The sequence below is a fragment of the Anaerococcus sp. HMSC068A02 genome (genome assembly GCF_001811125.1).
GTDB lineage: Bacteria > Bacillota > Clostridia > Tissierellales > Peptoniphilaceae > Anaerococcus > Anaerococcus vaginalis_C.
This window is the reverse complement of record NZ_KV803709.1, coordinates 15,488-62,158: the sequence shown is the minus strand read 5'-3', so window position 1 is coordinate 62,158 and position 46,671 is coordinate 15,488. Positions and strand designations below refer to the sequence as shown.

Sequence of the window (46,671 nt, the reverse complement as noted above, 5' to 3'; positions counted from 1 at the left end):
AAACTCTCAATTATTGTTTGATCTTGACTTTTCATTTTTCGTTTTGGTTTACTCAAAGTAATTCACTTTACTTTTATTGTAGTTTTCTATATATTTTTTGAGGTTCAATGCCGTTACTTTGTAACGACTATTATATAATACCACGTTCATTTTATCTTGTCAAGTATTTTTTTAATTTTTTTATTAAAATCTTACTTTTTAGATTGTTTGTTTGAAGTGATATTAAATATATAATACACTATTTAAATTACTTTGTCAATTTTTATTTTTCTTTTTGACTTTGCTCTTTAACAGTGCCTTTATATAATACTAGGATTTTTTATCTTTGTCAAATTTTTTTATTTTTATTTTTTTGCATTTTAAAAGAGCCTTATTTCAAAGTATTTTTACTCTTTTATAAGGCTCTTTTTATTTTATTTTTCTAATGATTTTTTTAATTCTTCTAATTTTTCTTTGCAGGCATCCATTGCTTTTTGGAGTGAATCTTTTTTGGTCATATCTACTCCCGCATCTTTTAATACTTCTATTGGATATTTACTTTTTCCTGCTTTTAAAAAGTTAAGATATTTTTCCAAATCTTTTTCATCTCCGTGGAGGATTTTTTCTGATAGGCTTACTGCTGATGAAAAGCCTGTTGCGTATTGGAAGACGTAGTAGGACATATAAAAGTGTGGGATTCTTGCCCATTCTGTTGATATATATTTATCTACTTCTATATCTTTGCCAAAATAGTCTACGTTTAGGTCGTGATAGATTTGGTTTAATTTTTCTGCTGTTACTGGCATTGAATTTTCTACTAGCTTATTTGCTTCTAGTTCAAATTCTGCAAACATTGTTTGTCTAAAGACTGTTGATTTGAATGAATTTACGTAGTGGTTTAATAGATAGGCTTTTTCTTTTTCGTCTTTGGCATGGTCTATCATGTAGTTTAATAATAGAAGTTCGTTAGTTGTTGATGCTATTTCTGCCAAAAATATTGAGTAGTTTCCGTATATATATGGTTGGGTTTTTCTTGTGTAGTATGAATGCATAGAATGACCCAACTCGTGAGCTGTTGTAAAAAGTGAATCTAGGGAGTCGTTGTAGTTTAATAAAATGTATGGTTCTGTATCGTAGGATCCTGATGAATATCCTCCTGATCGTTTTCCTTCATTTTCCATAACATCAAACCACCTGTCTTCAAAGCCTTCTCTTGCTTTTTTGATGTAGTCTTCTCCAAGTGGAGCTAGGGCTTTTAAGATTAATTCTTTTGCCTCATCGAAAGTGTAGGTTTTGTTATAATCTTCTACTAATGGCAAATAAATATCGTGAAATCCTAAATCATCAAGGCCTAAAACTTTTTTTCTCAAACTTGTGTAATCTCTGTGGATTTCTATATTATCGTGGATTACTTCTACTAAGTTATCGTAAACTTTTTCGTCAATGTTGTTTGCAAACAGACTCATTTTTCTTGCTGAATCGAATTTTTTTAATTTTGCTATGGTGTTATTTGCTGTTATTTCGCCATCAAGAAGGGAAGCTGCTGTGTTTTCAAATTGCTTGTAAACTGTATAATATTTTTCGTAAACTTCTTTTCTAAATTCACGATTTGAATCTAGCTCTAGGTTTGTGAAGTTTGAATCTGTGATTTGAATTTCTTCATTGCCTTTTTTTACTTTTGGAAATTTTAGGTCAGCGTTTGAAAAAATCATATAAGTGTTTTGTGGATTTTGGGATAATTTTGCAAATGAAGCTATAATTTTTTCTTCATTTTCGCCTAAGGTATGGTCTTTATTTCTAAATAAATCTTCAAAATAATGAGCGTAAATTTTTAGCTCTTCTTTTTCTTCTATATATGTTTGTACTTTTTTATAATCTTCTGACAAAATTTCTGGTGTTATAAAAGAAAGTTCTTGGGCAAGATTTGCAAATAAATTATCTGCTATTTTTGACATTTCTTGATATTTTGCAACTCTTGTATCTTCGTCAGATTTTAATGAGGCATATACGCCAAGTTTTGAAAATTTTCTTTCTAATTTTTCGTTTGTTTTTAAAAAATCGTAAAGACTGTCGGCTGATTGTAAAATCTTTCCTTTGTATGCCTTAGTTTTTTCGATTAGATTTTTTACTTCTTCTACTTCTTTGTAGAAGTCTTCGTCTGTCTTGTAAATTTTTTCTGTGTCCCATTTTAGAGACTTGTCTATATCTTTTCTATCCATTTTTTCTCCTTTTATTTTGTTTAATTTTTTATATGGCTTGTAACATTGATTTATTTCCTATAAATACAAAGCCTATTGCAATTAGCACAAAGGCTAGAAGGGAAATAATTCTTGTGCTTGTTGGCAAAGTCATATTCATTATTGGGAAAAATCCTGCAAGAATAAATCCACCCAAAAGCCCTCCAATATGTCCTGTAATTCCAATACCTGGAACCATAAATGAATATATTATATTTATAGCAACAATTCCTATAAAGCTTGAGCCAAATTGTCTTAAAAATTCATTGTCCTTGTAATTGAACATAATTCCTAAGGCAAGTCCAAATAAGCCGTACAAAGAAGTTGATGCTCCAGCTGATACGCTTGTTACTTCTCCAAAAGCGTAGGTAAATAAATTGCCCATTATTCCACAAAGTAAATAAATTATTAGAAATTTTGTAGAACCATAAAGACTTTCAAATTCATCTCCAACATTATTTAAAAAATACATATTCATCAAAAGATGTATTATCCCAATATGTATGAAAATCGGGCAAAAAAGTCTCCACCATTCGCCATAATAAACATGGATTTTGCTCATAGCATTAAATCTCAAAAGATTTTCAATATTTTCACTGCCACCTGTAACAGTCATCAATATAAAAACTAGGATATTTATTCCCATTAAAATTCTTGTCATTTTTCCCTTAGCCATAACTCCTCTTTCTCAAATTTATTTTCCATCTGTGAAAGATTATCAGAAATAAAAGTCCTAGCAACAGACCTGATTTCTTTCTCATAATCTCCCCTTTCAAGATTAGATTTTATTTTAAATTTATAAATATCATCTATATAAGGATTATCCCTCATATTTGGATAATCTTCATCTTGCAAGAAAATAATTTTTATATTTTCATTATATCTTTTAGCAAATTTAGAAAGATTAATAGAATTTTCTCCATTAAATTCATCAACATTTTCCGTAATAATTAAAAGGTCTTTGTCCCTAACCAATTTTTGAAAATCAAGCAAAGACAAAACAAGTTCCATAGAATTAGAAATTTTTGCCCTAAAAAATATATAAAGAGCCCAAGAAACTCCGCCACCAGCACCAAGGTAAGGAAAATCTATTTCGCTTACACCCAAAGCCTCACTAACTTTTTTAGAAAAATGCTTGCAGGCTTTTTCAAGTTGTAAAATTTCATCAGGACTTGCTCCCTTTCTAATAGGTCTTTTTTCCAAAAAAGAATTTCTTTGAAAAAGAGTAAGAGGTTGGCTTGTGGCAATCTCCAAATCAACATCCATTATTCTCCTATCAAGACCAGACATATCAATAGAATCAACCTTAATCATATTTTTAGCAACAGGATTTAAAGAATTAAGATTTTTATCAAAAAACCTAACCCCCAAAGCATAAAGCATACCCATGCCCATATCATTAGTTGCAGTATCCCCAATGCCAATAAAAAATTTCTCACAGCCATTATTTAAACCATCAACAATCATCTCCCCAAGGCCAATTGAAGAAGATTCCATAACATCAAGCTTATCCTTATACAAAAGCCTAAGCCCGCAAGCCTGAGCCATCTCCATCACGCACAAATTTTCCTTTATAATATATCTAGAAGTTACAGCCTCACTCAAAGGATTATGAACATTAACATAAGAAAAATCCCCACCAATAACTTCCTTCATAATTTCAACAGTCCCCATTCCCCCATCCAAAAATGGAAGAATATTAACCTCATTATTCACATTTTCACTTTCCAATTCTTCCTTGAAATAATTTCCAATCTCAATAGAATTTTCAAAATCTTTAATAGAATCCAAAGCTAATAATATATTCATAATTCACCTCAATTAAATTATACCCAAACTATGTGGACAAATTATTAATTATCTTTACCAATTGTAAATTCAATGATATAATTAAATAGAAAGTTTAGAAAATAAACTTTTACTGTTTAACTCATGGAAATCTTTAAAAAAAGATTTCGCCCATCAAAGAGCCACTTAAATACTTATAAGTGGCTTTTTAAAATTGCCTTTCCATAAATTTTGGAAGGGCATTTTTTATTTTGAAATTTATGATATTGATTTTAGTTTTATAATGAGTATAATTATCATATACTTTGTTTCTTATTTAAAATAAAGTAATTTATTTAAAAATGGAGGATATTATGTCATTAATAGGAAAAAAATTACCTGAATTTAATTTGGATGCTTATGATCCAAAAACAAATGAATTTATCAAAATTAGCGATAAGGACCTTGAAGGTGAATGGAAAGTTTTAATGTTTTATCCAGCAGACTTTACTTTTGTATGTCCTACAGAGCTTGAAGATTTACAAGAAAAATATGGGCAATTAAAAGAAATGGGAGCAGAAGTTTATTCTGTAAGTGTTGATACACATTTTGTACACAAGGCTTGGCATGATGAAAGTGAAGCTATAGGAAAAATCCAATACAAAATGATTGGCGATTCTAACAAAGAACTCACAAAAGCTTTAGATATTTTAACAGAAGATGGAAAAGCTGACAGAGCAACTTTTGTTATAGACCCTGATAATGTTATTCAAGCATTAGAAATAAATGCAGGAGGAATCGGAAGAAAAGCAGAAAATAATATATATAAAGTTAAAGCTGGTCAATATGTAAGAAAACATCCAGACCAAGTATGTCCTGCTAAATGGAATTCTGAAAATGATGATACACTAACACCAGGACTTGACCTTGTTGGAAAAATCTGATGTTAGACAGTAAATTAAAAGATCAGCTAAAGGCTTATCTTAAAATGCTAAAGTCCAATGTAACAATTGGACTTTCGCTAAATGAAGATGAAAATTCAAAAAAACTAAAATCTTTTGTTGAAGATGTTGAGTCTTTATCTGACAAGATAAAAATAAAAGAAGAAAAATTAGATTTTACACCTGCTTTTAGTTTAAACGGAGAATTTGAACACGGAAAAATTGTTTTTGCAGGAATTCCTTTGGGACACGAGTTCGAATCATTTGTTCTTGCACTTTTGCAAGTTGGTGGAATCGAACCAAAAATATCCACTGAAGAAAAAGAAAGAATAAAATCTATAAAGGAAAAAAGAAATTTTGAAACAATAGTTTCACTTTCCTGCCACAACTGCCCAGAGGTTGTACAAGCTTTCAATATTATGGCAGTTTTAAACAAAAATATCTCACACACAATGATTGAAGGTTCAATAAACCAAGATATATGTGAACAAAGAGATGTTATGGCAGTACCAGCAATTTTTGAAAATGAAGAATTTCTTGACGGGGGCAAAAAAACTATGGCAAGTCTTTTAGACCTTGTAGCAGAAAAAGTCCAAAAAGATTTATCCAATTTCAAAGATTACGATATCTTGATAGTAGGAGCAGGACCAAGTAGTGCTACAGCTGCAATTTATGGAGCAAGAAAAGGACTAAAAGTTGCAATAGTTGCAGACGAATTTGGTGGACAAGTAAACGAAACTCTCGATATAGAAAATATAACAGGAATCCTAAAAACAGAAGGACCTAAATATATGCTATCAGTCAAAAACCAAGTAGAAAATCTTGGTGTAGACATAATAGAGGGAGTAAAAGCTGTCGATTTCGAAAAAAAAGATGATGAATTCAATATTATCCTAGAAGATGGAGCAAAAATAAATAGTAAAAGTCTAATTTTTGCAACAGGAACAAGATGGAGACTTCTTGGAATAGATGGAGAAGAAAAATTCAAAAACAAGGGCGTAGCTTTTTGTACCCACTGCGACGGTCCCCTATTTAAAGGAAAAGACGTGGCAGTTGTAGGAGGAGGAAATTCAGGAATAGAAGCGGCAATAGACCTTGCATCAATAGCAAAAACCGTTACAGTTCTCGAATTTTTACCAGAATTAAAGGCAGATAAAATATTACAAACAAAATTAGAATCCTTTCAAAACGTAAAAGTTATAACATCTGCCCAAACAACAAAACTCCTTGGAGATAAAAAACTAACAGGTCTTGAATATATAGATAGAAATACAAAAGAAGAAAAAACAATAGATCTCGCTGGAGTTTTTATCCAAATCGGTCAAATTCCAAACACAGAATGGCTAGAAGGAAAGATAAAACTCACAGATAGGGGCGAAATCGAAGTAGAAAAAGACGGTTCAACAAATATAGAAGGAATATTTGCAGCAGGTGATGCAATAAATTCCGTTTATAAACAAATAATAATAGCAGCAGGCTCAGGAGCTACAGCAGCCCTATCAGCCTTTAACTATTTAATAAGAAAATAAAAAATATTGGAATGTTGCAAAATAAATAAATCATCCCAATTGTTAGAGGAAATTCTATGAAGATTTTGCCTCAATATAAGAGTGCTATTAAAAATCTTCTAGGAGACCCCTCTAAATATTGAATAATGATTATTCATATTTTTCAACAGCCCCATTATTTTTTCTTAAAATTACATAAACATCATAAAATTATCAGCTTTCATTTTTAAAAATATAATAAAAAACAATAAAGGGAGAAATTATAAAAATTATCGGCAAAACCAATTTCGAAAATGTGAAATAATCTATTTTTTCTAGTTTTTTTCCCATATCTTTTATGGCTTGGGGGAAGGCTATTACTGACAAGGCTAGAAAAATTGTTAATATTAAAAATGGCATTTCTTTTGGGTTTTTGTTTAAGGCTCCTTCTACTATTCCAAAATAATAAATTAGGTAAAAGGCAAAGCCAATTATAGCGTAGAGAAATGACCAAAAAATTTTTCCTATTTTCGATTCATCTTCTTCATTTTTAAAATATCCTATATCTACTCCAAAAATTTCTGACAATTTTACCAAATTTTCCATTGATGGCTCGCTTATTTCTTTTTCCCATTTGGATACGGCTTGTCTTGATATATTTAGTTCCTTTGCCAAATATTCTTGGGTAAGGTTCAATTCTTTTCTTTTGTTTTTGATTTTTTGTCCAATCATAAGTCCTCCTTAATATTATTTTAAGTAATGTTTTTCAAAAAAGCTAGCAACTATAGGGCAACTTTGGGGAAATTTTATGATTTTTTTATTTTTTTTATACAAATTATGATATAATTATAAAAAATAAGGAGAAATTTATGGGAGAAATTATAAAAATTGAAATTGATGATATAGTTGTAGGTCTTGATGATGGATCTGTTGTAAGGGTTAAACTTTCTGATGTGAATTTTATTCCTCAAATTGGGGATAAGGTCAAAGTTTTTAAGGCAGATGATGGATATTTGGTAAGTAAAATAAAAGAAAAAAATTTTGTTGAAAATCATAGCTTAAATGAAGATTTTGATGAAGATGATTTTAAGGTAAATAGGATTGAAGAAAAAAGTAATGTGACTAATAATTATTATATAAACTCTTACAATAAAAGGGCTGTAAATAAAGTTGCTTATGTGCTTTTGGCGTTTTTTTTGGGAGGAATTGGAGCTCACAAATTTTATTCTGGAAAAATCGGCACAGGTATAGCTTATTTAATTTTTTCATGGACTTTTATCCCATCAATAATAGCCTTTGTGGAATTTATAATAGCTCTTACTAAAACTTCTGATGAATATGGAAATATATATGTTTAAAGGACTCTTGCGAAATTATGATTATTCATAGTTTTGCAAAAGTCCTTTTTTATTTGGATTTTTGTTTTTTCTTTATAAAATATATGTAGATTCCTAAATCTCCATTATTATTTTTTATTTTCTTCCAATTTTTTTAAGGCAAAAAATATTGCAACACACAAGTTTTCATCTTCATAAATTTCTAAGGTGTTTTTTGTAAAGTCAAAGTTTGCCAAAAATTCATCTTCTTTTATTAATGATAGATTTTCTCCATTTTCTATTAATTTCATTTGCCTATTTATAATTTTCGCCTCATTTATTTTTTGGTCGTTCATTTTTTCAATTTTTAAATTTCCTATTACAGCTTGTTTTTTTCCTCTTAGGCTAAATAAGTTTTTTATTTTAAATCTTGCGACCAATTTTCCACTAGGACGCAATACATTGTACTTTCCTTCTAATTTATAGGTCATTCTTTCATTTTCAAAAATTTTTTCGTCTTTATATTGTAATTTTTTCATTTTTACCTCACAAAAAAACCAGCAGGATTTCCCACTGGCTTAATTTTAATAATTTTCTTTTAGATATTCTATTATATCGTCAGATTCGTACATTTTTTCATCACCAAAAACCATAAATGGAACTTGGACTTTGCCACCTATTTCTTCAAGGGCTTTTTGATTTTCTTCTCCGCATCTTCCATCTTTTATATTATAAGATGTAAAATTTACTATTTTATTTTCATGCATAAAGTTTAAAACTTTTAAACAATATGGACATTCTGGTTTAAAATATAAATCAAATTTACTCATAATACTTCCTTTCAAATTCTTTTGTCATTTCTCTTTTAATTTCTTACCCTTAAATTTAATTTGTAAACTAAAAGAAAAATATTAAGGATGTAAAGAGTAGAAGTATTAATAAAACTGGTGGTAAAAAAACTTTCATAGCTGCCAAAAACATAGCGAGTCTATCGTCTTTTTCTAGATTATCTTTTTCTAAAAGTTCTTCTTTTTCATAGATTTCTTCTTTTGTTTTATTTTTGAAAGGATCTACTGGTCTTTTCATAGATTAGCTTCCTTGGCTAATTCATGTTCTTTTTTAAGTCTTTCTTCTTCATTTTTTTCGAAGGCTTTCATTTTTGTTTCTTCTGATACATCCATCAAGTGGCAAGCTACAAAGTGGCCTTTTTCAACTTCTTTAAGCTCTGGCTCAAATTGTTTACAAATATCCATGCAATATTTACATCTTGTGTGGAAACGGCAACCCTTTGGTGGTCTTACTGCTGATGGAATATCTCCTTCAATTGTTTGAAGTTCTTGCCCCTTATCAACATCAGTTCTAGGGATTGCTTGCAAAAGTGCTTTTGTGTAAGGGTGTTGTGGATTTGCAAAAATTCTATCAGAATCTGAAAGTTCAACCATAACTCCCAAATACATTACTCCAATCCTATCAGAAATATATTTTACAACTGAAAGATCGTGGGTTATAAATAAATATGTTAAATTTAAGTCAGTTTTTAAATCTTGTAATAAGTTTATAATTTGTGATTGGATTGAAACATCAAGAGCTGATACTGCCTCATCGCAAACTATAAATTTTGGATTTAAAGCAAGGGCTCTGGCAATTCCAATTCTTTGTCTTTGTCCACCTGAAAATTGGTGAGGATACCTATGAATAAAATATGGAGCAAGTCCACATTGGTTCATTATATCTTGGATATATTCGTTGTAGCCTGCTTCACTTCTTGATTTGAAAAGTCCATGGCCCAAGACACCTTCTCCAATAATATTTCCAACTGTCATTTTTGTATCCAAAGAACCATAAGGATCTTGGAAAATAATTTGAAGATCTTTTCTAAGCTCTCTCATTTCTTCGTTTGTAAGTCTTGAAAGGTCTATTCCATCATCTACAAAACTTTCAAATTTTTCAAAAAGCTCTTTTGATTTTAATTCTTCTTTTTTAGCAGATATTTTTTGCTCTTTTTCCAAAACTTCCTTATCAAGTTTTTCTTTTTTATTCAAAAGTTCCTTGTATTTTGGATCATTTAGGATAGCATCTTTTAATTCTTTTTTATCTCTAATCCTTACTTCGTCTTTTTCTTCGATTTTTTTAATGTCTAGTAAAACTTTTGATCTTTCCTTGATTTTTTTGTAATAATCATCAAGAATAGAAGAAATTTCTGACAAATTGTCGCTTGCAAGAAGTCCTCCTGCTATTCTCATCATATTTTCATAATCTTCTTGGAGAAGTCTTCTTTGATGCATAGCAGCTTCGTTTAATTCAGCTTTTTTTTCTTCATCTTCAGTTTTTTCTAGTTCATCATAAATTGAATGAAGTTTTTCCACTTCTGTATCGTATGAAGGGAATTTTTTTGGAATTTCTTTAATATCTTTTCCCATATAAGCTGGGGCAAGTCTATCAAGAGTTGTTCCATAATAAAGAGTAGTTCCTTCAGTTTGTTCATAAATTTGAAGGATTGTCCTACCAAAAGTAGATTTTCCACAACCACTTTCTCCAACCAAACCAAAAGTTTCGCCTTCAAATATATCTATTGAAATATTTTCATTTGCATGGACATATTCGTTTGCTCCCCTAGAAAAGATAGATTTTTTCTTGATTGGGAAATATTTTTTAAGATTTCTTATTTTAAATAAGATCTTTTTATTATTTTTCTCCATCTTCTCTCTCCTTTCTATTTGGAAAGTGGCATCTTATTTTTTGATTTTCATTTACTGCCACAAGCTCTGGCATTTCTTTTCTACATTTTTCAGTAGCAAATTTACACCTATCTGCAAATTTACATCCATCAGGAAGGTTAAGTGGATGCGGAACAGAACCAGGTATAATATCGAGTCTTTCATTTCTATCACTTGTAATTGCTGGAATAGAATTTAAAAGAGCGATTGTGTAAGGATGGTTGTACTTTGTAATATCGTGTTTAAAAATATAATCAACTGGAGATTGTTCTACTATTTGTCCACAATACATTACAGCAACCTCATCTGCCATTTGATTTATTACTCCCAAATCGTGAGTTATAAATAAAATTGAAGTATTTTGTTTTTCCTTTAATTCGTTCATCAATTTTAGAATTTGAGCTTGAATTGTAACGTCAAGGGCTGTTGTTGGCTCATCAGCAATTAATAATTTTGGCTCACAAGCAAGGGCCATGGCAATCATAACCCTTTGGTTCATACCACCAGAAAGCTCAAATGGATATTGTTTTGCAACAACGTGAGGATTTGGAATTTTTACTTGAGCAAGTAATTCCTCCACTCTTTTTGAAGCCTCTTTTTTATTCATTTTTTTGTGAAGAATTAAAACTTCTGAAATTTGCTTTTCTACTGTAAAAACTGGGTTAAGTGAACTCATTGGCTCTTGGAAAATCATAGAAATATCATTTCCTCTTACCTTTTCCATTTGATTTCTATTAAAATCAGATATCTTTTTACCATCAAAAATAATTTCTCCACTGTAGATTTTTTGGTTTGGCTCAAAAAGTTGCAAGATACTCATAGCAGTTTGACTTTTTCCTGAGCCAGATTCTCCAACCAAACCCAAAGTTTTTCCTTCTTCAATTGTGCATGATACTCCATTTACCGCTTTTATAAGACCACGTCTTGTTTCAAAGTAGGTATGAAGTTTTTTTATTTCAAGTAAATTTTTCATTTTTACACCTATCTCTCATTTGATCTTGGGTCTATTGCATCTCTTAGGGCATCTCCAATTAAGTTTACTGAAAATGCTGCCAAAAATACTGCAAGAGCTGGAATTACCCATCTCCACCAATAAATATTAATTACATCTGATGATTGGGCACTTGTCATCATATTACCCCAAGATGGCATTGGCTCTTGAACACCAAATCCTAAAAATGATAGACCTGCTTCAGTAAGTAGGTTTCCTGCAAATCCAAGAGTTGCATTTACAATTATTATTGATAGGATATTTGGCAAAATATGTCTTACAAGAATTGACGAATTTGTAACTCCAAGGGCTTTAGCTGCAATTACATAATCTCTTTCTCTTTCAGCAAGAATTTGTCCACGAACAAGTCTTGCAATTCCTGTCCATCCAATAACACCAAGTAAAACCATGATCATCATAAGTCTTGTATTTTGACTAGTATTTACAGGAAGTAGGGCTGAAAGTGTAATAATTAATGGATAGAATGGGAATGATTGAACAATTTCTGTAATTCTCATCAAAACATTGTCAACACGTCCACCAGCATAACCTGAAACCATACCAATAATTACACCAAGAACTACTTGGATAAGAACTGATACAAAAGAAATTATTATGGTCATTTTTCCACCGTGAATTAATCTTGTAAAAATATCACGACCTTGGTCATCTGATCCAAATTTAAATCCTTTAAGTCCCCAAGTATCAATTTTAGAATCCTTGCTTACAGCATAATTGTTAAAATAACCAGAAAATATTTTTTCATATTTTCCACTAGGAGCATCTGCTTCGCCATAATTATTATTTCCCCAAGAATATAACTTTCCATCTTCATCAAGGGCAGTAAAATGATTTGTTCCTGCAACTATATCTTTAATTTTGCCCTTAATTTTTGGAACATTATCTCCAGATAAACTATCTCTAGAAGGTCCCCAAACATAGAGTTTTCCATTTTCATCAAGGGCTGCCGCAGAATTTGAAGTTAAGGCAACCTTAGAAATTTTAACTTTATTATTTTTAATTTCATCTGGTGCTCCAACATCTACCTCAGCTCCTCTTACACCTAAAAGTTTTGTAGAGCCATCTTTTAATACAGCCAAAATATTTGAACCGCTTGTATCAAAATCAACAACTTTTCCTTGAACTTCTTTAGGAATAAGATCAAGTCTTGAGTTCATTGTTGAACCCCAAACATATATATTATTTTTTTCAGTTAAAACTACAGAATATTGAACTCCACCACCAAGTTTTTTGATTCCTTCTTCTTTTATTTGGCTTTCTTGCATTGGTGGAAGTTTTGTTTGTTGGAAGGAATCATTACCCCAACCATAAACTTCATTATCTTCAGTTGCAACAAGAATATGTCTATCCCCAGCTGCAACATCTTTTATTTTTTTACCATCAAGTTTTTCCTTTATATCATCAGGCATTTTCATAACATTATCTTCGTTATTTTTGCCCCAATAATAGAAATTTTTCTTTTTAGTAAGACCTACACCAAAAGTATTTCCTACAGAAATTCTTTCAACACCTTCCTTTTCCATTTCAGAAGGATATTTCATATAGCCTGAACCTGCTGAAACATTTATAAGAGTACCCTCAGATTGGTAAGGATTAAAAGGAATTAATGCTGATCCAACAAAAACTGCTAGAATAATTCCAAGCATCAAAAGAAGACCAATAACTCCCAAAGGATTTCTAAAATAATTTTTTACAGCCATTTTCCCAGGAGAAGTAATAGCATCTTCCTTCAAAGACTCATTTTCATTTTTAGGATTAACATCTCCAAGATTTACATCAGATTCTTCATTATTTGCCCTAGTTCCAAAAGTAAATAAAGAAAGAACTAATCTACCAAAAGATTTAAATGATTTATTTAATTCATCTTTCATATTAAGCCTCCAATTTTACTCTAGGATCTACAAGAGCATAAGCAATATCCATAATCAAGTTTCCAAGAAGAGTTAAAATTGCATAAAACATAGTTAAAGCAAGAATAACATTATAATCTTGAGCTAAAACAGATTTAATAAGAATATTTCCAATTCCCCTGTAGGCAAAAATAGTTTCAGTTATAGCAGAACCCGAAAACATTGATAAAACAGCCCAAGTCATAGCAGTTACAACTGGAATTAGGGCGTTTCTAAAAGCGTGAGAATAAATTACAGTTTTTTCCTTTAAACCCTTAGCCCTTGCAGTTCTAATATAATCCTCATTTAAAGAATCAAGCATAGAATTTCTTACATATCTAGAAATAGATGCCATAGAACCAAAAGTTAAAGTTAAAGTAGGTAGGATTAAATACTTAACCCATTCGCCAAAAGTATTATTTCTAGGCATACCATTAGCAGGGAACCATCCTAGCCTAAAAGCAAATAAGAATATCAAAAATAATCCTATAAAAAATGTAGGCAAAGAAATTCCAACAAGAGTAAACACCTGGAAGAACTTATCAAAAAATCCTCCCTTATGAACAGCCGATCTTATTCCAATAAGCACCGAAAGCACAAAGGAAACAAGAGTCGAACCTATATTTAATAAAATTGTATTTTTAAGTGGCTCAGAAAGATATTCCTTAACAGGTCTTTTAGCTTGAGTAGATTCACCAAAATCTCCCTTCAAACTTCTTCCCATCCACATAAAATATTGCTCTGGCAACGATTTATCATAACCATAACGTTTCTCAAGATTTTTATACATTTGTTCTTGTTGAGCCTTGGTCATTCTTCCATCCTTTGGCATCATAGCTAAAACAGGATCGCCAGGCATTGATTTAGAAAGTACAAAAACCAAAATAGATATAATTATGGCTACAGGAATCAAATTAATGATTCTTTTTACTATGTATTTTAACATATTCATCCCTTCCTTATGTTTTTAAGCTTACCAACTAATATTTTATTCACATTGATTAATTAAAAATCCTTATAATCTTCAACAAAGATTTTGACTAAGAAAATATTACTTATAGAAATTTATAAATAAATATAAAAAAATTAGATAGAGTAAACTTATAATATCATAACCATTATATTAATATAAAAACCTATATTTGTCAACGAAAAATTTGTCATAAACTTATAAAGATTGACATTTATTTTTAAAAATTCATTATTCATGAGCAAAAACTTATCTCAATGCATATTAATTGAAAAAATATTCTACAATGCGTTAATACTCTAATGATTTTAACTTATAAAGATGAATTTAGGAATTAATAAAAATAAAAAATATAAATTAATAAAAAATGATATTAAAAAGAAAAATAAATTTGATTAGAAAGCAAAAAATATTGTGGATTTTCTAGAAATAGATTTCTATTAGCTAAATTTATGAAATGTAAAAAAATCATAGCAAATAAAAAACTCCTTATAAAACAAGTTAATAATTTAAATTAATTACAGTTTTTTTACTATTTATATTTCTAAATTTCAAAAAATTTTGTAATCATATTCCTTTTCTAATTTTTATACTAAGCAAATAAAAAAGAAATTTTATACTCATCAATTAAATCAATTAAAAAGAAGCCAAATTTATGGCTTCTTTTTGTCTTTTATTTGATTAAATCTTATTTAAGGCTCATTTGGTTGATTTGGCAAGATACTGCCCATTCTGGTGTTAAACCATCAAATCCTTTAACTCTTGATGATGCTGATGAGTGGATATTGTTAGAATAAAGTGGAATTTCTGGAAGGTAATCATTGTACCATTTTTGGAATTCTTCCCATTTATCTAGGTAAGCTTCATTTTCACCTGGTTTTATTCTTCTTAATTCTTCTGTAATTTTGTCAGCTTGTGGGTCATTTGTTTTTGTTTTATTATCATTTCCTTTGCTATTGTATTGGTAGAAAGGATCAAATGGTGTTCCAAATCCAAGTCCCATGTTAAATGCTGTGTATTCTGCTTTGTCTCCTTCTTTTGGATTTTCTCTGTAGTTTAGAAGAGTATTAAAATCACCTGCTTGAACGTTATATTCAAGTCCTGCTTGTTTAGCATTATCTGGCAATTGGTTTGAAAGAAGGGTTGTTATTTCTGAATCTTTTGAACCAAATTGGTTAACTTGTAATTTTTTACCATTTTCATCGTATCTGTAGTAATCAAATTTGTCAGCATTATTTTTGTATTCTTCTGCTGCTTTTTTAACATCCCAAGCAGTTTTCCCGTCTTTTTCAAATTTGTATGGAGAATTATCTAATCTCTTATTAGCTTCGTCAACGTTTAAGGTATATTTTGTAAGTTTTCCTTCTACGTCAGCTCCTCTTTCTTTATACATCCATTGGCTAGAACCATACATTCCGTTTGTTACTACTGCATATCCACCTGCAAAGTTTTGTACGAAATCATCCCTGTTCATTAAGAAAGCTATAGCTTGTCTTACTTCTTTATATTGAGTTGGTCCTCTATCAGTTAAGAATGATAAACATCCATATCCATTTCTGTCATAAGCTACATATTGTAATTTCTTTTCATCTGCAGCTTTTCTCATTTGAGAAATTCTTGAACCATTCATTTCTTCTTCAAAAACATCTATATCTCCATTTTGAACAAGGTCTACAGATATTTCTGGGTTTATTGCTTGAATGATTACATTTGGAATTGTAGCTTTGTGTCCTTCAAAATCTCCAGCATATTGGTCATTAAGTTCCATCTTAACCATATTGTTTTCAAATGAAACAAATTTATAAGGTCCACATGTAACTTTTGGTGCTTTTCTGTATTCATTTGCATCAAAAAGCATAGCTTGTTCTACAAGCATTTCTGTTGGATCTATATCATTTCCGCTTTCAGCAGATTTTTTCTTATCTTCAAGAGTTTTGATTTTTTCTTCGTGTTCTTTCTTAGCATCTGGATCTTCTTCGCCTGCTTCTTTTACAGCTTCATCATAAGAAGATTTTTCAGTTTCAATTTGCTTATCAAGTGATTCAATGAAGGCTTTTTTATCATCGTCTGATAATTTATAACCATCTTTAAGAGCAAATTTTGAACCATCAATTGTTAAGTTTGGAGCAATATAGTGAATTGGTCTTGGGTTCATTACCTTTAAAGATTCTTCTTCAAAGTATGGTAAGAATGATGAATCAAGTGTAATTTCAAAAGTATGATCATCAATTTTTTTAACACCTTCAAATTCTTTAGTTTTTCCTTCTCTAAAGTCATTGTAACCCTTTAATGAATCTCCACCTATTTCAGTAGATCCTGTTATTAGAGCATAATCTTGTGGTGAGTGTAAAAGAGCTTTAAATAAATAATCATCAGCTGTTACAGGCTTACCATCAGACCATTTTAAATCTTTTTTAATTTTAAAAGTAAAAGTTTTTGATCCATCTTCATTTTCTTTTTCTTGAGGATCTCCATCAAGAACTGTTTTATTAACTACATATTTTCCGCCCCTATCTTTAACGTAAGTATCATAACCAACAGAACCTTGGATTCCCATAAACTCTCTTGCTCTTACGTCGTTTTGGCTGTTATTAAAACCTTGGATGAATTCTCCACCAAGTGAATCAACACCTACTACAAGTGTATCATCATTAGTTTGCTTTTTAAATTCTTCATCCTTAGCTTGTTCGTTACTTGCATTGTTGTCTCCAGCATTTGAGCCGTTGTTGTCTTTGTTTACGCTACCGCCACAAGCAGTAAGTGTTAAAACTAAGCCAAGCGCAAAAGCTTGTGAGAAAACTTTTTTTACATTCATCCTTCTCTCCTCTTTTCTTTTTTATTTTTGATTTATATGAATACATTATAGTTTATATTTATGTTTTTGTCAAACTCCATTTATTACTGATAATTTCAATAAAATTAAATAAAAAAAATATTTAAGAAATTTTATAATTTTATATTTATACAAAATTTCAAGTTTTTTTTGTAGAAAATTCAGAGGTTTTTTTCAATTTATTAAGGTAAACTATTGAAATGATAAGTTTTGCTTCATTTGCATATTAATAGACTAAATTGTAAATTATAAAATTAAAAAAATTATATTTTCAAAAAATATTTGAGAAATTTTCTTAAATTTTTAAAAATTTTCAAAAAAATAACTAGCAGATAAACTGCTAGTCAGACTTTTGATAAAGTATACAAATCCTCATGCTAAGAATATCATACGGAAAAAATTGATTTGATTTCAAATTTTAAAATTCGTCAAAAAACGCACTGTTTGAGCGTTAGCGAGTTTGCGTTTTTAGAATTTTGGAATTTAGAAATCAACAATTTTTGAAGTCCGATATTCGTGCTTGAGGGTTTGTCGACGCTCTGACTAGCAGATAAACTGCTAGTCATTATTGCATTTTTTGCATTTCTATTGTGAATTTTTGTAGAATTTTTTTCTCTATTCTTGATACTGTCATTTGAGAAATAGAAAGTTTATTTGCTATATCTACTTGGGTTCTTCCTTCGTAGTATCTTAATTCTAAAATTTGTTTTTCTAAGTCGTTTAGTCTTTCGGTTGACTTATCTATCAAATCTTTTAATTCTACTGAATCAAAATTTTTGTCGTCTTCTCCTATCATGTCGGATAAATCTACGGAATTTTCTCCTTTTTGGACTTGATATTTCATATCCAAACTTTGTGGAGAATAAACCTTGCTTGCCTCTATTGTTTCAAGAATTGTTTCTTCGTCTTCTCCAAGGTAAGCTGCAATGTCTTTTATGGTTGGGGTTCTTTGGAGTTCTTGTGGAAGAATTTTTTTTGCTACATTTATTTTTTTGTAGAGATTTTGAATTCTTCTTGGAACTCTTATTACCCAGCCTTTGTCCCTAAAATATCTTTTTAGCTCGCCCATTATTGTTGGGGTTGCAAAGGATGAAAATTCGTATCCTTTTGATGGATCGTACCTATCAATGGCATAGATTAGACCAAGAGATGCTACTTGATAAAGGTCATCTTTTTCGATTCCTTTTCCTACGTATTTGTTGGAAAGTATGTCGACTATATACATATGATCTTCTATAAGTTCATTTCTCAGATCCTTGTCCCTTGTTTTATAAAATTGTTCAAATTTTTCTTTGATCTCTTTTTTTCTTTCAAGAGATTCTTTTGTATCTGCCATAATTATTTCTCTTTTGTAAGTATTATCTTATCTTCAACAACTTCTACCTTGTCTGCTAATTGTTCAAGGATGATTTGTTTAATTTTTAGATTTTCCTCTTCAATTTCCCTATCTTTTCCTATAACTTCTACTTTCATTAAATTTTCTTTTGTATAGAAATTTATTTTTATGTCCCTATCGCTCATTTTATAATTTATTGCTTCTGATACAACAACTCTTATATCTTCGACTTCTTCTATGTCAAAGCCAATGTCGCTTGCAAGGCTTGCTGCTAAAAGTCTCATTGATTTTAAATAAATGGTTTTTGGTGGAATTGTTAAACTTATGGTATCCATTATTCCTCCATCTCAAATAAATCACTTATGTCTGTTATTTTAAATAATTTTTTGATATTTTCTTTTGGATTAATTATTTTTACACTTTTATCTTTTTCTTTTTGGTCTTTGTATATATTTATAAACATACCAAGGCCTGTTGAATCTATATAATCCAATTTTTCAAGGTCTATTATAAAATCTGTATCAGTATTTTTTAAAGACTCATCGCAAAATTTAGAAAAATCTTCTTTTGAATAAACGTCTAAATCTCCAATAAGTTTTACTAGTAAGTGATCATTTTTTTCTTCAATATTTGCCTTAAACATTTCTAGTCCTCGCTGTTTTCTTCATAATATTTGGTTACAGAAACAATAAAGTCCTCAGTATTTTCTAAATTCTTTAATTTTACTCCTAGGGTATTTCTACCTGTTGTTGATATGTCTCTTGCTGATATTCTAATCATATCTCCTTTTAAGGAAACCATCATTATGTCGTCATCCAAATTAGCAGGAAGAGTTGCTACCAAATCTCCAGTTTTTTCTGTAATTTTGTGGCATCTTACACCTTTTCCTCCCCTATTTTGATTGTTAAAATTATTGAAGGATGTTTTTTTACCAAAACCATTTGCAGTTACAACTACCAAATAAACTTCATCTTCAACTATATTCATTGACACAACCTTATCATCATCTCCAAGTCTAATTGCCCTTACTCCTTGAGCATTTCTTCCCATAGACCTGATGTCTGATGAGGCAAATTTTATTGCCATTCCTTTTTGAGTTGTTACAATTATATCACAAGGATGATCTATTTGCCTAATTGAAACAAGTCTATCATCATCTTCAAGTGAAATTGCTATGATTCCATTTCTTTGGATATTTGTAAATAATTGGGCATCAGTTTTTTTGATTTTTCCCTTTTCAGTTTGGAATACTAATTGGCTGTTGTCACTTAGCTCTGACAATTCCATTATGTCAGTTATTTTTTCATTTGTTGCAAGAGAAATTATATTTATTATAGCTTGACCTCTTGATTGCCTGCTTGCTTCTGGAATTTCGTAGCATTTTAGTGAATAAACTCTTCCAAGATTTGTAAAACAAAGTAGGGATTCGTGAGTGTTTGTTGTAAGAATTTTTTGGATAAAGTCATTTTCCTTTGTATTTCCAGCGGAAATTCCCTTTCCTCCCCTATTTTGTACCTTATAAGTATTTATTGGAAGTCTTTTTATATAACCATCATGAGTTAAAGAAATTAATACGTCTTCTTTTTCAATTAATTCTTCAATATCAAATTCTCCCTCATCTGGAACAATTTTCGTTCTTCTGTCATCAGCAAATTTTTCTTTTATTTCTAAAATTTCTTCTTCAATAACTCCAATTAATTTTTCTTCATCATTTAAAATCGATGTGAAATATTCGATTTTTTCAGCAAGTTCCTTATCTTCTGCTTGTAATTTTTCAATTTCAAGACCTGATAGTCTTTTTAATTGCATATCAAGAATTGCTTGAGATTGTAAATCTGTTAGGCCAAATCTTTCATTAAATATTTTTTTGATTTGGTCGTTATCATAAGATGATCTGATTATTTTTATAATTTCGTCAATATTATCTATGGCAATAATCAAACCTTCAACTATGTGTTTTCTCTTTTGAGCCTTGTCAAGGTCGAATCTTGTTCTTCTTCTTACTACATTTTTTTGATGTTCAATGTAGTATTTTATAAGTTCTTTTAAGTCAAGAATTTTTGGAACTCCATCAACAAGGGCAAGATTTATAATTCCGAAAGTTGTTTCAAGTTGAGTTTGTTTGTAAAGATTATTTAGGACAATATTTGCATTTGCATCCCTTTTTACCTCAATTACAATTCTCATTCCCTTTCTATCGGATTCATCTCTAATATCTGAAATTCCTTCAAGTTTTTTATCTTTAACATATTCAGCAATTTTTTTGATTAAATTTGCCTTATTTACTTGGTAAGGAATTTCTGTAACAATTATTCTTTCCCTATTTTTTTTGAAAGGTTCAATTTTTGCAACAGCACGAAGTTTTAATTTTCCACGTCCTGTTTTGTAGGCTTTTTTGATTCCAGCTTTTCCAAGAATTTGTGCTCCAGTTGGAAAATCTGGTCCTTTTATGATTTCTGCCAATTCTTTTATAGAAATTTCTGGATTTTTCATATAAGCAATACAAGCATCAATTGAATCTCCCAAATTATGAGGAGCCATATTGGTTGCCATTCCTACTGCTATACCATTTGATCCATTTACCAAAAGATTTGGAAATCTTGATGGAAGAACTGTTGGTTCTTTTTCTTCTTCATCGAAGTTTGGCATAAAATCAACTGTATCTTTGTTTATATCTCTAAGCATTTCCTTGGCAATTTTGCTCATTTTAACTTCTGTATAACGCATTGCTGCTGCGTCATCGCCATCAATTGAACCAAAGTTTCCTTGACCGCTTGCCAAAGGATACCTAGTTGAAAAATCTTGAGCAAGTCTTACAAGGGCATCGTAGATTGCAGAGTCTCCATGAGGGTGGAATTTACCCATAACCTCTCCGACAACTCTGGCTGATTTTCTGGTTGGCTTATTTGGATCAAGTCCAAGGCCTTCCATTCCATATAAAATTCTTCTATGAACTGGTTTTAATCCATCACGTACATCTGGTAGGGCTCTTGAAACAATTACTGACATGGAATATTCCAAGTAAGCACTTCTCATTTGCTTTTCAAGATCTACCTCTATGATATTTTTATAGCTTTCTTCTGTCATTTATCCTCCTAGACATCTAAGTTTTCAACATATTGGGCGTTTTCTTCTATAAATTCTCTTCTAGGTTCTACCTTTTCACCCATTAGCATTGAAAATGTTGCGTCTGTTGACATTTGTGAATCTTCTTTTTCATAAACTTGAAGTAAGACTCTGTTTTCTGGATCCATTGTTGTTTCCCACAATTGCTCTGCGTTCATCTCTCCAAGACCCTTGTATCTAGAAATTTTGTAATTATCTACTTTCCATTCTTTTACAATTTCATCTAACTCTTTATCTGTATAGCAATATCTTTCTTTTTTTCCACTTGAAATTTTATAAAGTGGTGGTTGGGCAATATAAATATGTCCTCCATCTACAAGTGGTTTCATGTATCTGTAGAAAAATGTCAAAAGCAAGGTTCTAATGTGAGCCCCGTCTACATCTGCATCTGTCATAATTATAATTTTTCCATAACGGAGTTTACTTATGTCAAATTCTTGTCCAATTCCTGTACCAAAAGCTGTAATCATTGATTTTATTTCTTCATAATTTAAAATCCTATCAAGATTTGCCTTTTCTACATTCATTATTTTTCCTCTTAGAGGAAGAATTGCTTGAATTCTATTGTCACGACCGCCTTTTGCAGATCCACCAGCTGAATTACCCTCGACTATAAAAATTTCATTTTCTCCTATATCTTGTGATTGGCAATCAGCAAGTTTTCCTGGAAGAGTTGTCGAATCAAGAATTGATCTTTTTCTTGTTAAATCCCTTGCCTTTCTTGCAGCCTCTCTTGCCCTTCTAGATGCTAGGGCTTTTTGGATTATACTTTTAGCAATTTTAGGATTTTCTTCCAAAAAATTTCCCATATGCTCTGAGAAAAACGCATCTACTGCTCCTCTTACTTCGCTATTTCCAAGTTTTCCCTTAGTTTGTCCTTCGAATTGAGGATTTGAAATTTTTACTGAAATAATTGCTGTAATTCCTTCTCTGGCATCATCACCTTGAAGATTATCTTCATTTTCTTTCAATAAATTATATTTTCTAGCATAATCATTTACACTTCTTGTCAAGGCTGACCTAAATCCTGAAAGATGAGTTCCACCTTCTAGGGTGTAAATATTATTTGCAAATGTTAGGATATTTTCGCTATATCCATCTGTATATTGAAAAGAAATTTCTATTTCTGTAGATTCTTGACGTCCTTCAAAATATGGTACTTCTTTAAAGATTGGAGTTTTATTTCTATTTAAATATTCTACAAATTCTTTGATTCCACCGTCATATTTAAATTCAATTTCTGACTCATCTCTTTTATCTTCAAAAATAAGTCTTACTCCCTTATTTAAAAAGGCCATTTCTCTAAATCTATTTTCTAGGGTTTTTTTATCATAAACAGTTACATCAAAAATTTCTGGATCTGCTTTAAAAGTAATTTTTGTTCCACTTTCTTTTGTATCTCCAATTATTTCAAGATCACTTGTTGGTTTTCCTCTTTCAAAAGTCATTCTATGAATATGACCTTCTCTTTTTACTTCTGCAATCAAATATTCACTTAGAGCATTTACAACTGAAACTCCTACTCCGTGAAGTCCTCCTGAAACCTTGTAAGCCTTATCGTCAAATTTTCCTCCAGCGTGCAAAACTGTAAGAACTGTTTCTAGGGTTGATTTTCCAGTTTGTGGATGCTTTTCAATAGGTATTCCTGATCCATCATCTTCTACTGTTACAATATTATTTTCATCTATACTAATTTTTATGTAGTCACAACGACCTGCAAGAGCCTCATCAACAGAATTGTCTACAACTTCGTAAACTAAGTGATGAAGTCCCCTTTCGCTTGTTGAACCTATATACATTCCAGGTCTTAGTCTTACTGGCTCAAGTCCTTTTAAGACCCTAATATTCGATGCATTATATTCTGAATTTTCCATAAGATTCCTTTCTATTATTTAATTCGACCATCTTTTATTTTTCTAATTTTACTCCTACTAACCCCATCCAAACTTTTGGTGTTTGTTGCTGTAATTATTGTTTGAAATTCTCCTAAATTTTCCAATAAAAAATTTGATCTTTTTTCATCAAGTTCTGAAAAAACATCGTCAAATAAGATTATCGCCTTATCTTGGCTAGTATTTTCTATTAAATTTACATTGGCAAGTTTAATATTCAAAATAGCAGATCTTTGTTGACCTTGAGATCCAAATTTTTTTGTATCTTTGCCATTTATTATTATATCAATTTCATCTCTTTGACTGCCTGATGTGGTCCTAAAATATTTTAAATCATCAGAAATATTTTCCATAAATTTTTCCCCATATTCTTCCATTGAATTTGCTTTGATGTTTGGCTTATAAATTATGGTTAAATTTTCCTTATTTTCTGTAAGATTTAAATGATTTTTATTGGCATAGGTATTTATTAGGGAAATATATTTTTCCCTAAACCTATAAATTTTATAATTTAGCCTAATTATTTGCTGGTCAAATGCCATAAGCTCAGTTTTAAAATATTTTGACCTTTGATTTTTTAATAATTTATTTCTTTGACTTAAAATTTTATCAAAATCTTTTTTAACTGCCTTGTAGCTAAAATTAACACTAATTATTATATCATCAATCAAGTCTCTTCTAAAATTTGGTCCATCTTTTATTATATTTAAATCTTCTGGTGTAAATAAAACCAACTTAAAAAGAGATTTTAAATCCTTATTTTTGTCATATTTTATTTCATTTACAAATATATCTTTTTTATTTTCATTTACACTTATACGAACATTTTTAAATGATTGATTTTTTCTAATAATTCCATCAAGGGACATTTCTTTTTCATTAAACATAATAAGGTCCTTGTCCCTAAAGGATTTGAAACTTTTTGCATTTGCCAAATAATATATGCTTTCAAGTAAATTTGTCTTACCTTGGGCATTATCTCCCAAAAATATATTTATATTTTCATTAAATTCTATATTTTGAGAAAGATAATTTCTAAATTTATTGAGTTTTAAATTTTGAATCCACATTATACAAGACTTATTAAAAATTGATTGTCAAATTCTATTTCATCGCCCTTATAAAGTTTTTTACCAGCTTGGAAAAATTCTTCGCCATTTACCAAAATTCCATATTCTTTTATAAAATGTTTGGCTTCTCCTCCACTTTGGGCTATGTCCGTTGCCTTTAAAAGATCTTTTGCTAAAATCTCTTCGCATTCAAATTCTATCTTTTCCATAAAAACTCCTATTCTGCAAGTCTAACTGGAAGGGCAAGATAAGTAAATTCTTCATCATCATATTTTGATTCGTTTGGATAAATAAGGCATGGATTTAGAGATGATTTTAAATGCATTCTTATAGTTTGGGTATCACAAGCCTTAACTCCTTCTATCAAATATCTTGCATTAAAAGCAATTTTTACATCATCGCCTTCTTTTTTGATTTGTAAAACTTCTTTCAAATCTCCAATTTCAGAATTTGATTCGATTAGGCACTTATCATCTTCTATGTTTATTTTTATAAGATTTGCTCTTTGAGTATTGTTTAATAATTGAGCTCTTTCCAAAGAATTAATAAGTTCTTGCCTATCAACAACAAGGCTTGTTGTAGAAATATCTGAAATTATATTTGTGTAATCAATATAATTTTTATCAATTACCTTGCAATACATTGTAGTATCTCCAGATTCAAAAATTATATCCTTGTCGTCCTTATAAATTTTTGTAATTTTTTCATCATCAATTATCCTTGTCCATTCAGAAATAGATTTTCTTGGAATAATAAGTCTAGCCTTATCCATTGATGATGGATATGATAATTTTAATTTTTTAAGGGCAACCCTATAACCATCAAGGGCTACAAAATTTAAATATCCATCTTTTAATTCAAACAAAATTCCTGTAAGTGCAAGTTTTGTTTCATCCAAGCTTGTTGCAAATTCTGTTTGTGAAATTGATCTTTTCAATTTATCATTTTGAATTTCTAAATAATCAACGCTTGGTATAGAAAAATTTTTCTTTTCATAATAATCAAAAGCTAGGATATTAAAGTTTGAACCATTGCATTTGATTTTTATTTTTGAATCTTCTAGCTCAATTTTTATTAGCTCATCTGGAAGTTTTCTTACAATATTTGCAATTATATTTGCATTTATTGCCATTTCGCCTTCTTGTATTACCTTACAATTAGCTTTTGTTACGATAGTTATTTCTCCATCTGATGATGTTAGTGTTAAAGTATCATTTTTTGCTTCAAAGTATATTAATTCATGTATTTGTATATTGGTTTTTCTCGAAACAGCTTTCAAAGCTATGGAAATTTTATTTGATAAATCTTTTTGTTGAATTTCTATTTTCATATTTGCTCCTAACATATTATATAAACTTAGTAGTATTAGTATTAGGTAGTGTATATATGTGGATAAGTCTTACAAAGCTTTATTTATAAATTAAAAACTCAAATAATAAGTTTTGGATAAGTTTTTATAAGTCATCCACTTTTCCACACAATCCACAGGCTAAAATAATTTTTTTAGAAAGTTAAGCTTATAAACAAGCTTATCCTCAAACTTATACACAATTTGTGGATAACTAAGCTTTTATTTCTTTAATAATTTCTTCTATTTCTTGCCTAAAATCTTGGTCTTCTTCCATTAAATCTTTAATTTTATCATGACCATGCATAACTGTTGTATGATCTCTATTAAATTCATTGGCAAGACTTACCAAAGAAATTGATAAAAGATCCCTGCAAAGATACATAGCAATTTGTCTTGGCATAACTATTTCTTTTTTCCTAGATTTTCCTCTAAGATCAGCAAGTTTTACATGGTATCTTTCAGCAACTTTTTTTTGAATATCTTCTGCATTTATTTTTTTTCTATCATTATGAACTCTTGAACTTACACCAAGTCTTGCATCCTCAAGGCTTACAAATGATCTATTATTTGATTTTGCACAAGCAATTGAAGTTGCCAAGGCTCCTTCAAGATCTCTAATATTTGTTTCAATATTTTCTGCAATATATTCTAAAATTTTGTAATCAACAACAGCTCCAAGCTCATCTTGTTTTTTTTGTAAAATTGCAACCCTTGTTTCAAAATCAGGTTTTGAAATATCAACTATAATTCCCCAACCAAATCTTGATACAAGCCTATCTTCCAAGTGTTTGATTTCTTTAGGTGGCCTATCTGATGAAATTACAATTTGTTTTCCTTGATTATATAAATCTTCGAAAGTATGGAAAAATTCCTCTTGTGTACCAGTTTTATTGGCAATAAATTGAATATCATCAATCAAAAGCATATCAACAGAACGATATTTTTTCCTAAATTCTTCATTAGTATTATTTCTAACAGCAGAAATCATTTCATTAGTAAATTTCTCACTAGAAAGATACATCACATAGCAATCATCTCTTTTTTCAAGAATTTCATGAGCAATAGCTTGCATAAGGTGAGTTTTTCCAAGTCCACTTGCTCCATAAATAAAAAGCGGATTGTAGACTCTTGAAACCTTATAATTAGCCATATTTTCAGCAACAGATTGGCTTGCTGCAAGAGCTAATTGATTTGATTTTCCTTGGACAAAATTTTTAAAAACATTATTTTTTTCAAGAAGAGGTTTAGGATACTTATTTACATTATTAAGTCTTAGTTGTCCATCATCATCAACATTTTTTCCAAGACTTAAAACTTCCTCATAATTAGGTCCATCTTTGGCAACAATTTCAATTTTATATGCAGTATTTTCTCTCTTATTTATATCATTTAAAATAGACTGAAGTTGAGGAACCCATATTTGGTCAAAAATAAACTTAGTATCATTTTTTGGAATTTCCAAATAAATAGTATCTTCATATTTATTTAGTGGCTTTAAAATTCCAATCCAAGTTTCGTATTGTTGAAGATCTGGAACATTCATTTTCATTTTTTCTTTTAATTCATTAGTTATGTATTCTAGATTCATCTTACAGCTCTCTTTCATAAAATATTATCCACACTTAACAAAATAGTAAATTGTAATAAGTTAATTATATTTTTCGACTTATCCCCAAATTTTGGATAAGTTGTGGATAACTTTAATGTGGATAGGATAAATCTTTATTTTTAGAGAAAATTTTTGCTTATTTTTAAAAAAATAAAATAATACAATTAATTTATCCACAAAAAATATAAGCAAATCAATAAAAAATAGACTTATCATCATCTTTTACACAAGAGATTATACACTAATATAGCCATTTTGTAAAGTTATCCACAAATTGTTGATAAGTTTTGGATAAGATAAAAAAATTTAAATTTAGAAAAATTAATCTTGTGTGGATATTGTGGATATCTTGATAAAATATAAAAATTTGTAAATATTTTAATAAGTAAATCTTTGATTATAGGAATTTATTAAAAAAATATTTCAAGAAATTTAAAAATTATTCAAATAAAAAACAATCAAAATTGTCTGTGTATAAAATATAATTAAAAAAACTTATCCACACATAAATAATAATTTAAATTCAATGGATATTTGCATAAAACTTATAAAACTTATATTAGCATAAAAATTTTGAAAAAAATTAGAAATTTACGCACAAAAATTTTAAATTTTAAAAAATTTAAAGAATTATTTTTGATTTTCAAATAAAAATATAAACCTACAAAATTTAAGCATTAATTTTTAATTTAAATTTTTGTATTTTTATATTTAAAACCTTGACTTTCTACCATTATTTAAATATAATAAAAGACAGCGTAAAATAATAGGAGGTGATAATATGAAGAGAACTTATCAACCAAATAGAAGAAAAAGAAAAAAAGACCATGGCTTTAGAAAAAGAATGTCAACTCCCGCTGGTAGAAGAGTTTTAAAATCCAGAAGACAAAAGGGAAGAAAGAAATTATCTGCATAATAAAAAAGCTGCGGCTTTTTTATATTGTAGATAAGTTAGAAGTTAGGTTTTATTCTTATGGAAAAACAATTTAGTTTAAGAAAGAATGTAGACTTTGAAAGAGTTTATAAAAAATCTAAGCACTACTACAATAGAGATTTTACCGTTTTTATAAAAAATAACGGTGTAAATAGGCCAAGGTTTGGCTTTTCTATTTCTAAAAAAATAGGCAAGGCAAATCAAAGAAATAAACTTAAAAGAAGACTTAGGGCAATTGTTTATGAAAATTATAGGAATATTAATAATGTGGATATAATTATTATTCCAAAAAAACACACCACAGATTTTACTTACCAAAAACTTAAATCTTCTTTGGGACACGTACTTAGTAAAGCCTTTAAGGACAAGAAAATTAGATATGTTAAATAAACTTTTTCTAATATTAATTAGATTTTATCAATTGTTTATTTCTCCACTATTAGGCTCTGGAAAATGTAAATATTATCCTACTTGTAGCCAATATGCTATTGACTGTTTTAAAAAGTACAATTTTTTTAAGGCCTTTTTTAAGGCTTGTTGGAGAATTCTAAGGTGCAATCCTTTTTCTAAAGGAGGATACGATCCGGCCTAGCAATTGATTTTTTATATTTACACTAGAGATTAGGAGAGATAATGTTAAGTTTTATAGCACAAATATTGGGTAGCTTAATGAAATTTATTTATGATTCTTTAGTAAATAATTTTACTGAACCATCTAATATAAGTTTTTATGCTATTTCAATAATTTTAATGACAGTTTTGGTATCATTAATTACTATACCAATGACTATGAATCAACAAAAACAAGCAGCAAAAAGTGGAGAAATTCAGCCAAAAGTTGAAGAAATTAAGAAAAAATATGCCTACGATCCTCAAATTATGCAACAAAAAATGCAACAATTATATAAGGAAGAAGGCGTAGGACCAGGAATATCTTCATGTTTGGTTATGATTTTCCAATTATTAATACTTTTATCTTTATATAGGGTTATTCAAAATCCAAATAAATTTATATTTGCAGGTGAAATGCACCAAGTTAAAGATAATTTTTTATGGGTACCAACCCTTTCTAAGGCAGATCCTTTATTTTATGGTTTGCCACTTTTAACAAGTATAAGCCAATTAGGTGTTCAACTTTTCACAATGAAAACATCACCTCAAGGTCAAGCTCAAAATACTCCTGGTATGGGTTCTATGAATAATATGCTTTTGGCTATGCCAGTAATTTATTATTTTGTATTTAGAAACCTTCCTGCAGGTTTGCCTTTATATTGGACAACAAGCTCACTTGCAAGACTTTTAATTCTTGGAGGGCAATATTTAGTTGGCCTAAGCAAAAGAGATAAAGAGGAAAAAGATGAAAAGATCAATAGTAAAAACAGCAAAAACTAAAGATGAAGCTATTAATGAAGCTTTGAAAGAAATTAATAAATCAATAAATGAAGTTGATATTGAAGTTATAGAAGAAGAATCTACAGGATTTTTAGGTTTAATTGGACAAAAAGATGCTGTTGTTAAAATTTCTTATGATGAAGATATTAATGAGGGAATTGATTCATTAATGAAAGAAATTGAAGAAGATAGCAAAAAAGAGCTAGAAAAAGAATTTGATTTGGAAGATTTATCAGAAAAAATAGAAGAAGAAAATTCTTTTGAATATAAATTAGATGAAAAAGAAAATTTGGATGAAATAAATGAATCTTTTGAAGACTTAATAGAAGAAGATTTTGAAGATGAAATAGAAGATTCTGACCAAAAAGAAGACGAAGTAAGTCTTTATTATAAGGCAAAAGATTTGTTAGAAGAAATTTTAATCCAAATGCACTTTGAAGATGTAAAAGTTATTGGAAATTTAGAAGATAACATAATTAAGCTAGATGCAAAAATTGATCCAAAAGATACAGGAATCGTAATTGGAAAAAATGGAAGAACCCTTGATGCAATTGAAACTGTAATAAGAAAAATTATAAAAGCAAGATCAAACAAGGTTAAGCTTAATATAGATATAAACAACTACAAAAAAAGACGCGATGATAAAATTGTAATGCTTGCTGATAAGGCGTGCAAAAAAGTTCTAAAAACAAGAAAAAGTTGGAACTTAAAATATATGAATTCCTATGAAAGAAGACTTGCTCACGAGCAAATTGCAAAATATGATAAGCTTGATTCTCACTCAGAAGGAATTGAACCAAAAAGATACGTTGTAGTTGATTATAAATTAGATTAATATAAAGGATGTTTCACGTGAAACATCTTTTTTAATTGGTAAAATTAATGTATAATATGGAAAGAATGAAAATTTTGTTTATGTCAAAGGTAAACAGTCATTTTAGAAAGGATGAATTATGAGTGAATCTACAATAGCAGCAATTTCTACGCCACAAGGTAGTGGTGGTATATCTATAGTTCGTATGAGTGGCGATAAATCTTTTGACATTATAAAAAAGATTTTTAAGCCAATAAATAAGAGGGCTTTAGATAAAGAAAAAGATAATAGGATGATGAGATATGGTCATATAGAAAAAGACGGTCGTATTTACGATGAAGTTATGGTTAATTTTATGAAAGGACCAAATACCTACACAAGAGAAGATATTTGCGAGATAAATTGCCACGGTTCAATGATTTCTGTAAGAGATATTTTGAATTTATTACTGGATATGGGCTGTGAGCTTGCAGATAGGGGAGAATTTACAAAAAGAGCTTTTCTTAATGGAAGAATAGATTTATCCCAAGCTGAAGCAGTTCTTGATATTATAAATTCAACCAATGAATTATCACAAAAACAAGGCTTAAAACATTTATCAGGTTTGTTAAGAGAAAAAATTGAGGAAATTAGAAATATAGAACTTGAGGCTTTATCAAGAATAGAATATTCAATTAATTTTACTGAAGATGGAGAGGATTTGCCACTTGATAATATTATTGCATTTATGCAAAAGGCCTATGATGAAATTTCAAAACTTCTAGCAACAGCAAATAAGGGAAAACTTGTTAAAGATGGGATTGAAACAACTATAATTGGCAAGCCAAATGTAGGAAAATCTTCACTTTTAAATGTTTTATTAAATGAAAACAGGGCAATTGTTACAGATATTCCTGGAACTACAAGAGATTCTATAACTGAGTATATAAATCTTGGAAATTTAACTTTAAAAATTAATGATACGGCAGGAATTAGGGAAACCCACGATGAAGTTGAAAAAATTGGAGTGCAAAGATCAAAAGAATTAGCAGAAGATGCAGATCTTATTATAGCAATATTTGATATGTCAAGAGACTTAGATGATGAAGATAAGATGATTTTGGATATGTTAAAGGGAAAAAATGCTATTATAATTTTAAATAAAATTGATTTGGATTCAAAAATTTCAAAAAGTGATTTTGATGATTCTTTTAAAATTATCGAAACATCTATGGTTTCACGAGATGGAGTTGATAAATTAGAAGGGGCAATTTTTGATATTTTTGATTCAAAAGAATTAAATAAAGAATCTTTGATGATTACAAATCTTAGACATGAAAGATTATTAAATTCTTCAATGAAAAATTTGAAATCATCATTAGATGATATAAAAGCTTATGTTCCTATTGATTGTGTAGAAGTTGATTTGAGATCTTCTTATGATGATTTGGGACTTATAATAGGAGAAACTGTTTCAGATGAAATAATGGATAAGGTATTTAGGGAGTTTTGTGTTGGAAAATAATAAGTTAGAAAATAAAAATCATAAATATATAGACGAAGCCTATGATGTAGTTGTTATAGGTGCAGGTCATGCTGGTTGTGAGGCAGGACTTGCTTCTGCTAGGCTTGGATTTAAAACTTTGGTTCTTACAACAAGTATGGAATCGGTGGCTGATATGCCATGTAATCCTAATATTGGAGGAACAGGAAAGGGACATATAGTAAGAGAAATTGATGCTTTGGGTGGGGAGATGGCAATAAATATTGACAAGACCTTTATCCAATCAAGGATGTTAAATACATCAAAAGGACCTGCTGTTCATTCATTGAGAGTTCAAGCTGATAAAATCAAATACCATCAAGAGATGAAAAAAACTCTTGAAAATCAAGAAAATCTTGATTTGTTTGAACAAGAAGTAGATAAAATTAATATTGAAGATGGCAAAGTAAAAAGCGTTGAAACAATTCAAGGGGCTATTTTTCCTACAAAAGCTTGTGTGGTTTGTACAGGAACATATTTAAATGGAAAAATTTTGATGGGAGATTTTCAAAAAACATCAGGTCCACATGGTTTATCTGCAGCAACTCATTTATCCGATAGTTTAGAACAATTAGGCTTTTCATTAAGACGTTTTAAAACTGGAACCCCAGCAAGAGTTGGTAAAAAAAGTTTAGATCTAACAAAGACTGAAATTCAAAAAGGAGATGAAAATGTTGTTGCCTTTTCATTTTTAAATGAAGATAAAGATTTTTCAGATAAAAAACAAGAAGCTTGTTATTTGACATATACAACAGAAAAAACTAAAGAAATTATTATGGAAAATTTGGATAGGTCACCAATGTATGCAGGCCTTGTAAAGGGAATTGGTCCAAGATATTGCCCATCAATTGAAGATAAAATGGTAAGATTTCCAGATAGGGACATCCACCAAGTTTTTATTGAACCAGAAAGTCTTTCAACAGATGAGATGTATATTCAAGGTGTTTCATCAACTCTTCCTCAAGAAGTTCAAAAAGAATTCTATAAAACCATAGAAGGCTTAGAAAATTGTAAAATCATTAGACCTGCTTATGGAATTGAATATGACTGCCTTGATTCTACAAATTTAAAAAGAAGTTTAGAGTCAAAAGATATTGAAAATCTATTTTTTGCAGGACAAATAAATGGTTCAAGTGGATATGAAGAAGCTGCAGGACAAGGTCTTATTGCAGGAATAAATGCAGCTTTAAAATTAAGAGGAGAAGATGCCTTAATTCTTGATAGGTCTGATGCTTATATTGGGGTTTTAATTGATGATTTAGTAACTAAGGGAACTAATGAACCATATAGGATGATGACTTCAAGGTGCGAATATAGACTTACAATGAGACAAGATAATGCTGATTTTAGGCTTACAGAAAAAGGACATGAAATAGGACTTGTATCAGATGAACGTTATGAAAAAATGGTGGTAAAAAGAGAAAATATTGAAAAAGAAATTTCTAGATTAAAAAATGTAATGATTAGTCCTAACGAAGAAAATAATGAAATTCTAGAAAAAATAGGCTCAAATCCTATAAAAACTGGCTATAGTTTATTTGATCTTATAAAAAGACCAGAATTAACCTATAAAAAATTGGAAGTTTTGGATCCTGATAGACCAGAATTGCCAAAATTCCAACAAATACAAGTTCAAACAGAAATCAAATATCAAGGATATATCAAAAAACAAATGGCAGATATAGGAAAATTCAAAAAACTAGAAAACAAAAAACTAGACCATGATATTGATTACAGTAAAATCAATGGATTAAAAAAAGAATCCGCAGAGAAATTAAATAAAATAAAGCCAGATTCAATTGGTCAAGCCTCAAGAATTTCAGGAGTTTCTCCAGCTGATATAAATGTACTTCTTATAAGACTCAAGTCGGGAGATTTAAATGGATAAGTTTAAAATATATGAACAAATGCTCATAGAAACAAATAAAAAATTTAATCTAACAAGCATAGATGATCCGAAAGAAATAAGGATAAAACATTTTGAAGACTCTCTTACTATAAAATCATATATAAATAAAGGAATGAAAGTCTTGGATATAGGATCAGGAGCTGGATTTCCAGGAATTCCTCTTAGAATTGAAAAAGATTTTGATTTAACTTTGATAGATTCAGTAAATAAAAAAGTAAATTTTGTGAATGAAGTAATAGAAGAATTAAAACTTGAAAAAGCCAAAGCTATTCATGTCAGAGCAGAAGATTACGCAAAAGATCATAGAGAAGAATTTGATATGGTTATTTCAAGAGCTGTTGCAAATTTATCAACACTTTCAGAATATGCTCTTCCATTTTTAAAAGTTGGCGGAATTTTTATAGCTATGAAAGGTCCCAAAGCAGAAGAAGAATATGAACAAGCACAAAATGCTTTAAAAATCTTGGGAGGAGAATTAATTAATATTGACACAATTGATCTTTACGGAAATACAAGAAAAAATATTTTGATAAAAAAAGTAAGGTCAACGAAAAAGAAATATCCTAGAGGAAAAAATCAACCAAAGAAAAATCCTTTATAAAAATAAAATAAATAAAAGAAAAAATGTTTCACGTGAAACATTTTTTTATTGAAAATATGTTATACTATTATAGAGAAAAGAGGATTTATGAAAGCACAAATTTTTTCTGTAGGAACAGAAATATTATTAGGAAATATTACAGATACAAATTCGAAATTTATAGGGCAAAAACTTACAGAATATGGAATAGATGTCTATAAAATGACTACTATTGGAGATAATTTTGATAGATTGTACCAAGTAATGAAAAATGCTTATGGAAAAGTTGATTATATTTTTGTAACAGGAGGGCTTGGGCCAACTGAAGATGACATAAGCAAAGAAGTTGCCATAAAAGTTATTGGCAAAGAAGACCAAGTAGAAATAGATAAAAAATCAAAAGAAAGAATTGAAAGATATTTTTCTAATAATAAAAAAGCTATTGAGGCAAATTTAAAGCAAGCAAAATTTCCAAAAGGAGCAATCATTTTAGATAACGACAAAGGAACAGCTCCAGGTTGCATAATGGGAGATAAGACCAAAATAATTCTTCTTCCAGGACCACCAAGAGAAATGGAATATATGTTCGAAAATAAACTTTCAAGTTATTTAAAAAAAGATGCTATTATTAAATCAAAGAATTTAAGAATAGGACTTTTGGGAGAATGGGATATGGCAAATAGAATTGATTTGTCATCAACAAACCCTACAATTTCTCCTTATTTTGATAATGAAGGTGGATTTTTAAGAATTACTGCAAAGGCTAAAAGCGAAAAAGAAGCAGATTTTTTATTAAATGAAAAAGAAAAAGAAGTTAAAAATGTTTTTGGAAATTTGTTTATTTCCGATGATGGTTTGAGAAAAGAAGAAACTTTAATAAATTTATTAAAAGAAAGAAATGAAAAAGTTTCTACTTGTGAATCTATAACTGGGGGATTGATTGCTTCATCAATAATAGATATAAGTGGAGCAAGTGAGGTAATAGAAGAATCCTATATAACTTATTCAGATAAAATTAAAGAAAAGATTTTAAATGTTTCACGTGAAACATTAGAAAAATATAGTGCAGTAAGTGTTGAGTGTGCAAACGAAATGATCGAAGGCTTATACAAAATTACAAATTCAAGTCTTTGTATAGGATCAACTGGCTATGCCCACAAGGGAGAAGTAATTCTTGCAATAAAATATAAGAATCAAAAAGTTATAAAAAAATTTCAATTTTCAGCTGATAGGAATAAGGCAAGGCTTTTTGCGAAAAATCGAGCCTTGGATCTTGCTATAATTATTATGAGAGGTAAGTATGAAGACAATATCGATATTTAATCAAAAAGGTGGAGTAGGAAAAACTACAAGCGTTGTAAATCTTGCAGTATCCTTGTCAAGACTTAATAAAAAAGTATTGGTTATTGATTTTGACCCACAAGCCAATACAACAACAGGTCTTGGTTTTGATAAAAATGAACTTGAAAAATCAATATACAAAATATTTTATGATGAAGGGGATAATTACAAGGAATATATTTTAAAAAGTGAGGAAGGTCCTTATCTAATAGCTAGCGAAAATTCCTTGTCAGGTCTTGAAGTAGAGCTTGTAAGTCTTGATGAAGAGGAAAGATTGAAAATGCTTAGCCAAATCATTGAAGAAATAAAAAAAGATTTTGACATTATTTTGATAGATTGCCCGCCATCTTTGGGACTTTTGTCTTTAAATGCTCTTGTAGCTAGTGATTCTATAATTATTCCTATTCAAACAGAATACTATGCTCTTGAGGGAGTGAGCGAGCTATTAAAAACTTATCAAACAATAAAAGAATCCATAAAAGAAGATTTGGAAATTGAGGGAGTTTTGCTTTGTATGTTTGATAAGGATACGGATTTATCTTATGAAGTAGTAGAAGAAGTAAAATCATTTTTTAAAGAGAAAGTATTCTCTACTATGATTCCAAGAAATATAAAACTCGCAGAGGCACCATCATTTGGAAAATCTGTTATATCTTATGATGAAAAATCTAAGGGAGCAAGAGCTTACTTGTATTTGGCAAAAGAGCTTGTAGAAAATATTTTTGGAAAAAAGGAAAATTTAGAAAAAAATTCAAAGATTGAAGAAAAAAATGATAAATTAAACAATGCTGAAGTAAAGAATTCAGAAAAAACTAAAGAAATCAATGATGAAGATTCTAAGTTAGATAAAAAAATAGATAAAAATGATAAAAAAGAAAATTCTGATGAGGCAATAGTAAAGAAAAACAAATTTTCTTTTAATCAAAATAAACTAATAAATAATGAAAAGAGGGATTAACTATGACGAAAAAAACTTTGGGTAGAGGACTTGGATCTCTAATACCAGAAAATAACAAAAAAAATAAGACCATAGTTAGGATTCCTTTGGAAAAAATTTATGCTAGAGAAGATCAACCTAGGAAAAATTTTGATGATAAATCATTGGAAGGACTTAGCCAATCTATAGAAAAATATGGCTTATTAAACCCAATTGTCCTTAAAAAAAATGGGATAAGATATGAAATAATTGCTGGAGAACGTAGGTTTAGGGCAAGTAAGCTTTTGGGTTTAAAAGAAATTGATGCAATTATAAAAAATGTAGATACAAAGGATATTGATATTCTTTCAATAGTTGAAAATGTTCAAAGGGAAGATTTATCTGGTCTTGAAGAGGCTAATGCTTATAATGAGCTTTCAAAAAACTATGGTATGACTCAAGATGAAATAGCAAAAACTGTTGGCAAGTCAAGATCTTACATTGCAAATACCCTAAGACTTTTAAAACTTGATGAAAATTCAAAAAAAGCGCTTGAAGAAGGAAATATTTCTTCATCCCAAGCAAGAACACTTCTTTCTATAAAGGATGAAGAAGATAGGCAAAAAAGCCTTGATGATTTTAAAAATAAAAAAACAAATATAAGAAAAGTTGAAAAGATTAGTTCTAGAAATAACAAAAAAAATCAAAAGGAAGATAATTTAGATAGGATTTTATTTGAGGATTTTGAGGAAAAATTTATTGACCTACTTAATTCAAAGGTAGAAATTAAAAAAAATAATGAAACATATAGGGTTACTATTGATTGTTTTTCTATTGAGGAGATAGAAAATTTATATTGGAGATTAAAAAATGGAAAAGAATAAAATGATAGATTTTTCTGTAGACCATCTTATAGAAAATACCAGAAAAAAAACAGCTAATCCAGGTGGAGGAGCCATTACAAGTCTTGTTGGAAACCTTGGATTAAACCTTATTTTGATGATGGCAAAAAAAGATTATAAGGATGAAAAATTAAATAAAAAATCCAAAAAAATTGAAGATAAATTCAAAAAATATTCTGAAGAATTAAAAGAACTTATGCAAGAAGATATTGATAAGGTAAATCTTTTAATAAAAGCTTATAAAAATAAGGAAATAAAAAATTACGATGACTATATTATAGAGGCAAACAAGGCTCCAAAAAGAACTATAGAGCTTATGATAATTGTTTTGCAAGATTGTGATTTTATTTTAAAATATGGAAATATTGATACGATTTCTGATGGAGAAATAGGACTTAGACTTGTAAAAGAATCAATCCATTCTTCTTTTATAAACCTTATTTTGAATGAGGAAAATATTACTGATCCAAATCATGAAAAAACAAATTACAAATCTATTATAAATTTCTGTGATAAATTATATAAGGATAATATGAAAATCATCGAAGAAAGGGAAAAGAAATGGGACAAATAATAGCTATAGTAATCTTATTTATTCTTGTTATTTTTGAATATTCTATGATAAAAGCTAATAATAACAAACTAAAAAGACAAAAAAGAAGATACGATCATCTACTTAGGGGCAAAAATCCTGATGTAAATCTTGAAGAATTAATTTTGCAATTAAATGACCAAATCGAACAATCAAATAGGGAAATAAAATCTCTTGACCAAAGATCATCAGATACAAAAAATACTACAATGGGAGCTGTTAGCAAAATGGCAGTTGTTCATTATGATGCTTTTGATAGTCAAAGAGGAAGAAATTCGTTTTCATTAACTCTCCTAGATTCTTATCATAATGGAATAATTCTTACAAATTTATATTCACAAGATGGCTCAAATACTTACTTAAAAGAGATTACAAATGGAGAGTGTGACATAGAGCTTTCCGAAAGGGAAAAGGAATCTTTAGAAAAAGCAAAATTATAGAAGATAATTAAAATTATTGGGGTATAATATTAATGCTAATATCGATTTATAATTAGGAGGTAATTATGGCAAACGATGGAGTTATGGAGCTTGCTACTGAAAATATTAGGGGCAAAAATCGCAGAATAGTATTTCCAGAAGGCAATGACTCAAGAGTACTAAGAGCAGCTATTAGACATCAAAATGACGGTCTTATAGTACCAATACTTTTAGGAGATAAAGAAGAAATTCAAAAAGTAGCAGAAGAAGAAGGGGTAAAATTAGGAGATATTCAAATAATAAACCCTAGAGAAAGTGAATTACTTGATGAATTAGTAGATAAATACGTTGAACTTAGAAAAGGCAAAAACACCAGAGAAGATGGTGAATATATACTAAAGAAAGATAACAATTACTTTGGAACAATGCTAGTTCAAACTGGAAAAGCAGATGGAATGGTTTCAGGAGCATCAAATCCAACTGGAGATACTGTAAGACCAGCTTTACAACTTATCAAAACAAGAAAAGGTGTAAATAGAGTATCCGGCGTTATGATTATGCTTGGACCTAATGGGGAAAAATTATTATTTGCAGATACAGCAATAAATATTACTCTTCAATCAAACGAACTTGCAGAAGTTGCAGTAGAAGCAGCAAAAACAGCAGAAGAATTTGGAATCGAACCAATAGTTGCTATGCTATCATTTTCAACAAAAGGATCTGCAAAACACGAACTTGCAAGAAAAGTAGAAGAAGCTACAAAACTTGCAAAAGAAATGGATCCAAATCTTAAAGTTGATGGAGAAATGCAATTTGATGCAGCAATTTCACCACAAGTTGCAAGAAAGAAAATTCCTAATTCAGATGTGGCAGGAAAAGCAAAAGTATTTATTTTCCCAGACCTACAAGCTGCAAATATTGGATATAAAATTGGGCAAAGACTTGGTGGATACGAAGCTTTAGGCCCAATACTTCAAGGATTAAACAAACCAGTTAACGACCTTTCAAGAGGATGTAACGAAGAAGACGTATATAAATTAACAATACTAACAGCAAATCAAGTTAGAGATTAATAAATTTATAAATTAAAATAAGCAAAAGAGACAGTCGCTAGATTGCCTCTTTTGTTATACAAAAAATTAATATATAAAATATAAAAATAATAAAACAAAAAGAGGTGATGATAATATTTAGAGAAGAAATAAAACAAAATTCCAAAGCTGTTGTTCCCATAGCAGTTTTAGTTTTAATTTTAAATTTATTTAGACCAGTAGAAAACAAAATTATTATAAAATTTTTAATAGGATGTATTGGGATAATTTTTGGTCTTTCTATTTTTCTTACTGGAGTTAATCTATCAATTTCAAAAATTGGAACATATATGGGAGATTTTATTGCAAAATCTGAAAAAATAATTAAAGTTATTATTTTTGGAATTTTTATAGGATTTATAATTTCAATTGCAGAACCAGATCTTTTAATTTTAGCAAATCAAGTAAGAAGTGCTATTGGGCTTTCTTCCTTATTAATAGTAGCCATAATTTCGATTGGGGTTGGCTTTATGATTTCTCTTGGTCTTTTTAGGATATTTAAAGAAATAAAACTTTCAACACTTATGTTTATAATTTATGGTGTGATTTTTATTCTAATGTTTATAGTAAATGATTTGGGCCATGCTATAGCTTTTGATGCATCGGGAGCAACTACGGGCGCAATGACAACTCCCTTTATTATTGCTCTAGGTCTTGGGGTAAGTAAATTAAAGGGAGAAAAAAAGGGAGAAGAAAATTCTTTTGGCCTTGTAGGAATTGCATCAACAGGACCTATTCTTGCGGGACTTTTGATGACTATGTCTATAAATTCAAAAAATATTTTGCTAGAAGAACAAGCTCATCAACTAGCTTTGATTTCAGGATTTAAATCGGCAAGTTTTGCAATTTTACCAATAACTTTGGTGTTTTTTATAATGGATAAGCTAGTTTTTAAAATTAAAAATAAAAAATCAATAAATCTTGGTTTAATTTACACTTACCTAGGGCTGATAATATTTTTGGCAAGTGTAGAAGGTGGATTTATGGAGCTTGCAAGACTTATGGGGGAGAATTACTCTGATTTTAGATTTGTACCTATCATTGGATTTATTTTGGGACTTTTGGTAGTTTTGGCAGAGCCTGCTGTCTTTGTTTTGGCAGAACAAGTCGAAGAAGTTACAGGAGGTTCAATCCACAAATCTTCAATAATGAAAGCTCTTTCTGTTGGAGTTGCTTTTGCGGTTATGCTTGCTATGTTTAGAATAAAAATAGAAGGCTTTAAATTATGGATGATAATTGTTCCAGGATTTTTAATAGCTCTAATTTTATCAAGAAATGTTTCCCAACTTTTTGTAGGAATTGCATTTGATTCGGGAGGAGTTGCGTCAGGGCCAATGACTGCGACTTTTATATTAGGTTTTTGCCAAGGAGTTGCAGGAAATATTGATGGTGGATTTGGAGTGATTGCCTTTGTAGCTTTAATGCCAGTGATTACAATTATGATAATGGGATCTTTTTATAAGGAGGCCATAGAAGGATAATGAAATATTTAAGAATAATAACACCAAGATCTAAAGGGTCAAAAATCATGAATCAATTAAAAGAAAAAGGTGCTAAGTCAATATCTTGCCTTTTGGCAGAAGGATCTGCTAACGCGCATATTCTTGAAGTTTTAGAAATTGATAAGGAAAAAAAAGAGATAGTTTCAGCACTTGTAAATGATGATTTAGTAAATGATTTATTAGACCAAATAAAAGATAAATTTGATAAGAAAAACACATCTATAATGTTTACGACACCAGTAGATTATAAAGGAGAAACAGATATGGAATATGAAGCTTTGTATGTGATAGTTAATAAAGAAAATGCAGATAAGGTTATTGAAATATCCCAAAAAGAAGGAGCAAAAGGCGCAACTGTTGTTCATGGCAGAGGATCTGGAATTCAAAAAAAATCTGTGTTTTTAAATATGACTATAGAGCCTGAAAAAGATATTGTCATAATGCTTATAAAAAAGGAAATTTCAGAGAAAGTAAAATCAGCAATTTATGATGCGATGAATTTGGATGAAAATTCGAAAGGGATTTTATTTTCACTTCCTGTCACAGATGTGCGCGGGCTTGTTGAGCAAAATTAAGACGGTATAATTTAAAGAGAAAAAATGGAGGATATTATGAAAGAAATAAATACAAGTGAATTTGATACACACGTTTTAGAAAACGAAGGAATAGTTTTAGTAGATTTTTCAGCAACTTGGTGCGGACCTTGCAAAATGCAAAAACCAGTTCTTGAAGAAATGGAAGGCGAAGTTGATTTTGAAATATATTCAGTAGACGTAGATGAAAATCCAGACCTTGCAGGAAGATATAATGTAAATGCCGTTCCATCAATGATGTTATTTAAAGGTGGAGTTTTAAAAAATACTCTAGTAGGTTTTCAAGCTAAAGAAGTAATACTTGAAGAAATAGAAAAACTTAAATAATGGATTATGATTTAATAATAATAGGATTTGGGCCTGCAGGAATTTCTGCAGGTCTAAATGCTAGTATAAGAGGAAAAAAAGTTTTAATTATCGGAAAAAAATCAAAAGCCTTGGAAAAAAGTTCCTCAATAAAAAATTATTTGGGATTCAGTGATATAAAAGGCTTGGACTTATACAATAATTTTATACACCATATAAAAAATTATCCTGTTAAGATATTGGATAGGAAAATAAAGGCAGTTTATGCCATGGGAGAATATTTTTCAATAGATTTGGGCGAAAAAATGCTCACATCAAAAGCTTGCATAATTGCAACAGGAATTGATATGGGAAAAAGCATTGAAGGAGAAGATGAATTTTTTGCCAAAGGAATTTCTTATTGTGCAACTTGTGATGCCAGCCTATATAAAGGAAAAAAAGTAGTCTTGGTTGGATATAATGAAGAAGCTATTGAAGAAGCAAATTTTATAAATAAAATGGCAAGCCAAACAATTTTTGTAAATCCTAATAAAAAACCTATAGAACTTGACGATGGAATTAAAATTATAAACAAAAAGCCAAAAAAATTTCAAGGAGCTTTGAAGGCCGAAAGTCTTATATTAGAAGATGGGGAAGAATTGAAGGCTGATGGATTTTTTGTAATAAAAAATTCTTCAAAACCAAAAAGTCTTGTACCATCAGTGAAGATTGAAAATAGCCATATAAAAGTAGACTTAGATATGAAAACAAACATAAAAGGTCTATTTGCCTGTGGAGATATAGTTGGCACACCTTATCAAATAAATAAGGCGGTAGGTCAAGGACAAATTGCTGGATTAAATGCGGCAAGTTATATAAGTAAAAATAAATAAAATGTTTCACGTGAAACAATTAATGTCATGCAATGAAGTGTGGCATTATTTTTTTGCTTAAATTTATTTTAAAAAAATTCATTTATAATTTATTTTTTATGCTTGGAGATTTTTTTGATTTCAAAAAAATTTATCATAATGTTAGCTCTAATAATATAAAAATTGTAAAAAACATAATTAATACATAATTAAAATTAATTATCAAAAATATTCTTTCTTTTTACTTGAAAATTGTCGTATTATATGTAGAATAATATTTAAGTAGATTATTCTATTCTAGATTACAGTCTATAAATTGTAAGGAGGTTTATATGACAAGAAAACACATAGAATTTTTTGAATTTAATAACTCTATATTTTCAATGATTAGGGAAATATCACATAAGATAGATTTGCTTTTACAAGAAACAGCTCAAGAAATGGGCGTTACAACTCTTCAACTTAAAATGATTATGACTCTATCAGCATCTGATGAATCAGTTTCTATAGGAAATCTTGGTAAATCAATAGGAGTAAATGGCGGAAATATTTCTAATATTTGCAAAAAATTGGAAAAACAAGGATTTGTTGATAGAAATAGATCTGATGAAGATGAAAGAGTTGTTAATGTAAAATTAACACAAAAGGGTTTTGATGCTGCTGAAAAGGTAAGCAAATATTTTGATAAGATTAGACCTAAAGAAGACGAAAAAAGAATAAATTCTAATTTAAAAACAATAATTAATGAATTAGATTCACTAGATAATTTATTAGACGATTACATTGTTAGGAGTGGTTTATAGATGCCATCATTTAAAAAAGGCAAAAGGCCTCTAGTCTATTATTGGATTATTGCCATTGTGGCCTTTTTGGTTATTCAACAAATTTTGCAACCAATTAGGGCTGAGGGAAAACCAAAAGAGATAACTTATTCTCAATTTGTATCAATGATTGATAATGGACAAGTTAGAGAAGTTACAAAAGATGATTATAATTACACTTTCACAGCGGTAGTTGATGGAGATAAGCAAAAATTTATCACAGGCTTGTGGCCTGATACTGACCTTACTGAAAGACTTCTTGAGGCTAGCAAAAAACACAAAAACTTGACCTTTACCAAGGAAGTTGAAACAAAGATGAGCCCATGGCTTACCTTGTTTGTTACAAGTATTTTGCCATTGTTGTTTTTACTTTTAATATTTTATATGGCAAATAGGTCTTTATCAAAGACTATGGGAGGCCGTGGCGGCGGAGACTTTATGAATTTTGGTAAATCAAATGCCAAAATTTATATGGAAAACAAAACCGGCAAGACCTTTGCAGATGTAGCAGGTCAAGAAGAAGCAAAAGATAGCTTAAATGAAGTAGTAGATTTCTTGCATGGACCACAAAAATACAAGGAAATCGGTGCGGTTTTACCAAAAGGAGTACTTCTTGTAGGTCCTCCAGGAACAGGTAAGACTCTTCTTGCAAAAGCTGTTGCAGGAGAGGCAAATGTTCCATTTTTCTCAATTTCAGGCTCTGAATTTGTAGAGATGTTTGTTGGAATGGGTGCTAGCAAGGTTCGTGATCTTTTCAAACAAGCAAAAGAAAAAGCGCCTTGTATAGTATTTATCGACGAGATAGATGCCATTGGTAAAAAACGTGATGTTTCTGGATATTCTGGAAATGACGAACGTGAGCAAACACTTAACCAATTGCTAAATGAAATGGACGGATTTGATGCGACTGAGGGAGTAGTTTTATTGTCTGCAACCAACAGACCAGAAATTCTAGACCCAGCCCTAACAAGACCAGGACGTTTTGATAGAAGGGTTCAAGTAGAACTTCCAGATCTAAAAGGTCGTGAAGATATATTAAAAGTTCATGCAAAAAAAATTAAGCGTGAAGATGAAATTGATTATGAAGAAATAGCAAAAAGAACTGCAGGAACAAGCGGAGCTGACCTTGCAAATATTGTAAACGAAGGAGCTTTGAGAGCTGTTAGAGAAGGACGTAAAAAACTAACCCAAACAGACCTTGAAGAATCAATCGAAACAGTTATTGCAGGAGCTCAAAAGAAAAATGCAGTTATTTCAGATGATCAAAAGAAAATTATAGCTTACCACGAAGTAGGACATGCTCTTGTTGCAGCAATTCAAACACAAAAAACCCCAGTAACCAAAATTACAATTGTACCAAGAACTGGTGGAGCTTTGGGTTATACAATGACTGTCGACAAAGATGAGAAATTTATAATGACAAAACAAGAGCTATTTGATGAAATAGTAACCTTGGCAGGTGGAAGAAGTGCAGAAGAATTAATATTTAATGCAAAAACCACTGGAGCAAGCAACGATATAGAAAAAGCCACAGCCATAGCAAGAAATATGGTAACAATTTATGGTATGGATGATGACTTTGACTTTATGCAACTTGAACAAATCCAAGGAAGATACCTTGGAGGTCAAAGATCAATGATAGTTTCAAATGGAACTGGAGATAAGATTGACCAAAAGGTTGGAAAAATTATTGCCCAAGCTCACATGAGAGCTATAGAAATTTTAAAAGATAATTTAGAAAAACTTCATGAAATTTCAGATTTCCTTTTAAAAGAAGAAACAATTACAGGCGAGCAATTTATGGAAATATTAAATAAAAAACCTGTAGAAAATAGAGAAAATCCTAAAGAAGAACCTTCAAATGAAAATACATTAGAAGAAAAAGCAATCGAAGATGATATAAAAACATCAGATGACAAAAAAGAAAATTCTAGCGAAATGTCAAATGAAGATTTAAAAAAGGAATTGGAAGAAACTTTGAAAGAAAATGAAGAAAAATCTTCAGATAAAGATTTAGATGATACAATAGCCCTAGGCTCAAGTGAACAATCAAATCAAGAAGATGAATAATAAAAAGAGCCTAATTGGCTCTTTTTGTTTTAAGGGAAAAAGATTAAAAATAGAAAATAAAATTAACTTCAAATTAAATGTTTTGGGGTTTTGAGGTTTATATGGAATATATAATTAGAATTGAAGATAAAAAAGATAGTTTTACTCAAACAGATAAAAATATTGCATCTTATATATTAAACAACAAGGACTTGATAATAAAACAATCGAGCATTGACCTTGCAAAAAATACAAAATCATCTCAGGCTGCTGTTACAAGATTTGTAAAAAAAATCGGCTATAATTCCTTTGTGGATATGAAAATATCAATTGCAAAAGCCTTTGAAGAAGAAAGTGATTTTATAGAAGATGAAATAAAAAAATCTGACAAAACAAAGGATATAATAAATAAGTCTAAGGCAAATATACAAAAAACAATAGAAAAAACTTATGCATTAATAGATGAAGAAAAAATTGAAAAAGCGTGTCAAATTTTAAATAAGGCTAAAAAAATTTATCTTTCAGGAGTGGCAGGTTCTGGACTTATATGCGAAGATTTTTATTATAAATTATTAAGGGCAGGGGCAGATGTGTATTATGAGAAA

Annotated in this window: 45 protein-coding genes; 24 read left to right on the top strand and 21 right to left on the bottom strand. The window is 29.7% G+C overall.

Translation table 11 applies throughout. The features are described from left to right. Nucleotides 1-413 precede the first annotated feature (413 nt). Genes pepF through HMPREF2782_RS00265 form a run of 3 tightly spaced genes read right to left on the bottom strand, consistent with a single transcriptional unit; the run spans nucleotide 414 to nucleotide 4,025 of the window. Entirely contained in the window at nucleotides 414-2,198 is a 1,785-nt protein-coding gene (pepF, locus tag HMPREF2782_RS00275) for an oligoendopeptidase F (protein WP_070639917.1), read from the bottom strand. Between the two features lie 28 nt (nucleotides 2,199-2,226). Next, nucleotides 2,227-2,892, bottom strand: coding sequence for a rhomboid family intramembrane serine protease (locus HMPREF2782_RS00270; RefSeq protein ID WP_070639923.1), 666 nt, complete (start codon nucleotides 2,890-2,892; stop codon nucleotides 2,227-2,229). Further along, on the bottom strand, nucleotides 2,874-4,025 hold the full coding sequence (locus HMPREF2782_RS00265) for a glycerate kinase family protein (RefSeq protein ID WP_070639914.1): 1,152 nt from the start codon (nucleotides 4,023-4,025) through the stop codon (nucleotides 2,874-2,876). The genes HMPREF2782_RS00270 and HMPREF2782_RS00265 overlap by 19 nt, the downstream gene beginning before the upstream one ends. 332 nt (nucleotides 4,026-4,357) lie before the next feature. Here HMPREF2782_RS00265 and ahpC point away from each other — a divergent pair, with 332 nt between their 5' ends. Both ahpC and ahpF read left to right on the top strand, forming a co-directional pair. Then, the gene (gene ahpC / locus HMPREF2782_RS00260; protein WP_019116961.1) at nucleotides 4,358-4,927 is read left to right on the top strand and encodes an alkyl hydroperoxide reductase subunit C; all 570 of its coding nucleotides are present in this window, start codon (nucleotides 4,358-4,360) and stop codon (nucleotides 4,925-4,927) included. Continuing rightward, on the top strand, nucleotides 4,927-6,453 hold the full coding sequence (gene ahpF / locus HMPREF2782_RS00255; RefSeq protein ID WP_070639911.1) for an alkyl hydroperoxide reductase subunit F: 1,527 nt from the start codon (nucleotides 4,927-4,929) through the stop codon (nucleotides 6,451-6,453). The genes ahpC and ahpF overlap by 1 nt, the downstream gene beginning before the upstream one ends. A gap of 192 nt (nucleotides 6,454-6,645) precedes the next feature. Here the strand turns inward: ahpF and HMPREF2782_RS00250 are convergent, their stop codons facing one another. Beyond that, the gene (locus HMPREF2782_RS00250; RefSeq protein WP_070639908.1) at nucleotides 6,646-7,143 is read right to left on the bottom strand and encodes a helix-turn-helix domain-containing protein; all 498 of its coding nucleotides are present in this window, start codon (nucleotides 7,141-7,143) and stop codon (nucleotides 6,646-6,648) included. A gap of 137 nt (nucleotides 7,144-7,280) precedes the next feature. Here HMPREF2782_RS00250 and HMPREF2782_RS09615 point away from each other — a divergent pair, with 137 nt between their 5' ends. Further along, nucleotides 7,281-7,769 carry a TM2 domain-containing protein gene (locus HMPREF2782_RS09615; protein WP_070639905.1) on the top strand — a complete coding sequence of 163 codons (489 nt, stop codon included), beginning with the start codon at nucleotides 7,281-7,283 and terminating at the stop codon, nucleotides 7,767-7,769. Between the two features lie 107 nt (nucleotides 7,770-7,876). Here the strand turns inward: HMPREF2782_RS09615 and HMPREF2782_RS00240 are convergent, their stop codons facing one another. From HMPREF2782_RS00240 to dnaA, 17 genes are all read right to left on the bottom strand, one after another. Then, nucleotides 7,877-8,266: a hypothetical protein gene (locus tag HMPREF2782_RS00240; RefSeq protein WP_070639901.1), complete on the bottom strand. Its 390-nt coding sequence runs from the start codon at nucleotides 8,264-8,266 to the stop codon at nucleotides 7,877-7,879. A gap of 45 nt (nucleotides 8,267-8,311) precedes the next feature. Further along, nucleotides 8,312-8,557 carry a glutaredoxin family protein gene (locus tag HMPREF2782_RS00235; protein ID WP_070639898.1) on the bottom strand — a complete coding sequence of 82 codons (246 nt, stop codon included), beginning with the start codon at nucleotides 8,555-8,557 and terminating at the stop codon, nucleotides 8,312-8,314. 67 nt (nucleotides 8,558-8,624) lie between these two features. Further along, the gene (locus tag HMPREF2782_RS00230) at nucleotides 8,625-8,813 is read right to left on the bottom strand and encodes a hypothetical protein (RefSeq protein WP_070607539.1); all 189 of its coding nucleotides are present in this window, start codon (nucleotides 8,811-8,813) and stop codon (nucleotides 8,625-8,627) included. Further along, entirely contained in the window at nucleotides 8,810-10,426 is a 1,617-nt protein-coding gene (locus tag HMPREF2782_RS00225; protein WP_070639894.1) for an oligopeptide/dipeptide ABC transporter ATP-binding protein, read from the bottom strand. Before HMPREF2782_RS00225 ends, HMPREF2782_RS00230 begins: the two co-directional genes overlap by 4 nt. After that, complete coding sequence (locus tag HMPREF2782_RS00220; RefSeq protein ID WP_070639892.1) at nucleotides 10,413-11,417, bottom strand: ABC transporter ATP-binding protein; 1,005 nt, start codon at nucleotides 11,415-11,417, stop codon at nucleotides 10,413-10,415. The genes HMPREF2782_RS00225 and HMPREF2782_RS00220 overlap by 14 nt, the downstream gene beginning before the upstream one ends. A gap of 8 nt (nucleotides 11,418-11,425) precedes the next feature. Beyond that, nucleotides 11,426-13,327: an ABC transporter permease subunit gene (locus HMPREF2782_RS00215; RefSeq protein ID WP_070639889.1), complete on the bottom strand. Its 1,902-nt coding sequence runs from the start codon at nucleotides 13,325-13,327 to the stop codon at nucleotides 11,426-11,428. A 1-nt stretch (nucleotide 13,328) separates the two neighbouring features. Continuing rightward, complete coding sequence (locus HMPREF2782_RS00210; protein WP_019118864.1) at nucleotides 13,329-14,291, bottom strand: ABC transporter permease; 963 nt, start codon at nucleotides 14,289-14,291, stop codon at nucleotides 13,329-13,331. 712 nt (nucleotides 14,292-15,003) lie between these two features. After that, a complete protein-coding gene (locus HMPREF2782_RS00205) occupies nucleotides 15,004-17,130 on the bottom strand; it encodes an ABC transporter substrate-binding protein (protein WP_070639886.1) in 2,127 nt (708 codons plus the stop codon). A gap of 583 nt (nucleotides 17,131-17,713) precedes the next feature. Next, nucleotides 17,714-18,484: a SigB/SigF/SigG family RNA polymerase sigma factor gene (locus HMPREF2782_RS00200; protein ID WP_004839617.1), complete on the bottom strand. Its 771-nt coding sequence runs from the start codon at nucleotides 18,482-18,484 to the stop codon at nucleotides 17,714-17,716. Between the two features lie 2 nt (nucleotides 18,485-18,486). After that, nucleotides 18,487-18,819 (bottom strand): ATP-binding protein, encoded by a 333-nt coding sequence (locus tag HMPREF2782_RS00195; RefSeq protein WP_070639882.1) that lies wholly within the window; start codon nucleotides 18,817-18,819, stop codon nucleotides 18,487-18,489. Next, a complete protein-coding gene (locus HMPREF2782_RS00190; RefSeq protein ID WP_070607545.1) occupies nucleotides 18,819-19,127 on the bottom strand; it encodes an STAS domain-containing protein in 309 nt (102 codons plus the stop codon). The genes HMPREF2782_RS00195 and HMPREF2782_RS00190 overlap by 1 nt, the downstream gene beginning before the upstream one ends. A gap of 2 nt (nucleotides 19,128-19,129) precedes the next feature. Beyond that, nucleotides 19,130-21,571 carry a DNA gyrase subunit A gene (gyrA, locus tag HMPREF2782_RS00185; protein WP_070639880.1) on the bottom strand — a complete coding sequence of 814 codons (2,442 nt, stop codon included), beginning with the start codon at nucleotides 21,569-21,571 and terminating at the stop codon, nucleotides 19,130-19,132. An 8-nt stretch (nucleotides 21,572-21,579) separates the two neighbouring features. Continuing rightward, entirely contained in the window at nucleotides 21,580-23,484 is a 1,905-nt protein-coding gene (gene gyrB, locus HMPREF2782_RS00180) for a DNA topoisomerase (ATP-hydrolyzing) subunit B (protein ID WP_070639876.1), read from the bottom strand. 14 nt (nucleotides 23,485-23,498) lie between these two features. Continuing rightward, nucleotides 23,499-24,572, bottom strand: coding sequence for a DNA replication/repair protein RecF (gene recF / locus HMPREF2782_RS00175; RefSeq protein WP_070639873.1), 1,074 nt, complete (start codon nucleotides 24,570-24,572; stop codon nucleotides 23,499-23,501). Beyond that, the gene (locus HMPREF2782_RS00170; protein ID WP_070639871.1) at nucleotides 24,572-24,781 is read right to left on the bottom strand and encodes an RNA-binding S4 domain-containing protein; all 210 of its coding nucleotides are present in this window, start codon (nucleotides 24,779-24,781) and stop codon (nucleotides 24,572-24,574) included. The genes recF and HMPREF2782_RS00170 overlap by 1 nt, the downstream gene beginning before the upstream one ends. A gap of 8 nt (nucleotides 24,782-24,789) precedes the next feature. Next, entirely contained in the window at nucleotides 24,790-25,902 is a 1,113-nt protein-coding gene (gene dnaN / locus HMPREF2782_RS00165) for a DNA polymerase III subunit beta (protein WP_070639868.1), read from the bottom strand. Nucleotides 25,903-26,134: 232 nt separating this feature from the next. Then, nucleotides 26,135-27,511, bottom strand: coding sequence for a chromosomal replication initiator protein DnaA (gene dnaA / locus HMPREF2782_RS00160; RefSeq protein WP_070639865.1), 1,377 nt, complete (start codon nucleotides 27,509-27,511; stop codon nucleotides 26,135-26,137). A gap of 802 nt (nucleotides 27,512-28,313) precedes the next feature. On the opposite strand from dnaA, the gene rpmH reads away from it, so the two are divergent. The 21 genes from rpmH to HMPREF2782_RS00055 form a co-directional block, all read left to right on the top strand. After that, nucleotides 28,314-28,448 carry a 50S ribosomal protein L34 gene (gene rpmH, locus HMPREF2782_RS00155; protein ID WP_004815746.1) on the top strand — a complete coding sequence of 45 codons (135 nt, stop codon included), beginning with the start codon at nucleotides 28,314-28,316 and terminating at the stop codon, nucleotides 28,446-28,448. A 57-nt stretch (nucleotides 28,449-28,505) separates the two neighbouring features. After that, complete coding sequence (gene rnpA, locus HMPREF2782_RS00150; RefSeq protein ID WP_004839608.1) at nucleotides 28,506-28,856, top strand: ribonuclease P protein component; 351 nt, start codon at nucleotides 28,506-28,508, stop codon at nucleotides 28,854-28,856. Next, nucleotides 28,846-29,058 (top strand): membrane protein insertion efficiency factor YidD, encoded by a 213-nt coding sequence (gene yidD / locus HMPREF2782_RS00145; RefSeq protein ID WP_004839607.1) that lies wholly within the window; start codon nucleotides 28,846-28,848, stop codon nucleotides 29,056-29,058. Before rnpA ends, yidD begins: the two co-directional genes overlap by 11 nt. Before the next feature lie 41 nt (nucleotides 29,059-29,099). Then, on the top strand, nucleotides 29,100-29,858 hold the full coding sequence (locus HMPREF2782_RS00140) for a YidC/Oxa1 family membrane protein insertase (protein ID WP_004839606.1): 759 nt from the start codon (nucleotides 29,100-29,102) through the stop codon (nucleotides 29,856-29,858). Further along, the gene (jag, locus tag HMPREF2782_RS00135) at nucleotides 29,824-30,693 is read left to right on the top strand and encodes an RNA-binding cell elongation regulator Jag/EloR (RefSeq protein WP_070639863.1); all 870 of its coding nucleotides are present in this window, start codon (nucleotides 29,824-29,826) and stop codon (nucleotides 30,691-30,693) included. The genes HMPREF2782_RS00140 and jag overlap by 35 nt, the downstream gene beginning before the upstream one ends. Before the next feature lie 118 nt (nucleotides 30,694-30,811). Further along, a complete protein-coding gene (gene mnmE, locus HMPREF2782_RS00130; protein WP_070639860.1) occupies nucleotides 30,812-32,176 on the top strand; it encodes a tRNA uridine-5-carboxymethylaminomethyl(34) synthesis GTPase MnmE in 1,365 nt (454 codons plus the stop codon). Next, nucleotides 32,166-34,082 carry a tRNA uridine-5-carboxymethylaminomethyl(34) synthesis enzyme MnmG gene (gene mnmG / locus HMPREF2782_RS00125; RefSeq protein ID WP_070639920.1) on the top strand — a complete coding sequence of 639 codons (1,917 nt, stop codon included), beginning with the start codon at nucleotides 32,166-32,168 and terminating at the stop codon, nucleotides 34,080-34,082. Before mnmE ends, mnmG begins: the two co-directional genes overlap by 11 nt. Beyond that, entirely contained in the window at nucleotides 34,075-34,704 is a 630-nt protein-coding gene (gene rsmG / locus HMPREF2782_RS00120; protein ID WP_070639857.1) for a 16S rRNA (guanine(527)-N(7))-methyltransferase RsmG, read from the top strand. The genes mnmG and rsmG overlap by 8 nt, the downstream gene beginning before the upstream one ends. An 87-nt stretch (nucleotides 34,705-34,791) precedes the next feature. Then, nucleotides 34,792-36,006, top strand: a complete 1,215-nt coding sequence (locus tag HMPREF2782_RS00115; protein WP_070639854.1) for a CinA family nicotinamide mononucleotide deamidase-related protein — start codon at nucleotides 34,792-34,794, stop codon at nucleotides 36,004-36,006. Further along, a complete protein-coding gene (locus HMPREF2782_RS00110) occupies nucleotides 35,984-36,982 on the top strand; it encodes a ParA family protein (protein WP_070639851.1) in 999 nt (332 codons plus the stop codon). Before HMPREF2782_RS00115 ends, HMPREF2782_RS00110 begins: the two co-directional genes overlap by 23 nt. A 2-nt stretch (nucleotides 36,983-36,984) precedes the next feature. Continuing rightward, on the top strand, nucleotides 36,985-37,824 hold the full coding sequence (locus tag HMPREF2782_RS00105) for a ParB/RepB/Spo0J family partition protein (RefSeq protein WP_070639848.1): 840 nt from the start codon (nucleotides 36,985-36,987) through the stop codon (nucleotides 37,822-37,824). Beyond that, complete coding sequence (locus HMPREF2782_RS00100; RefSeq protein WP_070639845.1) at nucleotides 37,811-38,416, top strand: cyclodeaminase/cyclohydrolase family protein; 606 nt, start codon at nucleotides 37,811-37,813, stop codon at nucleotides 38,414-38,416. The genes HMPREF2782_RS00105 and HMPREF2782_RS00100 overlap by 14 nt, the downstream gene beginning before the upstream one ends. Further along, entirely contained in the window at nucleotides 38,404-38,874 is a 471-nt protein-coding gene (locus HMPREF2782_RS00095) for a DUF4446 family protein (RefSeq protein ID WP_019118847.1), read from the top strand. Before HMPREF2782_RS00100 ends, HMPREF2782_RS00095 begins: the two co-directional genes overlap by 13 nt. Before the next feature lie 65 nt (nucleotides 38,875-38,939). Beyond that, nucleotides 38,940-39,926, top strand: a complete 987-nt coding sequence (gene pta / locus HMPREF2782_RS00090) for a phosphate acetyltransferase (RefSeq protein ID WP_070639842.1) — start codon at nucleotides 38,940-38,942, stop codon at nucleotides 39,924-39,926. Between the two features lie 107 nt (nucleotides 39,927-40,033). Next, entirely contained in the window at nucleotides 40,034-41,425 is a 1,392-nt protein-coding gene (locus HMPREF2782_RS00085; protein WP_070639839.1) for a DUF1538 domain-containing protein, read from the top strand. Then, nucleotides 41,425-42,021, top strand: coding sequence for a P-II family nitrogen regulator (locus tag HMPREF2782_RS00080; protein WP_070639836.1), 597 nt, complete (start codon nucleotides 41,425-41,427; stop codon nucleotides 42,019-42,021). Before HMPREF2782_RS00085 ends, HMPREF2782_RS00080 begins: the two co-directional genes overlap by 1 nt. Before the next feature lie 24 nt (nucleotides 42,022-42,045). Beyond that, nucleotides 42,046-42,366, top strand: a complete 321-nt coding sequence (locus HMPREF2782_RS00075) for a thioredoxin family protein (protein ID WP_004839593.1) — start codon at nucleotides 42,046-42,048, stop codon at nucleotides 42,364-42,366. Beyond that, the gene (locus HMPREF2782_RS00070) at nucleotides 42,366-43,217 is read left to right on the top strand and encodes an NAD(P)/FAD-dependent oxidoreductase (RefSeq protein WP_070639835.1); all 852 of its coding nucleotides are present in this window, start codon (nucleotides 42,366-42,368) and stop codon (nucleotides 43,215-43,217) included. Before HMPREF2782_RS00075 ends, HMPREF2782_RS00070 begins: the two co-directional genes overlap by 1 nt. A 311-nt stretch (nucleotides 43,218-43,528) precedes the next feature. Then, on the top strand, nucleotides 43,529-43,999 hold the full coding sequence (locus tag HMPREF2782_RS00065) for a MarR family winged helix-turn-helix transcriptional regulator (RefSeq protein ID WP_004839591.1): 471 nt from the start codon (nucleotides 43,529-43,531) through the stop codon (nucleotides 43,997-43,999). Further along, entirely contained in the window at nucleotides 44,000-46,087 is a 2,088-nt protein-coding gene (gene ftsH, locus HMPREF2782_RS00060; RefSeq protein WP_070639832.1) for an ATP-dependent zinc metalloprotease FtsH, read from the top strand. It begins immediately after the preceding gene. Between the two features lie 101 nt (nucleotides 46,088-46,188). Next, on the top strand, nucleotides 46,189-46,671 hold a 483-nt coding region (locus tag HMPREF2782_RS00055), incomplete at its 3' end, for a MurR/RpiR family transcriptional regulator (RefSeq protein WP_148130014.1).

Bases quoted from the DNA above. Each gene is read 5' to 3' on its own strand.
- pepF (WP_070639917.1), bottom strand. From the start codon at position 2,198: ATGGATAGAAAAGATATAGACAAGTCTCTAAAATGGGACACAGAAAAA.
- HMPREF2782_RS00270 (WP_070639923.1), bottom strand. From the start codon at position 2,892: ATGGCTAAGGGAAAAATGACAAGAATTTTAATGGGAATAAATATCCTA.
- HMPREF2782_RS00265 (WP_070639914.1), bottom strand. From the start codon at position 4,025: ATGAATATATTATTAGCTTTGGATTCTATTAAAGATTTTGAAAATTCT.
- ahpC (WP_019116961.1), top strand. From the start codon at position 4,358: ATGTCATTAATAGGAAAAAAATTACCTGAATTTAATTTGGATGCTTAT.
- ahpF (WP_070639911.1), top strand. From the start codon at position 4,927: ATGTTAGACAGTAAATTAAAAGATCAGCTAAAGGCTTATCTTAAAATG.
- HMPREF2782_RS00250 (WP_070639908.1), bottom strand. From the start codon at position 7,143: ATGATTGGACAAAAAATCAAAAACAAAAGAAAAGAATTGAACCTTACC.
- HMPREF2782_RS09615 (WP_070639905.1), top strand. From the start codon at position 7,281: ATGGGAGAAATTATAAAAATTGAAATTGATGATATAGTTGTAGGTCTT.
- HMPREF2782_RS00240 (WP_070639901.1), bottom strand. From the start codon at position 8,266: ATGAAAAAATTACAATATAAAGACGAAAAAATTTTTGAAAATGAAAGA.
- HMPREF2782_RS00235 (WP_070639898.1), bottom strand. From the start codon at position 8,557: ATGAGTAAATTTGATTTATATTTTAAACCAGAATGTCCATATTGTTTA.
- HMPREF2782_RS00230 (WP_070607539.1), bottom strand. From the start codon at position 8,813: ATGAAAAGACCAGTAGATCCTTTCAAAAATAAAACAAAAGAAGAAATC.
- HMPREF2782_RS00225 (WP_070639894.1), bottom strand. From the start codon at position 10,426: ATGGAGAAAAATAATAAAAAGATCTTATTTAAAATAAGAAATCTTAAA.
- HMPREF2782_RS00220 (WP_070639892.1), bottom strand. From the start codon at position 11,417: ATGAAAAATTTACTTGAAATAAAAAAACTTCATACCTACTTTGAAACA.
- HMPREF2782_RS00215 (WP_070639889.1), bottom strand. From the start codon at position 13,327: ATGAAAGATGAATTAAATAAATCATTTAAATCTTTTGGTAGATTAGTT.
- HMPREF2782_RS00210 (WP_019118864.1), bottom strand. From the start codon at position 14,291: ATGTTAAAATACATAGTAAAAAGAATCATTAATTTGATTCCTGTAGCC.
- HMPREF2782_RS00205 (WP_070639886.1), bottom strand. From the start codon at position 17,130: ATGAATGTAAAAAAAGTTTTCTCACAAGCTTTTGCGCTTGGCTTAGTT.
- HMPREF2782_RS00200 (WP_004839617.1), bottom strand. From the start codon at position 18,484: ATGGCAGATACAAAAGAATCTCTTGAAAGAAAAAAAGAGATCAAAGAA.
- HMPREF2782_RS00195 (WP_070639882.1), bottom strand. From the start codon at position 18,819: ATGGATACCATAAGTTTAACAATTCCACCAAAAACCATTTATTTAAAA.
- HMPREF2782_RS00190 (WP_070607545.1), bottom strand. From the start codon at position 19,127: ATGTTTAAGGCAAATATTGAAGAAAAAAATGATCACTTACTAGTAAAA.
- gyrA (WP_070639880.1), bottom strand. From the start codon at position 21,571: ATGACAGAAGAAAGCTATAAAAATATCATAGAGGTAGATCTTGAAAAG.
- gyrB (WP_070639876.1), bottom strand. From the start codon at position 23,484: ATGGAAAATTCAGAATATAATGCATCGAATATTAGGGTCTTAAAAGGA.
- recF (WP_070639873.1), bottom strand. From the start codon at position 24,572: ATGTGGATTCAAAATTTAAAACTCAATAAATTTAGAAATTATCTTTCT.
- HMPREF2782_RS00170 (WP_070639871.1), bottom strand. From the start codon at position 24,781: ATGGAAAAGATAGAATTTGAATGCGAAGAGATTTTAGCAAAAGATCTT.
- dnaN (WP_070639868.1), bottom strand. From the start codon at position 25,902: ATGAAAATAGAAATTCAACAAAAAGATTTATCAAATAAAATTTCCATA.
- dnaA (WP_070639865.1), bottom strand. From the start codon at position 27,511: ATGAATCTAGAATACATAACTAATGAATTAAAAGAAAAAATGAAAATG.
- rpmH (WP_004815746.1), top strand. From the start codon at position 28,314: ATGAAGAGAACTTATCAACCAAATAGAAGAAAAAGAAAAAAAGACCAT.
- rnpA (WP_004839608.1), top strand. From the start codon at position 28,506: ATGGAAAAACAATTTAGTTTAAGAAAGAATGTAGACTTTGAAAGAGTT.
- yidD (WP_004839607.1), top strand. From the start codon at position 28,846: ATGTTAAATAAACTTTTTCTAATATTAATTAGATTTTATCAATTGTTT.
- HMPREF2782_RS00140 (WP_004839606.1), top strand. From the start codon at position 29,100: ATGTTAAGTTTTATAGCACAAATATTGGGTAGCTTAATGAAATTTATT.
- jag (WP_070639863.1), top strand. From the start codon at position 29,824: ATGAAAAGATCAATAGTAAAAACAGCAAAAACTAAAGATGAAGCTATT.
- mnmE (WP_070639860.1), top strand. From the start codon at position 30,812: ATGAGTGAATCTACAATAGCAGCAATTTCTACGCCACAAGGTAGTGGT.
- rsmG (WP_070639857.1), top strand. From the start codon at position 34,075: ATGGATAAGTTTAAAATATATGAACAAATGCTCATAGAAACAAATAAA.
- HMPREF2782_RS00115 (WP_070639854.1), top strand. From the start codon at position 34,792: ATGAAAGCACAAATTTTTTCTGTAGGAACAGAAATATTATTAGGAAAT.
- HMPREF2782_RS00110 (WP_070639851.1), top strand. From the start codon at position 35,984: ATGAAGACAATATCGATATTTAATCAAAAAGGTGGAGTAGGAAAAACT.
- HMPREF2782_RS00105 (WP_070639848.1), top strand. From the start codon at position 36,985: ATGACGAAAAAAACTTTGGGTAGAGGACTTGGATCTCTAATACCAGAA.
- HMPREF2782_RS00100 (WP_070639845.1), top strand. From the start codon at position 37,811: ATGGAAAAGAATAAAATGATAGATTTTTCTGTAGACCATCTTATAGAA.
- HMPREF2782_RS00095 (WP_019118847.1), top strand. From the start codon at position 38,404: ATGGGACAAATAATAGCTATAGTAATCTTATTTATTCTTGTTATTTTT.
- pta (WP_070639842.1), top strand. From the start codon at position 38,940: ATGGCAAACGATGGAGTTATGGAGCTTGCTACTGAAAATATTAGGGGC.
- HMPREF2782_RS00085 (WP_070639839.1), top strand. From the start codon at position 40,034: ATGATAATATTTAGAGAAGAAATAAAACAAAATTCCAAAGCTGTTGTT.
- HMPREF2782_RS00080 (WP_070639836.1), top strand. From the start codon at position 41,425: ATGAAATATTTAAGAATAATAACACCAAGATCTAAAGGGTCAAAAATC.
- HMPREF2782_RS00075 (WP_004839593.1), top strand. From the start codon at position 42,046: ATGGAGGATATTATGAAAGAAATAAATACAAGTGAATTTGATACACAC.
- HMPREF2782_RS00070 (WP_070639835.1), top strand. From the start codon at position 42,366: ATGGATTATGATTTAATAATAATAGGATTTGGGCCTGCAGGAATTTCT.
- HMPREF2782_RS00065 (WP_004839591.1), top strand. From the start codon at position 43,529: ATGACAAGAAAACACATAGAATTTTTTGAATTTAATAACTCTATATTT.
- ftsH (WP_070639832.1), top strand. From the start codon at position 44,000: ATGCCATCATTTAAAAAAGGCAAAAGGCCTCTAGTCTATTATTGGATT.